Annotated in this window: 40 protein-coding genes and 10 pseudogenes; 13 read left to right on the forward strand and 37 right to left on the reverse strand. The window is 59.9% G+C overall.

From position 1 onward, the window contains the following. The 10 genes and pseudogenes from AB4Y32_RS35545 to acnA all read right to left on the reverse strand — a co-directional run. The coding region (locus tag AB4Y32_RS35545) for a Tar ligand binding domain-containing protein (protein WP_368725774.1) at positions 1 to 913 on the reverse strand (913 nt) is incomplete at its 3' end. 20 nt (positions 914 to 933) lie between these two features. Continuing rightward, on the reverse strand, positions 934 to 2,259 hold the full coding sequence (locus AB4Y32_RS35550; protein WP_368725775.1) for a cytochrome c: 1,326 nt from the start codon (positions 2,257 to 2,259) through the stop codon (positions 934 to 936). 17 nt (positions 2,260 to 2,276) lie between these two features. Further along, positions 2,277 to 4,055 carry a GMC family oxidoreductase gene (locus AB4Y32_RS35555; RefSeq protein ID WP_368725776.1) on the reverse strand — a complete coding sequence of 593 codons (1,779 nt, stop codon included), beginning with the start codon at positions 4,053 to 4,055 and terminating at the stop codon, positions 2,277 to 2,279. 5 nt (positions 4,056 to 4,060) lie between these two features. Then, positions 4,061 to 4,804: a gluconate 2-dehydrogenase subunit 3 family protein gene (locus AB4Y32_RS35560; RefSeq protein WP_368725777.1), complete on the reverse strand. Its 744-nt coding sequence runs from the start codon at positions 4,802 to 4,804 to the stop codon at positions 4,061 to 4,063. 216 nt (positions 4,805 to 5,020) lie between these two features. After that, positions 5,021 to 5,323 (reverse strand): hypothetical protein, encoded by a 303-nt coding sequence (locus tag AB4Y32_RS35565; RefSeq protein ID WP_368725813.1) that lies wholly within the window; start codon positions 5,321 to 5,323, stop codon positions 5,021 to 5,023. 216 nt (positions 5,324 to 5,539) lie between these two features. Then, positions 5,540 to 6,301, reverse strand: a complete 762-nt coding sequence (locus AB4Y32_RS35575; protein WP_368725808.1) for an ABC transporter substrate-binding protein — start codon at positions 6,299 to 6,301, stop codon at positions 5,540 to 5,542. Positions 6,302 to 6,375: 74 nt separating this feature from the next. Next, positions 6,376 to 7,380, reverse strand: coding sequence for an ABC transporter substrate-binding protein (locus AB4Y32_RS35580; RefSeq protein WP_439899882.1), 1,005 nt, complete (start codon positions 7,378 to 7,380; stop codon positions 6,376 to 6,378). A 67-nt stretch (positions 7,381 to 7,447) separates the two neighbouring features. After that, positions 7,448 to 8,627 (reverse strand): annotated as a pseudogene (gene prpF / locus AB4Y32_RS35585) (2-methylaconitate cis-trans isomerase PrpF). A gap of 3 nt (positions 8,628 to 8,630) precedes the next feature. Next, a complete protein-coding gene (locus tag AB4Y32_RS35590) occupies positions 8,631 to 9,707 on the reverse strand; it encodes a lactonase family protein (RefSeq protein WP_368725778.1) in 1,077 nt (358 codons plus the stop codon). Positions 9,708 to 9,709: 2 nt separating this feature from the next. Continuing rightward, on the reverse strand, positions 9,710 to 12,310 hold the full coding sequence (acnA, locus tag AB4Y32_RS35595) for an aconitate hydratase AcnA (RefSeq protein WP_368725779.1): 2,601 nt from the start codon (positions 12,308 to 12,310) through the stop codon (positions 9,710 to 9,712). A 225-nt stretch (positions 12,311 to 12,535) separates the two neighbouring features. Here acnA and AB4Y32_RS35600 point away from each other — a divergent pair, with 225 nt between their 5' ends. Both AB4Y32_RS35600 and AB4Y32_RS35605 read left to right on the forward strand, forming a co-directional pair. After that, positions 12,536 to 13,459 (forward strand): GntR family transcriptional regulator, encoded by a 924-nt coding sequence (locus AB4Y32_RS35600; protein WP_368725810.1) that lies wholly within the window; start codon positions 12,536 to 12,538, stop codon positions 13,457 to 13,459. 121 nt (positions 13,460 to 13,580) lie between these two features. After that, complete coding sequence (locus AB4Y32_RS35605; RefSeq protein ID WP_368725780.1) at positions 13,581 to 14,873, forward strand: MFS transporter; 1,293 nt, start codon at positions 13,581 to 13,583, stop codon at positions 14,871 to 14,873. Positions 14,874 to 15,039: 166 nt separating this feature from the next. Here the strand turns inward: AB4Y32_RS35605 and AB4Y32_RS35610 are convergent. The 5 genes and pseudogenes from AB4Y32_RS35610 to AB4Y32_RS35635 all read right to left on the reverse strand — a co-directional run. Next, a pseudogene (locus AB4Y32_RS35610) lies at positions 15,040 to 15,212 on the reverse strand (thiamine pyrophosphate-binding protein); the annotation flags it as partial. 89 nt (positions 15,213 to 15,301) lie between these two features. Beyond that, a pseudogene (locus AB4Y32_RS35615) lies at positions 15,302 to 16,117 on the reverse strand (transketolase-like TK C-terminal-containing protein); the annotation flags it as partial. A gap of 1,002 nt (positions 16,118 to 17,119) precedes the next feature. Beyond that, positions 17,120 to 18,349, reverse strand: coding sequence for a diaminopropionate ammonia-lyase (locus AB4Y32_RS35625; protein ID WP_368725811.1), 1,230 nt, complete (start codon positions 18,347 to 18,349; stop codon positions 17,120 to 17,122). 103 nt (positions 18,350 to 18,452) lie between these two features. Next, positions 18,453 to 18,727, reverse strand: a pseudogene (locus AB4Y32_RS35630) (Zn-dependent hydrolase); the annotation flags it as partial. Positions 18,728 to 18,744: 17 nt separating this feature from the next. Further along, positions 18,745 to 19,908, reverse strand: coding sequence for a M20 aminoacylase family protein (locus AB4Y32_RS35635; protein WP_368725781.1), 1,164 nt, complete (start codon positions 19,906 to 19,908; stop codon positions 18,745 to 18,747). A 142-nt stretch (positions 19,909 to 20,050) separates the two neighbouring features. On the opposite strand from AB4Y32_RS35635, the gene AB4Y32_RS35640 reads away from it, so the two are divergent. Continuing rightward, entirely contained in the window at positions 20,051 to 20,530 is a 480-nt protein-coding gene (locus AB4Y32_RS35640) for an Lrp/AsnC family transcriptional regulator (RefSeq protein WP_368725782.1), read from the forward strand. Positions 20,531 to 20,535: 5 nt separating this feature from the next. On the opposite strand, the gene AB4Y32_RS35645 is transcribed toward AB4Y32_RS35640, so the two are convergent. From AB4Y32_RS35645 to AB4Y32_RS35675, 7 genes and pseudogenes are all read right to left on the reverse strand, one after another. Next, positions 20,536 to 21,672 carry a branched-chain amino acid ABC transporter substrate-binding protein gene (locus AB4Y32_RS35645; protein WP_368725783.1) on the reverse strand — a complete coding sequence of 379 codons (1,137 nt, stop codon included), beginning with the start codon at positions 21,670 to 21,672 and terminating at the stop codon, positions 20,536 to 20,538. A gap of 315 nt (positions 21,673 to 21,987) precedes the next feature. After that, positions 21,988 to 22,299 (reverse strand): annotated as a pseudogene (locus AB4Y32_RS35650) (alcohol dehydrogenase catalytic domain-containing protein); the annotation flags it as partial. A 20-nt stretch (positions 22,300 to 22,319) separates the two neighbouring features. Beyond that, a pseudogene (locus AB4Y32_RS35655) lies at positions 22,320 to 23,472 on the reverse strand (flavin monoamine oxidase family protein). Between the two features lie 260 nt (positions 23,473 to 23,732). Then, on the reverse strand, positions 23,733 to 24,212 hold the full coding sequence (locus AB4Y32_RS35660; protein WP_368725784.1) for a cupin domain-containing protein: 480 nt from the start codon (positions 24,210 to 24,212) through the stop codon (positions 23,733 to 23,735). A gap of 98 nt (positions 24,213 to 24,310) precedes the next feature. Further along, positions 24,311 to 25,222 carry a LysR family transcriptional regulator gene (locus tag AB4Y32_RS35665; protein ID WP_368725785.1) on the reverse strand — a complete coding sequence of 304 codons (912 nt, stop codon included), beginning with the start codon at positions 25,220 to 25,222 and terminating at the stop codon, positions 24,311 to 24,313. 12 nt (positions 25,223 to 25,234) lie between these two features. Next, a pseudogene (locus AB4Y32_RS35670) lies at positions 25,235 to 26,531 on the reverse strand (MFS transporter). Next, complete coding sequence (locus AB4Y32_RS35675) at positions 26,528 to 27,871, reverse strand: tetratricopeptide repeat protein (RefSeq protein ID WP_368725786.1); 1,344 nt, start codon at positions 27,869 to 27,871, stop codon at positions 26,528 to 26,530. The pseudogene AB4Y32_RS35670 and the gene AB4Y32_RS35675 overlap by 4 nt, the downstream one beginning before the upstream one ends. 165 nt (positions 27,872 to 28,036) lie before the next feature. Between AB4Y32_RS35675 and AB4Y32_RS35680 the strand changes: the two genes are divergently transcribed. Continuing rightward, complete coding sequence (locus tag AB4Y32_RS35680) at positions 28,037 to 28,870, forward strand: helix-turn-helix transcriptional regulator (protein ID WP_368725787.1); 834 nt, start codon at positions 28,037 to 28,039, stop codon at positions 28,868 to 28,870. A 131-nt stretch (positions 28,871 to 29,001) separates the two neighbouring features. Here AB4Y32_RS35680 and AB4Y32_RS35685 read toward each other — a convergent pair whose 3' ends face one another. Both AB4Y32_RS35685 and AB4Y32_RS35690 read right to left on the reverse strand, forming a co-directional pair. After that, positions 29,002 to 30,435: an amino acid permease gene (locus AB4Y32_RS35685; RefSeq protein ID WP_368725788.1), complete on the reverse strand. Its 1,434-nt coding sequence runs from the start codon at positions 30,433 to 30,435 to the stop codon at positions 29,002 to 29,004. Between the two features lie 413 nt (positions 30,436 to 30,848). Then, entirely contained in the window at positions 30,849 to 32,102 is a 1,254-nt protein-coding gene (locus AB4Y32_RS35690) for a MalY/PatB family protein (protein WP_368725789.1), read from the reverse strand. Positions 32,103 to 32,322: 220 nt separating this feature from the next. Between AB4Y32_RS35690 and AB4Y32_RS35695 the strand changes: the two genes are divergently transcribed. The 3 genes and pseudogenes from AB4Y32_RS35695 to tnpC all read left to right on the forward strand — a co-directional run bounded on the left by AB4Y32_RS35695 (position 32,323) and on the right by tnpC (position 36,026). Next, positions 32,323 to 32,481 (forward strand): ankyrin repeat domain-containing protein, encoded by a 159-nt coding sequence (locus tag AB4Y32_RS35695; protein ID WP_368725790.1) that lies wholly within the window; start codon positions 32,323 to 32,325, stop codon positions 32,479 to 32,481. Between the two features lie 411 nt (positions 32,482 to 32,892). Continuing rightward, positions 32,893 to 35,651 (forward strand): annotated as a pseudogene (locus tag AB4Y32_RS35700) (Tn3 family transposase). Between the two features lie 11 nt (positions 35,652 to 35,662). Next, positions 35,663 to 36,026 (forward strand): annotated as a pseudogene (tnpC, locus tag AB4Y32_RS35705) (Tn3 family transposase post-transcriptional regulator TnpC). 119 nt (positions 36,027 to 36,145) lie between these two features. Here tnpC and AB4Y32_RS35710 read toward each other — a convergent pair. Continuing rightward, a complete protein-coding gene (locus AB4Y32_RS35710; RefSeq protein ID WP_368725791.1) occupies positions 36,146 to 36,898 on the reverse strand; it encodes an SDR family NAD(P)-dependent oxidoreductase in 753 nt (250 codons plus the stop codon). 119 nt (positions 36,899 to 37,017) lie between these two features. On the opposite strand from AB4Y32_RS35710, the gene AB4Y32_RS35715 reads away from it, so the two are divergent. After that, positions 37,018 to 37,641 carry a TetR/AcrR family transcriptional regulator gene (locus AB4Y32_RS35715; protein ID WP_368725792.1) on the forward strand — a complete coding sequence of 208 codons (624 nt, stop codon included), beginning with the start codon at positions 37,018 to 37,020 and terminating at the stop codon, positions 37,639 to 37,641. A 184-nt stretch (positions 37,642 to 37,825) separates the two neighbouring features. Here AB4Y32_RS35715 and AB4Y32_RS35720 read toward each other — a convergent pair whose 3' ends face one another. The 8 genes from AB4Y32_RS35720 to AB4Y32_RS35755 form a co-directional block, all read right to left on the reverse strand. After that, on the reverse strand, positions 37,826 to 39,043 hold the full coding sequence (locus AB4Y32_RS35720) for an MFS transporter (RefSeq protein ID WP_368725793.1): 1,218 nt from the start codon (positions 39,041 to 39,043) through the stop codon (positions 37,826 to 37,828). 121 nt (positions 39,044 to 39,164) lie between these two features. Further along, entirely contained in the window at positions 39,165 to 40,370 is a 1,206-nt protein-coding gene (gene acdA / locus AB4Y32_RS35725; RefSeq protein ID WP_368725794.1) for a 3-sulfinopropanoyl-CoA desulfinase, read from the reverse strand. Continuing rightward, positions 40,358 to 41,578, reverse strand: a complete 1,221-nt coding sequence (locus AB4Y32_RS35730; protein WP_368725795.1) for a CaiB/BaiF CoA transferase family protein — start codon at positions 41,576 to 41,578, stop codon at positions 40,358 to 40,360. Before AB4Y32_RS35730 ends, acdA begins: the two co-directional genes overlap by 13 nt. Before the next feature lie 101 nt (positions 41,579 to 41,679). Next, positions 41,680 to 42,780 (reverse strand): IS630 family transposase, encoded by a 1,101-nt coding sequence (locus AB4Y32_RS35735; RefSeq protein ID WP_368725796.1) that lies wholly within the window; start codon positions 42,778 to 42,780, stop codon positions 41,680 to 41,682. 116 nt (positions 42,781 to 42,896) lie between these two features. After that, on the reverse strand, positions 42,897 to 43,238 hold the full coding sequence (locus tag AB4Y32_RS35740; protein WP_368725797.1) for a carboxymuconolactone decarboxylase family protein: 342 nt from the start codon (positions 43,236 to 43,238) through the stop codon (positions 42,897 to 42,899). 49 nt (positions 43,239 to 43,287) lie between these two features. Next, the gene (locus AB4Y32_RS35745) at positions 43,288 to 44,514 is read right to left on the reverse strand and encodes a MalY/PatB family protein (RefSeq protein WP_368725798.1); all 1,227 of its coding nucleotides are present in this window, start codon (positions 44,512 to 44,514) and stop codon (positions 43,288 to 43,290) included. 56 nt (positions 44,515 to 44,570) lie between these two features. Then, entirely contained in the window at positions 44,571 to 45,860 is a 1,290-nt protein-coding gene (locus AB4Y32_RS35750) for a transporter (protein WP_368725799.1), read from the reverse strand. A gap of 100 nt (positions 45,861 to 45,960) precedes the next feature. Further along, on the reverse strand, positions 45,961 to 46,434 hold the full coding sequence (locus AB4Y32_RS35755; protein WP_368725800.1) for a PaaI family thioesterase: 474 nt from the start codon (positions 46,432 to 46,434) through the stop codon (positions 45,961 to 45,963). 299 nt (positions 46,435 to 46,733) lie between these two features. On the opposite strand from AB4Y32_RS35755, the gene AB4Y32_RS35760 reads away from it, so the two are divergent. The 3 genes from AB4Y32_RS35760 (at position 46,734) to AB4Y32_RS35770 (ending at position 49,662) form a co-directional block, all read left to right on the forward strand. Then, entirely contained in the window at positions 46,734 to 47,648 is a 915-nt protein-coding gene (locus AB4Y32_RS35760) for a LysR family transcriptional regulator (protein WP_368725801.1), read from the forward strand. A 172-nt stretch (positions 47,649 to 47,820) separates the two neighbouring features. After that, positions 47,821 to 48,399: a cysteine dioxygenase gene (locus AB4Y32_RS35765; protein ID WP_368725802.1), complete on the forward strand. Its 579-nt coding sequence runs from the start codon at positions 47,821 to 47,823 to the stop codon at positions 48,397 to 48,399. Between the two features lie 63 nt (positions 48,400 to 48,462). Then, positions 48,463 to 49,662, forward strand: a complete 1,200-nt coding sequence (locus AB4Y32_RS35770; RefSeq protein ID WP_368725803.1) for an MFS transporter — start codon at positions 48,463 to 48,465, stop codon at positions 49,660 to 49,662. 191 nt (positions 49,663 to 49,853) lie between these two features. Here AB4Y32_RS35770 and AB4Y32_RS35775 read toward each other — a convergent pair whose 3' ends face one another. The 4 genes and pseudogenes from AB4Y32_RS35775 to AB4Y32_RS35790 form a co-directional block, all read right to left on the reverse strand. Then, positions 49,854 to 50,522 carry an aminotransferase class V-fold PLP-dependent enzyme gene (locus AB4Y32_RS35775; protein ID WP_368725804.1) on the reverse strand — a complete coding sequence of 223 codons (669 nt, stop codon included), beginning with the start codon at positions 50,520 to 50,522 and terminating at the stop codon, positions 49,854 to 49,856. Between the two features lie 56 nt (positions 50,523 to 50,578). Continuing rightward, a complete protein-coding gene (locus AB4Y32_RS35780) occupies positions 50,579 to 51,034 on the reverse strand; it encodes a hypothetical protein (protein ID WP_368725805.1) in 456 nt (151 codons plus the stop codon). Between the two features lie 198 nt (positions 51,035 to 51,232). Beyond that, positions 51,233 to 52,003: an IS21-like element helper ATPase IstB gene (gene istB / locus AB4Y32_RS35785; protein ID WP_152767654.1), complete on the reverse strand. Its 771-nt coding sequence runs from the start codon at positions 52,001 to 52,003 to the stop codon at positions 51,233 to 51,235. Next, positions 52,000 to 52,973 (reverse strand): annotated as a pseudogene (locus tag AB4Y32_RS35790) (Mu transposase domain-containing protein); the annotation flags it as partial. The pseudogene AB4Y32_RS35790 and the gene istB, both read right to left, overlap by 4 nt. A 138-nt stretch (positions 52,974 to 53,111) precedes the next feature. Between AB4Y32_RS35790 and AB4Y32_RS35795 the strand changes: the two are divergent. Together AB4Y32_RS35795 and AB4Y32_RS35800 are read left to right on the forward strand one after the other, a co-directional pair. Beyond that, a complete protein-coding gene (locus AB4Y32_RS35795) occupies positions 53,112 to 54,368 on the forward strand; it encodes a site-specific integrase (protein WP_368725806.1) in 1,257 nt (418 codons plus the stop codon). Next, entirely contained in the window at positions 54,365 to 55,411 is a 1,047-nt protein-coding gene (locus AB4Y32_RS35800) for a tyrosine-type recombinase/integrase (protein WP_368725807.1), read from the forward strand. Before AB4Y32_RS35795 ends, AB4Y32_RS35800 begins: the two co-directional genes overlap by 4 nt. The last annotated feature ends 7 nt before the right edge of the window (positions 55,412 to 55,418 follow it).

Below are 55,418 nucleotides of genomic sequence, written 5' to 3' on the forward strand. Positions count from 1 at the left end.
TTGCAGCATTCTGCCGCAACCAGCCCTCTGCCAGCTTGCTTGCGCCACGCGCGTCAAGCGTTCGCTTCGCCGGGCTGACGCCCGCACTTGACCCGGCAACCACCCACTCGAGATTCGAAAGAAGCAACATTCGCCCCATCTCGTCGTCGGAACGGATGTCGATGTCTCGGCTCAGATCCCCGCCAGCAATGTACTCGAAATGTTTAATCGCATCGTTCACGGGGCCGAGGATCGCACGCCGCAAGTAATACCGGCTTCCAAGTGCCGCAAGAAGTCCCGTCACGATTGCGAGCACGCTCCCCACTCGAAAGAGGCCATCGCGACGTTCAGTCACGTCATAATCATGCTTCGACTGCTGGTATTGATACTGCTTAAGCCCCGTTGCGGCGTTTTGCATCTCCGTGTAGACCGTACCGACGATGACCATCTGCTTCAGAATCTCGCCGCGATCGGCCCGCACCGTTGCCTGTCGGAAAGTGTCCAGCGCGCGCTCGGTCGCCTCGTATTTGTCTGTCACCACTGCCGCGAGTCTGTCTTCTTCCGCATCGCGGGGCAAGGCAAGGTACTGCTTCCACGCCTCGCTGGCGGCGGCACGTACTTCGATGTCTTTGCCATACATCTTGGTTGCATCTTCGGAGCCGGGGTTGATAGCCGCGCGGTCGAGCGATGTCCGCTGACGTCCCACGTTGATCACCATTTCGCCGACGGCGATCGACTTCGGCAACTGAACGGAATAGGTTTGCCGGTTCGCGGCATTGCTCGCTGCCATCCCTGTCAATCCGACTGCCCCGACCCCGACGAGCAGAACCCCGAGAAATGCCATCGTAACGGCGAGACGACCACTAATGCTAAGATGCGAGCGAAACACCTTGCCTCCTTGACAGGCATACGCTGGGATAATGCTTACTTCCATTTCCCCGGAAGTTCCGGCGGCTACTTCACGGCCGTGCGCACCTTCGCTACCTGAGACTCAGTCACCGCGGGAGCATGGTTGCCCCAACTCGATCGCACGAACGTCAGCAAGTCTGCGATATCGCGGTCGTTTAAGCGCCAGTCAAAGCCAGGCATCGCGTAATGTGTCGGAGCCGCCTTCGTCCACGGTACTTCGCCGCCTTTGAGCACGATGTGTATCAGCGACGTAGGATCCTCCGTATTAACGACCGTCGACAGCGCGAGCGTCGGGAACGTCCTGTCGTAGCCGCTTCCACCGGTTCGATGACAAGCTGCGCAGTTGTCGAGGAACGTGAGGGCGCCGTTGCTACGATCACTGCCCGTGCGCAGGGCTCGATATGCGGCGGCGTCAGCTGTCAGCGCCTTAGTCGATCCATCGGCCGGCGTCAACGTTTTCAGATACGCTGCGATCGCTTGCAGGTCAGCATCGGTCATATGTTGCGTACTGTCCAGGACGACTTCGGCCATGCCGCCAAATGCGGCCGAATGCGCAGTACGGCCACTTTTCAGAAAGGCGACGATGTCTGCTTCGGTCCAGCTGGCGAGCCCATCTTTCCGGTCACCGCGAAGATTCTTGGCGAGATAGCCGTCAATCACACCACCCGACAGAAACGCCTTACCGTCATTGGTGAGCGCCTGCTCCTGCAGACCGAAACCGCGTGGCGTGTGACATGCGCTGCAGTGTCCGAGACCTTCGACAAGATAGCGACCGCGCGCGACGGGATCGGCGGCGATCGGTGAATCGTTCGTCGCCACGTCCGGCGCAAACGCCATGCGCCAGAATCGCAATGGCCACCGCATCGACAGCGGCCACCGAATGTCCGCCGCCTTGTTCGCCTGTGATACAGGCCTCACGCCGTTCATGAAGTATGCGTAGAGCGCCCTTATGTCGGACGGCTTCACCTTTGCATACGAGGCGTACGGCATCGCGGGATAGAGACTCACCCCGCTCTTTGCAATGCCGTGACGTACAGCATTGTCGAAATCCTCGAACGTGTAATCGCCGATACCCGTCTCTTTGTCGGGCGTGATGTTGGTCGAATAAATCTTGCCGATTGGCGAATCGATCGTAAGACCGCCGGCAAACGGCTTGCCGCCCTTCGAGGTATGACAAGCGATACAATCACCGGCGACAGCGAGATAGCGGCCTTTTTCGATCTGCACCTCATCCGCGGCAGTCGAGGCCGGCTTCACGATCGACGTATCAACGGCGGCCGCCGATGCCGGCTCTTGCGCGAACGCAAATGTGGCCCATGCAGCGCCCGCAAACAATGCCGACGACAGCACGGTCGTCGCAATTCTTTTCATCGTCATCGCGGTGCCCTTCAAGCTTGGACCAGCGCAGCGCCGGGATTCTTCAGATACTGTTCACGAATCGCTTTCGCCGAGTGGTAGGCCAACGCCACGACGATCCCCGTCGGGTTGTAGCCCATGTTCTGCGGAAATGCGGACGCGCCCATGACAAATACGTTCGGAACGTCCCAGCTTTGCAGGTACTTGTTGACGACACTCGTCGCCGGAGATGAGCCCATCACCGCGCCGCCCGTCGTATGCGTCGATTGGTACACGCGCGTATCGTAGCGCTGCCCCTTTTTGCGGATCGCGCGAAAGTGCTTCTCCGGCTTCATTGCCTTGGCAACCTCTTCGATTCGCGTCCCGATGTAGTCCAGCATCGAGTATTCGTTGTCGTGCCAGTCGAACGTCATGCGCAAAAGAGGTTGGCCGTATTTGTCGCGATAGGTCGGATCCAAATCCAAATAGGCATCTCGGTAGGGCATCACCGAACCCGCAATCGCAATCGTCATATAGCGCTGGTACGCATCGTTGACACCGGCCTTCCACGCGCTGCCCCAAGTCGGCGTTCCGGGAACAGTCGGTGCCTGCTTGATTGGGCGGCCTCCGGTGCGGACATGACGGACGCTCGCGCCACCGATGAAACCAAGCGGTCCGTGATCGAACTGGTCGCCGTTCAGATCGTCCATGCTGACGCCGCCCGCACCCGCGCCGACGAACGGGTTCAGTTGCGTGCCCTTGGGCAGGAGCACATTGATGCCACCATTCATCTGGTATGCGTAGTTGCGCCCGACAACGCCTTCCCTGGTCTTCGGATCGTATGGCTTACCGATACCGGAAAGCAGCAGCAGGCGGACGTTGTGCATCTGGAACGCGGCGACGATCACCATATCCGCCGGCTGCTCTACTTCGCGACCTTGCGCGTCGATATAGGTCACGCCCGTCGCACGCTTCTTGTCCGCGGTCAGCAGGACTTTTGTCACGTAAGCTTTCGTCCGGAGCTCGAAGTTGGGCTTCTTCAGCAGTACCGGAAGGATCGTGGTCTGCGGCGACGCCTTCGAGTACATGTAGCAGCCGAAGTCTTCGCAAAAGCCGCAGAAATTGCATGGCCCGAGGCGGACACCGTATGGGTTCGTGTACGGCTGCGATGCATTAGCGGCCGGCGCGGAATAAGGATGGAAGCCGACTTCTCGCGCAGCACGCTCGAACAGCGATGCACCAAGGCCATTCTTGAGCGGCGGTGTCGGAAATTCGCTGCTGCGCATGCCCTCGAGCGGATTGCCGCCCGCCTTCAGTTTGCCGTTGAGATTGCCTGCTTTGCCCGAAGTTCCGAATACCTTTTCGGCGAAGTCGAAGAACGGCTCCATCTCGTCATACGTCACACCGAAGTCCTGCACCTGCATGCCGTCGGGAATGAACTTCTTACCGTAGCGCTCTTCATAGCGCGTGCGCAATTGAAGCTCTTCGGGCAACATCCGGTAGTGCATGCCGTTCCAGTGGAAACCCGAACCGCCCACTCCGGTACCGAGCAGGAATGAGCCGTTTTGACGGTAGGGCACCGCTAGATCGTCCATACCATGACGGACCGTGACAGTCTCCGCCGAGAGATCCTGGAAGAGTTCACCACGCACCGCATACTTGAGTTCGTCGATGACCTTGGGATAGTTGGCGTCTGTAGGAGTATCGCGCATTGCGCCGCGCTCCAGTGCGACGACGTTGAGCCCTGCGTCCGTCAACTCCTGCCCGAGAATCGCACCCGTCCAGCCAAATCCCACAATGACGCAATCAACCTTATCTTTCTTCATTGCCACCGCCCTTACCCCCGCCTACCATCGATCGACACCGGACCATACGGGTACTTCACCCCAGGCTGCTCAATCCAATCCGCAAAATCGGCGCGCGCACCTGGGAAGCCGATCAGCTTCCAACCGACCATGCCCTTGTTCCCTCCGTAAATCGGATCGGCAAAAAAGCCTTCTTTCGTATTGCCGAGCAACTGCGAGAAGAAAGTGCGAGCGGCCACGGTATCGAAATGCACCCTGTTGTGCTCGATTTCGCGGAGCACCTCTTCCTGCTTCATGGTCTCGAGCTGAGAGAAAATTTTCCCGCCATACTGCTTGGAGCAGTAGTCGTCGCATTCCTTGATGCCGTGACGATAAATGTCGCGCGGCGTCATATTCGTCTGGTAGCCCAGTTCGGGGGGCTGATCCGGATGAAACGGCCCTTGCATGTACCAGAGTTTGCCGTGCCCGTAGGGAGTCTCCATCTGGCGATCAATGTATTCCGGCACCCCGGCCTTCAATGCACCGGGACCAAGGTCATCTTGGGGAATCAACCGGTCGACTGCAGCTTGGACGAACGTCCATTCGGCATCGGTGAAAAATGTGGGATGGTAGGCTGCGCGGCTATTGTCAGCGTCGGCAACCGACGCGGAAGAAGCGTTATCGTCGTGTCCGCTACACGCAGTTTGAAGAGTTGCGCCGGCCGCGACGGTCGCCGCTGGAACGATGGTCAACACCTGTCGCAAGAAGCGACGGCGCGGCTCCTCCTGGTGAGACATGGTCTATACACCTATAATATTGGAATTGAATGCAAAGCGCCCCGCCGCTCCTTATCAGTCTAACCAGCGCCAATCTGCACGCCGAGTTGCACTTCTTGGCCTTGGCGATCCCCAAAAAAACCGACGGCGCGCGGCTATCCGACTGTTGCGCATTGTCTGAGATCACTCACTATCAAACAAACTAGAAAAACTTTAAATCGCTGATAGAAAACCTTCCTAAGCGTCTATTGCGCCCCGAAAATCAAGGGCAGTTGTGAAGACGGCTGCTTCTAAGGACATCTTCAGCGGACCGGTTGCATCTTCCCAATACAGCGCGGGCGTTACGTCGACAACGAGTGCGGCCATCAGTTGTGCGTTCTCGTCCAGTTTCCGCTTCGTCAGCATCGATGGTCGTAAGCGGCGCAATCCCAGTGCATTCGTCCGGGCAAGCAGCACAAGGCGGCTGAAGCGTTCGCCCAGCACGCCAACGGCAGACGCATCGATTGCGCCCTTGATGAAGTCTTCTTCCCGCAGCTGCATGAGCCCGGTGCGCGCGGCCAGTCCGACTTCACCGACATTGCCGAACTGCGAGTGATGATCGCTGGCGTGCCATTCGAATACCGGCTGTAGCACTTCGCGCCCGCATTCTCGCGCCGGGAATACGCCAATGTCGTTGAAGGTGGCGAGAGCTTCGAAGCACTACTGCCCATGGGTGCTTACGCCGACCGAATATTGAGCCACTGGCGCGCTCAAAATTCAGTCGGCGCGGACACTTAGCCCAACAGGGGCTACGCTTGCACCTCGGATTTCGTGCGTGTCCAGTGACGATTTCACAAAACCGCAGTTGATCATTTCCTCGACAAACCGGTCCAGAAGCTCAGCGGCGGCTGGTCTCCCTTTTGGCGTTCCTACCGCCTGCTCGATCACCATGAAGCGACCCGGAAGCATCCGCAGCCCGCAGAGGCGACTGGCATCATATTCAAGCTGCTGCCGTACGCCTGCTGCCACCTCGTAGCGCTCCGCGAGCATTGCCTCGACAACTGCCGGAGAAGTTGGCGATCTGACAATCTCCGCGTGCCGCAGGCTGCGACTCAGGTAAAGATCGTATGCACTTCCCTTGCCGACGACGACCCGCGTGCCAGTCCTGTCGACGTCCTCGTTGCGCTGGATGGGTGAATCTTCAGGGACGAGATAGGCTCCTTCAATCAGCACATATGGACAGGTCTGCGCGATGCCTTTGCCACGCACCGGATCACGTGCAACGAAGGCGACGTCCCATTCGCCCTGTTCGCACCCCGCAACTACTTCGCCCGCGGCGTCATACAGGACGAGTTGCAGGGGCGCATCGACAAGTTTGGCTAACTTTTTTGCAAGGTCCACGGAGACCCCGACCGGTTCGCCTGTCTTAGGACTGCGGGCCGCCAGTATCGGATTGCCGAAGTTAATCGCAGCCCGTAGCTTTCCAGTCGGTATTAGCTGGCGCAGCTGTTCCGACGTCCCATAAGCATTAAATGGCATTTCACTCTCTTCAAAGCGTTCGGTGCGCGCCACACGGCAAGCACGCGGTCATGCGATGATTGTGTTCTCAACCTTCACTTGGCCTGGTCGACGAACTCATTCGTATAGGTTTTCGACAGATCGATGTGTTTGCCCTTGATATTGGCGTTAAAGCCGCTCATTACCTTCAGAACGGTCTCAGGTCCTCCATCGGGCATCTTTCCATCAGCGGAGTACATGGGCAGCGATGCTTTCAATGCCTGCACGTATAACGCCTTGTTGCCTCCGTAATAGTCCGCCGGCATCTTCGCGGCGATCTCTTCCGGTGAATGCGTATGGATGAATTGCAAGGTCTTCACAAACGCTCTCGCAAGCTTCTGCGCTTCCGTTTTGTGCGTGTCTGCCCAACTGCGCTGGACATAAAGGCTGGACGCCGGGTACAGCCCGCCCAGAGCCGCCTTGGTCCCCTCGACACTGCTCAGATCCACCAGCACTTTTGCGTCGCCGCCCGTGCGCAACAGGGACGTCGTCGGCTCGGTCGTCCATGCGACCTCGACGCGCTGCTGTTTCAACGACGCGATCAGGCTGTTCCCAGCACCGACAGGCAGCATCGAGTAATCGGAAGTCTTGAGGCCATATCGGGAGGCAAGATACTGGCCGAGAAACGCCGATGAAGATCCGAGGCCAGTGACACCGAGCGTTTTACCTTTGATATCCCCCATATTCCTGATACTGGCGGCGGCATCTGTGCGGACCATTTCCATGCTGCCAGGCACCAGCCCGAATACAACAATGCTCTCAATGTCTTTTCCTTTCGCCTGAAGATCGATCGAATGGTCGTAGAAGCCAACAACGGCTTGAGCCGCGCCCGCAAGCAGTTCGTTTTCCGCGTCGACGCCAGCCTGCTGCGACTGCAGTTCGACATCGAGCCCTTCGTCCTTGAAATACCCGATATTTTCCGCAAGTTTCGGCGGCAGATAAATCAGCTTGTTGATACCGCCGACAATAATCGTGATCTTCTCGGCGGCACGAGCATCGACTGTCTGAAAAGCACACACAGTGGCCGCCATGGCAGCGATTGCGCGAACGTTGAATTGCATTGAAAGTCTCCGCATTGTTATCGATATTTGAACTGGCGCGCCGTGACTGGAGCACCACAGAGCAGGATCAAACAGCGTGCACGACCGACGCCGGAACAAGTACTTCTCCCTGCATCAACCGACGCGCACTCCGGCTCATGATGGCCTTCGTGACAACCCATGTGCCATCACGTTCAACCGCCTCCGCGCCAACGGCCATCGTCCCCGAAGGATGACCAAAACGGAGCTGGTCGAGCTTCCTGCCACTCACGAGACGATTGACGACGGTACCGGGGATCGCTCCGGCAACAGCCAGCGCGACGGCGCCCGTTCCCGTCATCGCATGATGGAGCTTGCCCATCGACAGAATGCGCGCGTTGATATGGACGTCTTGTGGATCGATACGCTTACCGCTCGACGCGACATATCCACTCGGTAATGAGACGAATGCGAGCTTGGGCGTATGCGGGCGCTGTGCCGTCACTTCTTCAGGCGTTGCTGCCAGTCCCATCCGCACGGCGGCATGGGCGCGGATCGCTTCGCATTTGTCGAGCAGCGCCACGTTGCCATTAACATCCGACTGCAGTTCATTGCCCCGCAATCCGAGGTCTTCCGCGTTGATGAAGATGGCCGGATTGCCGGCGTTGATCAACGTGACCTGAAATGTGCCGTAACCGGGTACATCCAGCGATGTCGACCGCATTGCCCGTCGGGAACATGCCACCCGCTGCGTGCTCGACTTCTTCGGAACCGCCCGGGTCGAGAAATTCGATCCGAATTTCAGCGGCGGGGAACGTCACACCGTCGAGTTCGAAATCGCCCTCTTCAACGACCTCGCCACCTTTCACCGGCACATGCGCGATGATCCTGGCGTTGATGTTGGCCTGCCAGATTCGCACCGTTGCAATACCATCGTGCGGCGCATCGACGAGACCTTGCGCGATCGCAAACGGCCCGACGGCGGACGTCAGATTTCCACAGTTACCCGACCAGTCGATGACCGCGTTCTCAATCGATGCAGCGCCGAACAGATAGTCGATGTCGCAGTCGGGTCGCGACGAAGGGCCCACGAGCACGAGCTTGCTGGTGCTCGATGTCGCGCCGCCCATCCCATCGATCTGCTTGCCGTACGGGTCGGGGCTCCCGATGACCCTCAGCAGGATTCTGTCGCGCGACATCTTGTCGTCGGGCAGACTGTCGGCCCGAAAGAACACGCCCTTGCTCGTGCCGCCACGCATATAGACGGCGGGAATGCTGTACTGACCCATCTGTTATTCCTCAATAGTTGCAAAGACGATGCATACGGGGCTGCCCGTTTTGATCACACGACCGGTCGGAACGGGTAAGCCGGTGTCGATATCGATTTCATACTGGACAATCGAGTGCGAGTTCTCGTTCGCCACGTACATCTCACGCCCGTTGGGACTCAGGCAAAGAAAACGCGGACACTGTCCATTTGCCGAAGTCCAGTCAATGGCATGAGGAAGTCCCGTCTGCTCATCTAGCTGAACGGTTGCCACACTGTCGTGGCCACGATTCGTGACATAAAGACGGCGGCCATCCGGAGCGACGGCAATGCCAGCCGTGCGTGTCAGAGCGTGAAAGTCGGACGGGATGACGGAAACCGTCTTTAGCGGCATCAGTTCCCCTGTCGATGTATCGAATGACAAGGTCGTGATCGTCGAGTCGAGTTCGTTCGCGACATAAATCAACGGCAACTCAGGATGAAATGCAGCGTGACGCGGCCCGGCGCCTTCACGGCAACGCGCCGCCCGAACCACGGCTGAACCGTCACCCGTCCAGCGAACGGTGAACACGGTGTCCAATCCCTTGTCCGGAACGATGTGCCAGTCGGTATCGAAGCGCCGCGTCACATAGCGCGCGACGTGATGCGGATGTGACGATGCCTGCTCGACGCCATGAGGTCCGGGCTCGCCGGGAAATTCAAGCGGTGGCAAGAATGGCGCGCCAAGCGATCCGTCCTCCTGCAATGCGACACGCGTCGCCGTGCCCGTTGCGTAGCCTGCAACCACCAGCGAACTGCCATCGCGCGAGACGGCCAGGTGCACGGGATTGCGGCCTTCGCACGACTGGCTGTTCAACGCTGACAACAGCCCCGACGACGGATCGATCCGATACGCACTGACCGTGCTGCCGTCGCCATGGACGGCGTAAAGCACGTCTTGCGAGCGGTTGAGTGCCAGGAAACTCGGATTGACGAGCGGCTCAAGCGTTTGCACATGTTGCCATGCACCCGATGCGAAGACTGCATAGACGCCGATGCCGGTGCCTTCGGCATTGCGCTCCCGCGTCGTTCGGCATCCGACGTAAGCGAATGTTCGTGGCATGATCAAGCCGCCTTGCCCATCTCGTGGGCAATGCGCGGAAGCAGACCGCCCGCGCTGAAGATTTCCGCTTCCTCTTCAGTGTCGATGCGACATTTGACGGGCACGATCAAAACGTCACCGTTCTTGCGGGTGATGCGCAAAGACAACGACATCAACGGCACGATCTGTCCGTTCAGCCCTTCAATGCCGAATACTTCCGACCCATCGATGCCCAGCGTCTTACGGTCGACGCCTTCGGGGAATTCCAGCGGCAGCACGCCCATTCCGACGAGATTCGAGCGATGAATGCGCTCGAAGTTTTCACAGACGACGGCACGCACGCCGATCAGTCGGACGCCCTTCGCCGCCCAGTCGCGTGACGAGCCCGAACCATAGTTCTTGCCCGCGATGACGATCAGTTCCTGGCCGCGTTCTATGTATTTTTCGGCCGCATCGAAGAAGCGCATCGTCCCTCCGTCGGGTTCCATCCTCGTGATCGAGCCTTCCTTGCCGTCGGCCATTTCGTTGTGCAGGCGGTTGTTCGCAAACGTTGCGCGAATCGCCACCTGGTGATCGCCCCGGCGCGTGCCATACGAATTGAATTCCGCAGCGGTCACACCATGTGCGATCAGGTATTCGCCGGCCGCGCTCTCAGGAAGAATCGCACCCGAAGGCGAGAGGTCATCTGTCGTCACGTTGTCGCCGAAGACGCCGATTGCCCGCATCTGGTCGAAACGAGCCGCCCGGGTAAGAGCCGGCTGCCAGTACGGGGGGCGACGGATGTAGTTGCTGTCTTCACGCCACGGAAAACGCGCCGGCACTGCGTCAGCACCGTCCAGGCGTTCGGCATTGCGGAACATCTCCGTATAGATGCGCAGGTACTGATCACCATGGACACTCGCCTTGAGCAGACTGTCGATTTCCTCATCGGTCGGCCAGAGATCCTTCAGATACACGGGATTGCCCGCCGTATCTGTGCCGATGATGCCGTTCTCGATGTCGACATTGATCGTGCCCGCGATTGCGTAAGCGACGACCAAAGGCGGCGAAGCAAGAAACGCTTCCTTTACGCGCGGATGAATACGGCCATTGAAATTCCGGTTGCCTGACAATACTGCGACGGTGTGCACGTTGCGGCTGACGATGTCCTGTTCGATGTCCTCTGGCAAGGGGCCGGACATGCCGTTGCACGAGGTACAGCCAAATCCGATGATGCCGAAGCCGAGCGCTTCGAGCGACTCCATCAGACCCGCTTCACGCAGGTAACTTTCGACAGGCTTCGCCCCCGGCGCAAACGAAGTCTTGACCCACGGTTTGCGACCGAGACCTCGTTCCTTTGCCTTTCGGGCCACGAGGCCTGCCGCGATCATGTTGCGTGGGTTTGAGGTGTTTGTGCAGCTCGTAACGGCGGCGATGACGATCGAGCCATCTTGTAGCTCCATTGCCGAAGGCGCTCGCGGCTGCGTCGCGGCAAGCGCTGGCGGCCGCGCGATTCCTTTCGAAATCAGGCTTGAGAGCGGCACGCGATCGTGCGGATTCGAAGGCCCTGCCAGCGCACGGCCGACATCCGAAAGATCGAACGACAATACGCGGTCATATTCCGCGTCGTTGAAATCGTCCGCCCACAGCCCCTGCGCCTTTGCGTAGTCTTCCGTCAGCGCGATCTGCGCGTCCGATCGCCCCGTGAGACGCATGAAGTCCAGTGTCTTTTCGTCGATGGCAAAAAGCGCGGCCGTCGCCCCGAACTCGGGCGCCATATTCGAAATCGTCGCGCGATCGCTCAGCGTCATTGCGCGTGCGCCTTCGCCGTAGAACTCGATGATCGTGCCCACCACTTTCTGCTTGCGCAGGAACTCGGTGATCGCAAGCACGAGGTCTGTTGCCGTGACGCCCGGCTGCCGGCCTCCCTTCAGTTCGACGCCAACGATGGCAGGCAACCGCAACCAGACCGCGCGTCCGAGCATGACCGATTCAGCTTCGATACCGCCAACGCCCCAACCCAGCACACCGATCGCGTTGATCATCGTCGTATGGCTGTCGGTTCCGACCAGCGTGTCGGGATAGGCCACACCGTCCCTGACCTGGATGAGGGGGGACAGGTGTTCGATATTGACCTGATGCAGGATGCCGTTGCCCGGCATCAGCACATCGAGATTCGAGAACGCCTGCTTGCACCAGGCGAGGAATTCGAAGCGCTCCGCGTTCTTCGTCTGTTCGATCGCCATGTTCTTCGCCATCGCCTCGCGGTCATATCCCGCGACTTCGACGTTCAGCGAGTGATCGACGACCAGATGCGTGGGAACGACGGGGTTGATCGTCGCTGGATCACCGCCCGCTTCCGCAATCGCGTCGCGCATACCCGCGAGGTCGACGAGTGCGGGCGTGCCCAGCAGGTCTTGCAGCACCACGCGCGCCGGGTAGTAAGGGAAATCGACATCGTGATGACGCGCCGCGAGCGCCTCCAGATAACGGGCGGCCTGCGCCACCGGCTGTCTGCGCGCGATGTTTTCGGCGAACACACGGACGCTATACGGCATGCGGGCAAATGCAGTCGGATCGATGGACTGCATGGCGTCGGCGATGCTGACAAATGCCAGCGATTGATTGGGAAGATTGCGGGACATCGGGGTTTTCTCCAGGGCGATGCGGGGCTACTTGCGCTTCGATGTGTTGCATTCTATGATCACAAAACGCAATACGCAAATGCAGTCGCAGTCGGTAGTTACCCTGGCGGGCAGATTCCCGCGAGTCACCGGAGGAAGCAGGCAATGGCACAATCACAATCGGGCTTTTCAGTTGCATCGCCACCCCCGGCAGTCATGAACGGCCATTTGCCGCCCGCAACAGACATGCACGCCTCCACCGAAACCGCTTCCGCGCTCACACCGCTGCAGACCCGCGTCGCGCGTGAAATCCTCGCGCTTGCACGACGCGAAGATCTCGCTCTTGGCGACCGGCTCGCCGAATCGCTCCTCGCCGAAAAAATCGGCACGTCGCGAACACCCGTCAATGTGGCGCTTCATCATCTCGTGTCGCTGGGCGTGGTCTACTACGACGCCAATCGCGGCTTTTTCATGGCGAAGCCCGCGCGCGACGTGACTGACATCGCCGCACAGTTCTTCAACGAACCCGACGACCCGCTGTACCTGAGGATCGCCGAGGACCGCCTTGCGCACCGTTTGCCGGACGACGTCACGGAAGCCGACCTGATGCGGCAGTACGAAGTCTCGCGCAGCGAGTTGCGCCGAGTGCTCTCGCGGATGCAGGAGGAGGGCTGGATCGAGCGGCAGGTCGGGCACGGCTGGCAGTTCATGCCGATGATCGACTCCGTGGAGGCATACGAGGAAAGCTATCTGTTCCGCGCGGCAATCGAGCCGACGGGTGTGATGTCACCGACTTTCAGCGTGGACCGCGTCGAACTGGAGGAATTGCGGCGTCGGCAACGCTTCATCGCTGAAGGCGGCTACCTGACCATGAACTCGGTTGAACTATTCGAAGCGAACTGCGAATTTCACGAGACCATTGCGAAATGGTCGGGTAACCGGTTCATTGCACAGTCTGTACGGCGCATGGACCGGCTCCGTCGCCTCGTGGAATACCGACAGGCGCGCGCGCGCAAACCGCGCCAAGGCCAAGCGCTCGAGCATCTGGCCATTCTCGACGCGATTGCCCAGCATGATCTCTTGAAGGCCGCAGCGCTTCTGCGTAATCACATTGAAGGCGCGCGGCGCGCCAAGGTCCATGCACAGGAGGTATTCGCGCCATCGACATAATCCGATTCTCCTGTATTGCGGCTTTGGGCCGCTTTTTTAAACGCTAGACTGCGTTTTATTATCACAAAACGCTACACAAGAAGTGTCGGTTTGGGCGCGGTGGCGCCCGTGGGAGACAAGCATGTCATATCGCCGTGGCTGGATAGCCCTTTTTCTCTTCTGCCTGTCCATGATCAATTACATGGACCGTATCGCCCTCTCGATCGCAGCCAAACCGATCGCAACAGAGTTCCATCTGACATCGGTCGGCATGGGCTATCTGTTTTCCTCGTTCATCTGGACCTACACCCTGTTCTTGCTGCCGATGGGATTCCTGGTCGACCGCTTTGGTACCAAACGCATGGCCGGTATCGGCATCTTTGTATGGTCGGCGGCAACTGCGCTCACTGGCGCAGCCACCAGTTTCGTCAGCCTGCTGGCCGCACGCCTGGTAATGGGCGCCGGTGAATCGGTGAGCAATCCGGTAGGCGGGAAGGTCATCCGCCAGTGGATTCCGGCGCACGAACGTGGCGTGGTCACCTCCATGTTCAATAGCGGCTCCTATGCCGGGCCGGCCGTCTGTTCGATCATGCTGGGGTCGCTTGTCGCGCTCTTCGGCTGGCGCGTTTCGTTCCTTGTCGCGGGTGCCATCGGCTTCGTCTGGCTCGCCGCCTGGCTCGTCTTCTTCAACACGCCCGAGAAGGCTCGCTGGCTTAGCGAGCAGGAGCGGGAGAAGATCCTGCTGGAACGCGATTCGAAGCCCGCGAAGGCGGATGAAAACGTCAAAAGCGCCTCTGGTCTGCTGGGACTCCTGCGCACCCCTACGCTGTGGGGCCTCGCGATCACACAAGGTTGCAATGTATATACCCAATACCTTTTTCTGACGTGGCTTCCGAGTTACCTTCAAACAACACGGCACCTCAGCATCTCGCACACGGGAGCGTTTGCGGCCGTGCCATACGCCGCGTCAGTGGTGCTCTGTATCCTGGCGGGACGACTGAGCGACCGGTACGTGAAAGGCAGCGGCGTAGGCGCGGGACGGCGACGCAACGCGGTTGCGCTCGCAATGCTCACCGGCGCTACAATTCTCGCGGTCCCCTTCACAACCAACCTCGCTATTCTGCTTCTGATCTTTTCGATCACGCTTGCCGGCATTGCATCGACGACATCACTGAACTTTGCTCTTCTGAACGATCTGCTGCCCAGCTCCCGCGATGTCGCGAAAGCGATGGCCTTCGTGGTGGTCGGCGGCAACGTCTTCGGCACGATTGCACCGATTGCGACCGGCTATGTGATCTCCATCACTGGCAGCTACGACTGGGCGTTTGGCGTTGCCGGCCTACTTCTGATCGCCGGAGCCACTGTGATTCTCACCATGACCCGTTCGCCAATGGTTCGTCGTCTGGACGCAGCCAGGACCACGGTTTCAGCGTAAAGAGCCCACTCGCAGCGCGCGGTCGATGCGCCGCGCGGCCTGTTCGAACACTATTCTCGAAGAGGATGTTGCAATGATTTCGGTTGTTGGCCGGAGCCGTTAAAAATGCTGGGAGACAACTGCACGAAAGGGTATCGTCTCTCCAACTACGAGACGAGGATCCGTCATCCGCTGCGTGGATGGCGGCCTGTTCATGTCGAACCAGCAAATGGGTGATATCGACGGTTTCCTGGAGCGCGTCGTAAAGCGGCAGGACGGCGCCGCCCGGATATCCCCAAATCGTGCCTCTCCACGCAAGACGGACAAGACAATCTGTGCTCCCGATGCATAGCCGTCCATGCCCGAAGCACTCGAAGCGCCGACTTTCGCAACCTGTTGGATCTCAGCATCCGCAATCTTCATGATTAGCTCCCGTTAGTGCCTGTCCGTCACCGTTGCCACGGCGCGGCGTGTTGACCGTCATGTTTGCCATAACGACCAGCGGCCTGCCTGACGACCTCGACCGGAACTGCCCCGTCGTCCGCGAGTGCTTTCAGCGCAGCAATCGCGATCGAACGCCGGTCAACTTCGAAGAAGGCTCGCAATGCCGCACGGGTGTCACTGCGTGGAAAGCCATCGGTACCAAGTGTCACGTAGCGCCATGGCACATACGCACGAATGAGTTCGGGCACGGCACGCACATAGTCTGTCGCTGCGACCACGGGCTCGTGACAGCGCGACAACGCAGCCGTCACATACGGAGCGGGACCGCGATCCTCGTCGAACAAACGATCGGTGCGTTCGGCTGCGACACTGTCCCGGTGGAGCTCGGTAAAGCTGGTGACGCTCCAAACAGACGCTTCGATTTTCCCGTCTTCCTTCAGGAGGCGCGCCGCGGTCTGCACTTCGCCCAGAATCGCCCCCGAACCGAGCAACTGGACCTGTGGGCCATCAAGTGACGTCGCATCAAGCGGATACAGACCGTTGAGAATACCTTCACGAACGGTTTCAATCGGTGCATCCGGAAGCGAAGGCTGCGCGTAGTTTTCGTTCGTCGCCGTCAGGTAATAGAACACATCGCACTGACGTTCGATCATCTCACGCATGCCTTCATCGACGATCATGGCCACCTCGTACGCGAATGCCGGATCATAGGCGCGACAGTTCGGTACCGTGGAAGCCGCCAGATGGCTCGTGCCGTCCTGATGCTGCAAACCCTCGCCACCGAGCGTCGTCTTGCCCGCCGTCGCGCCGATCAGGAACCCCGAAAACTCTGTACGTCCCACACCTCCGCCCATGAACGCGGATGGTGGTCTTTTGAGAACTTCTTCGTGTTATAGGCCATGACGTAGGAGCAGCTGATTGTGGCGACGCCGTAGGGATGAAGCGAACCGGGAAGAAGCTCGCCCATTGCGGCGTCGAACGAGAACCTCTCCGGGCGGATAACGCTCCCGAATGTTCGCTCAACTACTGCCGCATAGAAATCGCCGCATGTGATCCATGAACTATCAGAAAAGATCGCGCGGCTCTTTTAATTCGAGGGACACAGCCGGAATAAGTGCGAAAACGAAGAGTCAACGAGCTCCGACTCCTAACCGCAAAGCCGAACCAGGTGCGGAGTCTACTAGTTTTTCGCGCCTCCTTTTGTTCAGCAATGGAGACAACGTTATATGCCTCAAAGCAGACAATTTGGAGTTGGCAGCATCACTCTGTCGACCATGGAACAATGCGCTATTCTCGACCCGTTGTCGGTGGTCGAGCCGTCGGAGGTACGTTGTCCGTGTTTCAGCGATCGAGCAGTCGCTCGGTACGATCCGCTCGCGGGCAAGTTGTCGGCCTTATGGGAAGCTTCGCATAAGGCCGAATAGACGACTGATGCCCCTCCCCGCCTTTTTTCACCCTTCCCGTCGGACCTCCTTGCAGCGATGAGCCGTGGGTTATCGCGGCAATTGTCCAGTGACAGCTTCTATAAGCATTCTTAACTAGGTTCAAAAAAATGGCTGCTCGGTATGCCTGAAGATATTCCTGCAGACGAGAGAGCAGCGGAGTTTAAGAAGTGCTTTGGGGATGTCAGCACGACAACCGCACCAATGACCCATGCAACGATGGCATCCGGGGCCCGCAATCCCAAGCCTGTAAAGAGCAATGCATCCGGGGACGATACTGCAATTGACGTTATCTCTTATCAACGTGCCTCGTGAATCGCGTCCGCGGGGCGCCAATGGATTTCGTCATCGCGACAAAGATGACGGCGAGCGGGGGTTCGCTCAGGCTATCGCTTTGGCGCGCCAGGCCAGTTGACGCTCGAGGACAGACTCGGCGGACTCCCCGACCAGTTCCTGATAGGTAGCGGGCGCGGTCGCGCCTTCAGTATTGACGAGCAATACGCGGGAAGCGCTATCGAGGCCCACTTGCCTGGCCAGCTGCTGGTCCTGCAACAACACGATGAGACCCGCGAGACCCGCTACACCCGACTCGCCAGCAACGATCGGTTCGTCGCTATCGCTGCCGGCAGCCAGAATACGCATGGCGTTCACTGCATCGTCATCGCTGATCGTCATGAAATCATCGACACCAGGTTGGAGAAACTTCCATGCGAGCGGCGAGGTCTCGCCGCAAGCGAGGCCAGCCATCACGGAGTCGACCGAGCCCGTCGCACGTGCAGCGCGTCCTGCCAATGCGCTCTGATACAGGCAGTCGGCCTGCTGCGGTTCGACCACGACAAACCGCGGACGATGCTCGCCATGGAATTCCCACAGGTAACTGGCCAATCCTGCTGCAAGGCCACCGACACCGCCCTGAAGAAACACGTGCGTATAGGCCGGCTGATCTGGCCGGCTATCGCTCTGCTCGATGATCTCCGCTGCAATCGTGCCGTAGCCTTGCATCACATCACGCGGGATGTCTTCGTAACCGTCGTATGACGTGTCGGAAACGACGTGCCAGCCGTTCAGCAAAGCCAGGCGAGCCGCCTCTTCGACCGACTCATCGTAGTTTCCGGTGATCCGGACAATCTCGGCACCGTACGCGGCAATGGCCTCCTCGCGCTCGGCGCTGACATTGGCGTGGAGCGCGATCACACAATGGCAACCCAGCGTTTGTGCGGCAGCAGCCAGTCCCTTTCCGTGGTTGCCGTCCGTGGCGCTCACCACCGTGAAATGCGTCAGCAGGTCCCGATAGCGTCCTTCGAAAAGACCACGCGCATCGAGACGATGATCCGGCCATAGCCGCTGGATCAGGCGCACCAGTGCAATGGGCGCACCCAGGGCCTTGAAGCTACCCAGTACGGAGCGCGCTGACTCGTCCTTGATGCTGATGCTGTCGACCTTGAGCCTCAAGGCCAGCCCAGGCAACTCACGCAGCGGCGTCGCCTCGGGCGAAATCTTGTCCCAGGAGGAAAGCCATGCGCGGCTCTCCCGTGCTTTTGCGATGCTGAGAATTGCCTTCAATTCAGCGGAATACGCAGAGCGCGTTGCGCGCGGATTTGCTACCAGCATGACCGTGATACTCCAGTAACGAATGATGTGAATTGGCGAATGGAAGCCGGGCTCATTGCGCTGCGAGGCGCTTGAGCACAACATCGAGCAGACATTGGCGCCGTCCCGCCAGTACGCCGTAACAGCCATCCAGCGCGCCTGCGTTTTTCACCGTGTCGATGTGCGAGCCCATATTGCCGACGCGATCGACGCGGACATCGAGGTCCAGTTCGCGCATCCATTTGACGGCAAGGTACGACCGGCCCGCTCATCGTCAGTGAGTGCAATGCGCGTCCGTCCACCGACTTCATGATCGGCGCCCAGTTCGCCGAGCTGGCGCAGTTGCTGAAGCAGGAGTGCGCCGTCGAGTATCAGTGATGAAGATACAGACATGTTCATTTATTTCCCTTTAGTCGTTAGCCGACCGGCAACTCAAGCCGGGCGATCTCAGCGAAATATCGCGCCCCCGTCAAAAGGATTTCGTCATTGAAATCGTAGGTGGCGTTGTGGAGGGGAATACCCCCTTTCTCCACCGATTCGCCGTTGCCGATGAAGATGAAGTTACCAGGAACAACCTGCAGGAACGCGCCAAAGTCTTCCGAAATCATCATTGGCTGGATGTTGGCGTCGACGCCATCGCTTCCCGCCACATTGCGCGCCGCTGTTACCGCGACTTCCACGAATTGCTCCGAGTTCACTGTCGGGGCGAACTCGTGCGTGTACTCGAACGTGCAATCGGCACCGTTCGTGCGACAGATGCCTTCGCATACTTCGCGCATGCGCGTCTCGAGCAGCGTCTGCACTTCGCGCGAATAGCTTCGCGTATCGCCCTTGACGATGACGTTCGACGGAATGACGTTTCTCAGACCGTCAGTGATGAATTCCGTACAGGAAATCACTGCCTGCAGACTCGGATCGAGATTGCGCGAAACGACGGTCTGCAATGCCATGACGATCTGTGACGCGATGACGATCGGGTCCACTCCCATGTGCGGACGGGCGGCGTGCGTACCGCGTCCCTTGATGTGAATAACAAAGTTGTCTTCACTCGCCATGATGCCGCCCGGACGCGTTGCGAACGTTCCCGCACGCATGCCCGGCATGTTGTGCGCGCCAAAGATCGCCTCGATCGGGAACCGTTCGAACAGGCCGTCGGCCATCATCGCCTTCGCGCCGCGGCCATGCTCTTCTGCCGGCTGAAAGATGAAGCGGACCGTGCCGTTGAAGTCGCGCCGCTCGGCAAGGAGCCGAGCCGCTCCCAGAATCATCGACATATGCCCGTCATGCCCGCACGCGTGCATCTTTCCGGCAGCGCGCGAAGCATGTGCCCGATCGGGTGCCTGCTCCGCGATGTGCAGCGCGTCCATATCGGCGCGCAGGCCGATAGCTCGCCTCCCGTCTCCGACCGTCAGGTTGGCAACGAGTCCGGTTCCGCCGATGCCGCGGTGAACCTCCAGTCCCAGCGTCCTGAGAATGTTCGCCACGTAGTCGGACGTATTGACTTCCTCGAAGCCAGTCTCGGGATGTTGATGCAAATACTGGCGCCAGCTCTTTAACTGGCCCTGCAGCGTGCTTTCCATAGTCGGACGTCCTCGCTTATGAAGTTCGCGGAATGCGCATGTCGGTCATAGAGATAATATTGTTCGTGGTGCTAGAAAAAACCCCGAAATGCAGGGCTTCCGTGCAAAAATATCTTTGTTTCGACCTTCTGGCTGCAAAACCATGACACTCAGCCTCGACGACTTTGATCTGAAGCTGTTGATGGAAGTCCAACGCGACGCGCAAATCCCTCAGAACGAACTCGGCGCACGCGTCAACCTGTCTACGGCTGCCGTCAATCGCAGATTGCGACGCCTGTCGGACGAAGGCGTCATTCGCAACTACGCCGCCATCGTCGCGCCCGAGAAGGTCGGCTATCCGCTGACGATCATCGCGACGGTCGAGGTCGAGAGCGAGCAGATCGATCTGCTCGACTCGATGAAACGCACCTTCGCGCAGTGCCCCGAAATCCAGCAGTGCTATTACGTCGCGGGCGAATGGGACTTCGTGCTGATACTGACGGTTCGCAACATGGAGGAGTACACGGCCCTCACGCGGCAACTGTTCTTCTCGAACAACAACGTCAAACGCTTCAAGACGCTGGTGAGCATGAGCAGCGTGAAGGTGGGGCTTGGCGTACCCGTGGCTCCCGAGCGCGGGTGACGCAGTCAACGCACTACTGACCTGTCGGTCCAGTTGCCCTGGTCGAACTGGCGAACAGTAATTGCGCCGTTACGGATATCGCCCTTCTCGTCGAACTGGATGGCGCCCGTCACGCCGTCCAGCTTCGAAGCGCGCAGCTTCGGGAGATACACCTTCGGGTCTGTCGACCCGGCAGCCTGCATCGCGTCGGCCATTGCGAGCACTGCGTCATAGGCGTAAGGGGCATACAGCTGCACGGGAACACCGAAGCGCTGCTGATAGCGCTTGAAGAATTCGGGTCCTTGCGGCATCTTTGCGGGCGGCACACCCGCCAGCGTGCAATAGGTATTGTTGTTCATCGACGAGCCGGCCAGCTTGATGAATTGCGGGGTACAGGCTTCATCGCCGGCAATGAACTTGACTTTCAACCCAAGCTTTTGCGCCTGCTGCACGAATGCCGCGGCTTGCGTGTCGCCACCCGTGAAAGCGATACCTTCTGGTTGACGGCTCTTGATGGTCGTGAGAATCGCCATCCAGTTCGTGGTCTTGTCGGTGCCAAATTCACGGGCGACCACGTCGCCTCCGGCAGCCTTGACTGACTTTTCGATCTCATCGGCAAGACCTTGACCGTACGCCGTACGGTCGTCGACGATCGCGACCTTGCGCGCACCGAGATCGTGGACCAGATACGCGCCGATCACCGAGCCCTGCCTCACATCATTCGCAACCATACGGAACACGTTCGTGAATCCTTGCTGCGTGAGCTTCGGATTGGTTGCCGATTCGGTGATCATCGGGACGCCTGCATCCGAGTAGATTTTAGAAGCGGGTATCGATGTCCCGGAGTTCGCATGGCCAACGACACCCGCCACACCGTCGTCCACCAGCTTCTGCGCGACGGTCACTGCCGTCTTGGGATCGGCAGCATCGTCCTGCGAGTCGAGCACAAACGTCACGTTTTGCCCGCCAATGCGAATCTTTTTGGTGTTCAGATCTTCGATCGCGAGCCGCACACCGTTCTCGTCGTCCTTTCCGATGTGGGAGAGTTCGCCAGTCAGAGGGGAAACCTGCCCGATCTTGACCGTCAGATCTGCGTGAGCCATGAGAGGTTGCAGGGCAAGCGTCAGGGACGCGAGGCACATCGTTGGTCGAAATAATTGCATGGTCGTACTCACGATAGGTTGGCTTGAAGTCGGATCGACAGAACCCGCGACCCGTTGGGCTCGACAACACTGCGCTCGCCCTGTAACCATCGTAATGACGCGGCACAGTAGCCAAAATCAGCCGCGAGGACCTTTCTGCAAATTTCGATCGGGATGCCGACACTTTTCGATAATTTTTCTCGATGCCCCCTCTCCGGGTAGCCTCAGTATCCGCGCAGCCTGATCCTTTGTCCCGCTATCGAGGCAATGCAGAAACCCGGGCTACCGCTCGTGCCGAAGTCAGAAACCCGAAACGTGGCGCATTCGCCCCGATGTCCCACGGCTGCGCGCCGCAGACGAGTTGCAATGTCCGCCGAGACGGCCCACGCCTACGCGTTGACCGATCTTCCAGATCGATGGCGTACCCGCTCCAATGGCAGCAATGCGGCCAACAACTTCATGGCCGGGCACGCGGGGCGACTGCAGTGTCGGGGCCGCCCCTTCGATATCACTGACGTCGGCTCCGCAGATGCCGCATGCCTCGACCTCGATCAACACCTGACCGGCGTCCGGTACGGGTATCGGGCGTTCCACCAGTTCAAGCATTCCGGGCTTCGTCGCCTGCATTGCGCGGTAAGTCTTTTTCATCGTCAACTCCTTGTCGTGCTTCATTCGCTGCGAGACGCGTCCTGACGTGTTGCGGCATCCTTCAATGCACGCCCCCCCAGGCTCGCAGCCGCGATGGCGCCCGCAACGTAGCCCGGAAAGTGCGGCGACCATTCGCTGCCGACGCCAACGAGCCGGCCATGCCAGACGCCCGACGAGGCTTCGGCCGAAGGTACCGCACTGTGTTGGACCACTGCGTCTTGATCGGCCGCCGTGGCCGTGTATCGGTCGGCAGCCCAGTCCTTGATGAATTCGGCTCTTGGCGTTGCGGCCCTTGCGCCGAACAGCCACGTTAGCTGCGCGCGGCAATGCAAGCGCAACACGTCCTCGGAGACGTTTCTTCGGACCCTTGCCGAAACGCCAAAGAAGCCGAACAGTGAAGCACTGCCGCCGGGTACCGACGCGTGGATTTCTCCCAGCGGTCCCCGCGCGCTGCGCGCTTCGCCGGACAGCCCTCGCTTACGCCAGAACGGCGTGTCGTAGACGGCGACATACTTTGCATGTGGCGCCATCCAGGTCGCGGTACGGCGCCACGCCCGCTCCAGGGTTTCGGGCAGGGCCGGTGTGAATTCGATTGTCGCCGCGGCGAGACGTGGCGGAATGGCGAGCAGCACATGCCCGGCGCGCAAGGACGTGACCTGTCCACGTGCACCCTCGATGTCCAGTTCGATGTGGTGCCCAGTACAGCGCACGCGTCGCACCGGGTGGACCCGTCATCAAGCGCGCGGGCGCGAGGCGGCTGCGCACCGCGTCGATGAGCGCAGCCATCCCTCCGACCAGGCGCGCGGAAGATGGCGAGGACGCATAGCCACGGATTCGCGCTGGCGGCTCGTGCGGCGAACGTTCAACCATCATGTCGCCCGCTTCGTGCTGCTCGAAGCGCTCCAGTCCCAGGTCGCGGACAAGTCGGTCCAGCTGAGGCTGTAACGCAGGCCAGAACCACGCCGGTCCGAGGTCGAAACGGTGAGGATCTTCCGTTACGCTCCCGGTGCCTGCAACCATCGGCCCGTTGGCAGGAACGGACTCAATCCGGCCACCGAATGTGTCACTTGCCTCAAGGAGTACGTAGTCCCTGAGGCCATGCTGTTCGAGCAAGAAGGCCGCATACAACCCACTGAGCCCGCCGCCGATAATCGAGATATGTGTAGTCGACATGGGTTATCCGCCTGCGCAAGGCCGGCGAGATGGCCTGTCTCCAGAACAGCGTGGCGCCATGCGGTCCGACCACATAATCGAGATATTCGCCCGCCGGCAGACGCAACCAGCTACCTCGAACGTCTTGCCGCCCGTCGGTCCAGTTCGCCGGTTAGCACCAGCAGTTCGGTGCTATTGACTGCGTTCGCGAAAAGCGGCTCGTCCGATCGAGACGCACCAGGACGGTCTGTGCGGAGGCATCCGCAAACAGCGGGCAAACTTCACGGCCTGCGCGTCGTTCCCAGCAAGACGGGTTGTGTGTCGATACGCACGGAGCAGTCGTCCCCAGGCGACATCTGCCCAAGCTTGACGAAAATGATTGCGTCCCCATCGCTGGAGGGCTGATGCGACGACCCAAGTGGATTGCGCAGACACCATCCGGCCGGATAGTGCTGATTCCCTTCCGAGAACGTGCCGGACAGCGCCAGTATCTCCTCGCCACTTGGGTGTTGATGCTGCGGGAAATACGATGCCGAAGCGTAGCGCACGATGCTCGTGGCACGCCCCGTCTCGCCGCCCAACCGGTCGAGCATCACGCGCTTAACGCCGCCCTGTGGCGAGGTAATCCATTGGTATTGATCGGCCGCGACGACAGCGCGGCCCGAAAAGTCCGCGTTGGAGCCAATCCCGAAACGCGACAAGTCTCGGCAACGCAGCACACTCCTTCCGGTATACGGTGCGCCGGTGAGCGCTTGCGGCAATCGTCAGTCTCGCGATGTTGCTACCGGCATCGGCTATCTCGTGAGGCGAACAACTTCGTTGGGAGGTTTCTGTATTCATCGGGTCGCGCCCGATCCGTCTAGCCGGCCACCATCCGTTGCGCAGGGGTCCAGAGATCGTGCGCCATCGTCACAAACCCGGCGATATAGGCGACATCTTCTTCGCCCTTGCGAACCCCGACATTGATGCTCTTGCTCAAACCATGCTCGCCGAGCCGGACAGTCCGTACAGGCAAGCCGCCCCCCTCCTCCGCCACGAGCCAGTCCGGCAAGACGGCGATGCCGCGACCGGCCGCAACCAGTTGCAGCATCAGTTCAGTCTGCTCAGCCGTCCGATGAAATTTCGGCTTGCAGTTCGCGGGCACCAGAAAGCGCGTGAAGATGTCGAGGCGCTCCTTGCTCACGGGAACCGTGATCAGTTCCTCGCTCATCAAGTCCTGAGGCATTGCGAACTCGCGTGTGGCAAGCGGATGGCGCTCCGGCACCACCAGCATCAACTCATAGTCGATGGCGGAAGAAAACGTGATGTCCGGCACGTCGATCGGATCGGGCGTGATGAGCAGATCGATTTCGTACCCAAGCAACGCGGCAACGCCGTCAAAACGGAATGCAGTGCGCACATCGAAATCGACATCGGGCCACGCAGCAAGATAGTGCGGCGTGAGCCGGGTAAGCCATTTCTGGCACGGATGACACTCCATGCCCACGCGCAACGCTCCACGGCGGCCCTCCGCGAAATTCGTCAGCGTCCGTTCCGCGTGCTCCATCTGCGGAATCACGCGCCCAGCGAGCCCCAGCAGATATTCGCCGGCGTGCGTGAACCGCAGTCCGCGGCCATTCTTGGTCCAGAGCTTGACGCCATGCCGCTCTTCGAATTTTCGAACCATGTGAGAGAGCGCCGACTGCGTCACATTCAACCGGTCGGCCGCCGCGGTCACGCTGCCGAGGCGATCCACTTCCATCACGATTGAGAGGTATTGGAGGTCTAGCATCCCTGTTCTCCATCAGCGCAACGCTTCGCTGCTCGGCGGGCGATCGACGCTACCGGTGCACTGCATCGGTTCTCGCGATGATTCCGCCTTCCGCAAGATGAATGCAAACGCGGTCAGACCCAGCGCCGGTCCTGGCACCAGGAGCCACATCGCATCGAGCCCGATATGGTCGAAAAGCGCAGTGGTCGCTGCAATCGATACCACCGTGATCGCAAAGCCAATCGAGTTCTGGATCGCGAGCGCGCTTCCCACGAGCACGCGTGGACATGCGTCGGCAGCGAGCGCAGAAAACTGCGGCGAGTCAGCGGGGGCCGACGCGCCCCATAGCAAGAGGAGCACCGCCATCGTTTCGGGAGCCAGGTGGCGCCAGCACAGCGCGAAGACGAGCCCACAAAGACCCGACATTGCGAGTGCGCCTGTCGCTACCTTCGCGCTGCCGATGTATCGCGATACAACACCGCCGAGCACGGAGCCCAGCGCGCCGATCCCGATCACAATGAACGACATCGCCGAAACACTGAGCCCTGGAAAAGCGCTCGTCAGAGACGTATGGGCAATCAGCAGCGGTACAGCGGTCCAGAAGGCGTAAAGCTCCCACATGTGGCCGAAATATCCGAGCGTCGCGGCACGGAACCGGCGAATGCGAAACGCGCTGAGTACGGATGGCGGCGATGTCGCTAGTGTCTCCTTATCGCGCGCAGAACGGGGCGATACGACAGAGTGCGGCCCATCGCCGAGCGCGCCGATAAGGCCGGCCCCACCGAAAGCAAGCAACGACGACGCGGAAAATGACCAGCTGCCATGAGAGACCCATTCCCAGTACGCGCATCGCGTGGGGTAGCGCGGTACCGAGGATGAGCATCCCGACGAGCTGCGCGAGCGCCTGCCCCATGCGATTGGGTACCCAGCCGATAATCAGCTTCATTCCCATCGGATAGATGCCGGCGAGGCAGATACCGACGCCCAACCGGAACAGCGCGCCACTCACGAGACCGGTCGACAGCCATGCAAAGCCAAGGTTGAACAGCGCACCGACGACGGCACTGCAGACGAAAATCCCGCTCGCGCGAAAACGATCGGCGGCGCCGCTGAGCGAGACGATGAGTGTGCCGAGGATGAAACCGATCTGCACCGCGCTCGTCAGCCAGCCGATGTCAGCCGCGCTGATGTGCCAGATTTTCACCAGATCGCCGGCAGTACTGTTTGCACTGAACCACAGTGCAGTACCAAAGAGTTGTGCGATCGAGATTGCGGCGACCGGGCCTATCCCTTCAACGAGCAGTTTCCGCACGCTGGTCGCCCAGATCATCGATTCGCGAGGGGCGCCTGCGCGCTGCGCAACTGGTCGAGCCATCGCTCGTCGCGAGGAGACGGACGACGATGCAGCCGCTCGTTGAGGATCGCACGCGCTTTCCCGGCCTCGCCGCTTCGCATGAGCGCAACCAGCAAGGTGTCCTCGACGACCTCGCGCTGCGCGCCGCTTCCGCCGATTCGCACGACGTCTCGCGCGACCGGCTCGAGGATCTCCGCGGCGAGTGCGTACTTTTCTTCGGCGAAGGCCAACGACGCGCGGCAGATCGCCGGGACGACGGGGCCGGCCGGAAGCTTGCCTTCGTCGATGAGCCTGTTGAGCACGGCAACGCGTTGTTCGACGGCTTTGCTGTCGCCCGTCGCCGCGGCGATCAGCGCCATGTGGAAGTCAGCGAAAGGGAAGCCCGCTTCCTTGAAGTAATCTGACGCGTACTTTGCGCCGGCGTCCCACATGCCCGCCGGAACGGCGTGGCCGTACGCCTGCATGCGCCAGAGAAACGACGACGTGTCGCTGACGATGTTGATCGGCGTGCCGAGCGACGCAGCCGGCGCGACATGCTCGTTGTAGATGGCGAGCGCTCGCCCGGTGTCAGCGCGCTCAAGGGCGATGAGCGCACCATGCCATGCGATGTGACCGTGAAGCACGCCCGACTTGTCATACTCCGGCAGCCAGCCGGTGATCATGTCTTGCGCCTCGTCGTTCGCACCGGATTCGTACAGCACGTGGGCGACGGCGTGCGCCGCATTCACGTTGTGTCGCCGCAATTGCAGCGCGCGTTGCGTGAGCGCGCGTCCGAGCTGGAGGTCGCCGTTTTCGCCGTGCGCCCAGCCTCGATAGGTCAGGAACCACCAGTCGTCGGCATCGAAGTGTTTCGCGTGACGTTCGCACAGGTCGACGCGTGCCTGGTCGTGGTCGGCCATGCCGGAAAACGCGAAGAGGCCGAATGCCCCAAGCGGCATCGACAGGATGACGATGTCCCGCGGCCAGCGGTCAGTGTGCGTGAGCGCGGCGGTGAGTGCCTTGGCCGCCTGTCCATTGATGGCCAGTGACAGCACGTCGACGTGGCTGCGCTCCCGCTCGGTCCCGTTGCGAGCGACAAGATCGAGCGCCTTCGCGATCTTTGCGCGAGCCTGGGCCGGCTGCATACTGATCGCATGCAGCCGCGCACGGGCGGCGTACGCCAGCGCGAAATCGGGGTCAGCAGCAATCGCCTCATCCAGTGTTTCCCCGGCGCCCGGCCACAGCGACAGCAGCAGGTCGACACCCGTACGGTATCGCTCCGCAGCGAGGTCGGATGTTGTCGAAAGCGGCAGGTCGTAACGGTCGAGACGGCCCATAAATCGGTTACTCCGGAAATTCGTTAGCAATCGGGCACGGTTGTCAGCTGCGGCCGGCCCTGTCGTGCTTCAAAGCGCGGGACTTTCATTAAACCAGGTTTTCTCGTGACAGTATTTCGACTGGCAGTCAAAATGTATTGAATATCTGCCAATCAGACGAACGACATGAACTGGGAAACAATCGAAGCCCCGGCGGACGCCATGCCCCCTGCACCGCTGACAGTCCGTGCGCAGTTCATCCCGGCGCATCACTTCTTTCCGGAGCACTCGCATCGCTGGCATCAGATGGTCTACGCGATTTCCGGGGCGTTGACCGTGATATCGGAAGGCGGGTCGCTCGTGATCTCCCCGGAGCAGGCCGTGTGGTTGCCGACTGGGCTCCGTCATAAAGTGGGCTCACTTCTCGGCGCTGAGTTTCGCAGTCTGTGGATAGCCGAGGAGGCCGGCCGCGCGCTCACAGGCACGGCTCCGATGGTGTTCGCGGTTTCGCCGCTGCTGAAGGCACTCATCATCGAAGCAGCGGCCATCGAAGGACGGCAAGACGATGACGGCTACACTGGTCGAATCACCCATCTCATTCTCGACCAGCTCCGGCGAACGCGGCCACTGCCGACCGCGTTGCCATGGCCGAGAGACGGCGCGCTCGCGACGCTTTGCGAAGCGCTTTATTCAGATCCGGCAGACCCGCGTGGACCGGAAGACTGGGGGCGCGTGCTGGGAATGTCGGCCCGTACACTCGCGCGACGTTTCGTCAGCGAGACAGGCATGAGCTTGCGGTCGTGGCGCCGCCGAATGAGGCTGTTCAGGGCAATCGAACTTCTTGGCGGCGGCATGGGCGTTACTCGCACTGCGATGGAGCTTGGCTACGGCTCGACATCGGCATTCGTGTATGCGTTTCGTCTCGAGATGGGCAGTAGCCCTCAGGCGTATATGCGCGGTCGTGGCGAGGAAGTGGGAAACCGGTCCGCGTCCCCGACCGCCCGGGTCGGCGGCGAATGATGGCAAACCAGTGCAGGGCATGCGCCAATGCATTGAGGGCGGCAGCCACGGTGGTCCGTGGCAGTCCGCCCTCATGGGCTTAACGAAGTCGCGAAATCGTTTCGACGCTCCGCGCGAGCACCGGATGGCCGTCAGGCCGGTTGATCCTCCGGCTTGCCGACTTCAGGTTCGTCACGCACCTGAGACGCGTCTTTGCGGACGTAGAACCGGTAGGCCGCATACACGACCAGCACCCAGACGGCCGAAACGACCAGCGACATGCGCATGTCCGGCAGGATCGCGATACCGACCAGCACCGCCACCACGAAAGCGAGCGCGATGTAGTTGCTGTAGGGGTAGAACGGCATCCGGTACGCGATCTGGTCTTCTTCCCCGTTCTGGATCTTCAGCTTCCGGAACCTGAGATGACTGATGACGATGGAGCCCCATGCACAGACCAGCGCGAACACAGTCACCGAAGAGAAGAGTTCGAACGCCTGCTCAGGCATGGTGTAGTTCAGCAGCACGCCCGCGAACATCGCGGCGAACACCATCAGGATTGCACGGTGCGGCACCTTGCGTGAATTGGTGACACCGAGGAATGCCGGCGCGTTCTTCTGCAGCGACAGGTTGTAGAACGTGCGGCTATTCGTGAACACGCTCGCGTTGACTGCCGACAGCACCGCCATGATCACGACCAGATTCATGATGCTCGCTGCGGCCGGAATGCCGATCTTCGTGAAGACCTCGACGAACGGGCTGCCCTTCGTCGTCAACGACGTCCACGGGAAAACCATCAGCAGAACCGCGATCGCGCCGACGTAGAAAATCAGCAGTCGCCAGAACGTGGCATTGACGGCCTTCGGCATCGTCGTTTTGACATCCTTCGCTTCGCCGGCCGCGAGACCGAGATTTTCGACGCCGCCGAATGAAAATGCGACCATCACGACCGCGAGGAATGTGCCGCTCGCCCCCTTGGCAAAGAATCCGCCGTGGTCGACGAGGTTGTGATAACCGACGGGCACGCCGTTGTTGCCGATGCCAAACACGATCATGCCAACGCCAAAGATGATCATGGCGACGATCGCGATCACCTTGACGAGCGAGAACCAGAACTCCGCCTCACCGTATATCTTGACGCCGATGATATTGACGACAAACATCAGCGATACCGCGGCGCCGGCCGTCACCCAGATCGGAATGTGCGGGAACCAGAAATGAACGTAATTGCCCAACGCATTCAGGTCGGCCGCACTGGTGGCGAGCAGAAAGATGAATGCGTTCCAGCCGTTCAGAAAGCCTGCGAAGCGGTGAATGTAGCGGTTCGAATATGACACGTACGAACCGGACACCGGCTCTTCCACGGCCATTTCACCGAGCGCCCGCATGACGAAATAGATGGCGATGGCGGCAAGCAGAAAGACCAGCAGAATGGCCGGACCAGCGGTTCTGATGGCCCAGGAAGATCCGTAGAACAGTCCTGTGCCGATTGCGCCGCCGATGGCAATCATCTGGATATGGCGGTTCTTAAGATCTCTTTTCAGATCTTCCCGCTCGTATGCCTGTGCTTCGATGTTGTTGCTCATGTCGCCTCCAAGGAAGTTGATCGATTGTTGTTTTTTTCAGGTTGGAAAGAAGGTCAGATCGCAAGCTGGGCGCGGAAAGCCTGGCGCGCACACCGTAATGCATCGCTCCTTTTGAACCATAGTCAGTTTCTTTGTCTGAGCAGTCTTTTTATTCTTATCGTTATCCTAATTACACAGGTTGCTTTCTCAGGTTCCAGCACACATCGCTTCTCGTAGCGTCGATGATCACCAATCGCGCAGTCCGATGTACGTCGTCTAAAGGTGACGCCCCCATGCACCGTAGTCCTGTGCCACGGCCACTTCCGGCCTTAGCATGGGCTCAGGACATCGCATGTTGGCGGATGCGACCCGCATCGATCCTCTTTGTGCACTGTCGTTGAGCGGGACGCTAGTTCGCTCTCGCCAATGGCTGTTCAGAGTTCAGCGAGCGCGGTGGTCAGACGGCGAATTGCTTCGTCCACGGTGGAACGCGGACAGCCAAGGTTTGCGCGCATGTACCCATGCCCCTCGATGCCGAACTTCGGCCCGTTGTCCAACCACAGTCGCGCGCCCGTCAGCATGAAATGCTTGAGGACGTCGGCGTCCATCGCCAGTCCCCGGCAATCCATCCAGGCAAGGTAGAGCGAATCGGCAGGTAGAACCTCGATCTTCGACGTGAGGCTGTGGACCGCATTTCGGAAGTACGTGTGATTTTCACGCAGATACCGCAGCAATTCTTCGAGCCACGGCTCACCGCAAGAATAAGCAGCTTCGGCGGCGACCATCCCCAGCGTGTTGACGGATGGGTACATGTTCCTGTCGAACTGCCGACGCAATTCGTCGCGAATGCAGCGATTGGGCACGAAGAGATTCGCGCTCTGAAGTCCCGGCAGGTTGAAGGTCTTGCTCGGCGCGGTGCAGGTGATGCTGTTCTCCGCAAACACTTTCCCGAGCGACGCAAATGGGATGTGTTTCTTGAATGGATTCATGATGAGATCCTGGTGAATCTCGTCCGAGATCACGAGCACGCCATGCCGCAGGCAGATTTCCCCCATCGCACGCAGTTCGCCTTCCGACCAGACGTTGCCCGTGGGATTGTGCGGATTGCTCAGAATGAAGAGTTTCGTGTTGTGCCTGATCGCTGCTTCGAACGTCTTTTCGTCAAAGCGATATACGGTTCCCGTGCGCTCGAGCGGCGCACAGGTCAGTTGGCGCCCGTTCAGCAGGACATCGTCGTGAAAGTGCGCATACACGGGCGGCTGAATCAGGACCGAGTCACCCGGCGAAGCGAACGCCTGGATGGCCGTTTTCAACGCGGTGATGATGCCGCTGGATTGAAGCACCCACTCGCTCGGGACCTCCCAGCCAAAGCGCTTTGCCTGCCAGCCGGTTACTGCGGAAACGTAGCTATCGGTCGCTCCGCGCGAATACCCGAATACACCGAACTCGACGGCCTCATGCAGTGCATCGATGACGACTCGCGGCGCCTTGAAATCCATATCCGCGACCCACATCGGCAGCGGATCGGCCGCAAATTCCTGCGCTATCAGTAGCTTCTCGCCGAACGCCCACTTGAGTGAATTGGAGTTTTTGCGGTCGATAACTTCATCGAAAATCGATCCGACTTTTCCTGCACCACCTGCGCCGCTTGCTGGCATTTCACAACGAAGCTTCACGATGACTTCCATCCGCAATAGACGGCACGCCGGCGGCGTGACCTCGCATTGCAGCTAGAGTAGCAGCGCGAAATGCGGGGCAACAATGGTATGTTCTCATGGAGCAGTGAGCATAGCTCATGGATGCGGTCCGCTTTGTGCACGAGGGGCGTTGAGACGGCGGGCGCGCCACGAGCAATCGGGACGCCATGTTGTATGCGGCGCACGGTTGCGACCGCTTCCACCTTTTTGAATGCGGCAGAACGACGTCAAACGACGCTCCAAGGGAGCGACGGCGCTACACAAGGCCGCACTGAATGACAACCACGAGGTCCTTAAGGAGTTGATTGCATTCGGGGCCGAGATCGATGCCCGTGACGCGTACGGGAACACGCCGCCTTGGGGCGCATGAACCAGGTACTGGTGGTGCTGGCGCTACAGGACACGACCGAATTCAACCTATCGCATCTTCGCGCCACAGTAGGATTGGGTTACTGGACAGCTGATAACGAGTGTGGCTTCCTGATGCATAGTCTGCTAGCGGTGACACCCGAAGGGTTTGCCGCTGGGTGTGCTTGGAATGATGACCTGGGCGCGGCTCAATGAGAAGCTCGGCAGCAAATAGAGGCATGAACACAGTAGCGTAAATTTCTATCATAAGCCGTACTATAACGACCGCCCGGAACATTACGATCTGACGCAGTAACGTCGGATTTTTCTTGCGCTAATCTGAGCGGCACTCTGTGATCCAGATGATCCGCAATGGCGTTCTCTCGAACGCACCGCGTACCCGCGCTCCCCCGAGGTTCTCGCACCTCGGGAACTGCGAGCCTGCTACACGCCGATGCCCGACGAGCTCGAATGGGCGCGCCGTTCAACGCGCGGTGAGCAACCGCGACTGGGCCCGCTGGTGCTGCTGAAGGTCTTCCAGCAACTTGCACTATTTCCCGCCGCTCGATACCGTTCCAGCCGCCATCATCGATCACGTCCGGGCAGCCGCCGATATTGGCGACACTGTCCAATTGGGCTACGACACCGCGTCGTCCCCGACTCTGTTCCGGCATTACACCGCTGTACGCACGTGGCTCGACGTGAAGCCCTATTACGGCACCGACGCGAACGCAATCGCGACACGGGCAGCGCATACGGCGTCGCTAACGATGGACCAACCGGTCGACATCATCAACGCGACGATCGACGAGCTGATCGCGCGCGATCTGTCGAACCGGCAAACTGCCTACAACCGAATCAAGCATCATGCGAAACGCCCGTCGCGCCAGCATCTGGAGCTACTGATCGACCAGATTTCCTGGCTCGACGGGCTCAGCGATTTTTCGCTGGCCATCGCCGGGATTCCAGCCTCCAAGCTGCACTCGCTCGCGAACCAGGCGATGGCGCTCGATGCGTCAGCGCTCAGGAACGACACGCTGCCGGAGAAGCGCTACACATTGATAGTCGCACTGCTCAACCGCATGCGCGTGCGCCCGCGACGATCTCGCCGACATGTTTGTGAGACGCATGGGTGCCATCCAAAGCGCGCAAGCGACGAGCTGGATGCGATTCAGCGCAAACAGCGCGATCAGATCGAGGATCTCGTTTCGGCTTGCTTGACGGTGCAGTCGACATCCTTGCCGACGAATCCGACGAGACCGCCATCGCCCAGGCGGTCAGGAAGCTGCTGGCGCCGAAAGGCGATCTGGAGCCGTAGCACGAGAGTTGTGCGGCGATCCGCGCGTTCAGCGGCCGCAACTATCTGCCGTTGCTCTGGAAGCACTTCAAGGCGCACCGTTCGGTCATGATGTGTGTCGTCCGTACGCTCGAATGGGATTCGACCAGCCCGGTTCGCTCGCTGCTGAACGCGCTCGATGTCGTGCTGGAGAACGAATCGCTGCATCGTGAGTGGATCGATGCGGACGTCGACGTAAGCTTCGCCGCGCCGCGGTGGCGCAAGCTTGTGCGGCACTCGCACGGCGACGGATCGCCGACCAATCGCCGGTATCTCGAAGTCTGCGTATTCTCGTACATGGCCGAGGAACTACGGGTCGGCGATCTATGCGTATCGGGCTCCGACGCGTACGCCGACTATTGCGATCACCTGTTGCCATGGCGGCAATGCGAGCATAAGCGCGGCATGCCCACAACTGGCAGTGACTTCGTGCGCCATCTGTGTCAATGGCTGACAGACGCCTCTCACAACTCGACGCCGAATTGCCGCGCAAGCGCGAGCATGTTGTGACGACCGCCACGGCGAGCCGATCCTGCGCAAAACCGTCGCGAAGGAGATCCCGGCGAGCGCGATCGCCTTGCAGGAGCGGCTCAACGCGCGCCTGCCGACGCGGAATATGCTGGACATCCTCGCGAACATCGAGCACTGGACTCGTTTCACGCTGCACTTCGGGCCGTTGTCCGGGAGCGATCCGCAGATTCGCAAGGCCGCCGAGCGCTACCTGCTGACCATTCTCGCGATGGGCTGCAATCTCGGCCCGACCCAGGCGGCCCGTCATCTCGACTCCGATGTCACTGCGCACATGCTGGCGTTCGTCAACCGTCGGCATATGAGCCTGGACAGGCTCGAGACCGCACAGCGCGAGCTGATTGAACTGTACCTGCGGCTGGATCTGCCGAAACACTGGGGCGATGGAAAGACGGTGGCGGCCTACGGTACGCAGTACGACTTTTACGACAACAACCTGCTGGCCGGCTATCACTTCCGTTACCGGAAAATGGGCGCGGTAGCGTACCGGCACGTCGCCGACAACTATATCGCGGTGTTCCAGCACTTCATTCCACCCGGCGTGTGGGAAGCGATCTATGTGATCGAGGGACTGCTGAAGGCCGGGCTGTCGGTCAAGGCGGACACCGTTCATGCCGACTCGCAGGGCCAGTCGGCCGCGGTTTTCGCGTTTACGTACCTGCTGGGCATCAACCTGATGCCGAGGATTCGCAACTGGAAGGATCTCGTGCTGTACCGGCCGGACAGCAAGGTCAAATACAGGCACATCGACAAGCTGTTCACGGCGACCATCGACTGGGTGCTGATCGAGCAGCACTGGCAGGAGCTGATGCAGGTCGCGCTGTCGATCCAGGCAGGCACGATCTCGTCGCCGCTGCTGCTGCGCCGGCTTGGCTCCGAAAGCCGCAAGAACCGGCTGTACCTGGCCGCGCGCGAGTTCGCGCAACGTCGTTCGCACGGTGTTCCTGCTCGAGTGGATAGGTAGCACCGAATTGCGGCGGGAGGTCACCGCGAACACGAACAAGATCGAGTCGTACAACGGCTTCTCGAAGTGGCTGTCATTCGGAGGGGACGTGATCGCCGAGAACGAGCCAGAGGAGCAGCAGAAGCGGCTTCGCTACAACGACCTGATCGCGTCGGCCGTGATTTTGCAAAACACGGCTGACATGATGCAGGCGCTGCGCGAGATGGCGGCAAACGGCGAGAAAGTGCGCGCGGAGGATATCGAGTTTCTGAGCCCGTATCCGACCCACAACATCCGGCGCTTCGGTCACTACAAACTGCACCTGGATCGTCGGCCGGAAGCCCGGATCAGGGATCCGCTGTTCGGCCAGGCTGCCCGTACCTAGGCATCCCGTTCATGACTGCTCGCCCGGCCACCACGACGACCTGTTTCGGCGATGTCGACACCGCCGCGCTCGAGCGGCTCGAATCGAGCTACGACACAACCCGCCTGCTGGCCACCGTCGATATCGTCGATCGCATCCGCCACCAACTTGATGATCCCGAGGGGATACGCGACGATCTCCTGGAGATCCCCAGCATGGCGCAGTCGGTGCTGAATGGCGCACCCCATCGGTGCCGTCGCGACGCGAAGGCTTGCCCGACCGGGTGCTGGACGCGCTCGACCGGATTGACGAATTTGTCACGGAGCTCACTCGGTGAGGACGATCATCGAGCCGCTCGAAGCGCTGCACCCAGACGACGGGTTTGGCGAGGGTTGAACGATGCCGGTCCGTCTGCCGATCGGGACGGCGCGTTCATCATTGATGAGGCGCGCCAGACCCGGCCGTGCGGTCAGACGATCACGGTTCAGCTAGCCCTGGCGTTTTCGGAGACCACCTCACCAGGGAAGCGGACCCGCGGCGTTCGAGAATGTGCCAGTCGGCCCATTCGCGTCAAGGAGTGCGAGGCGAACGGGCTCCCGTGCCGCATCCTCAACGGATCCAGCCCCGGGGGCATAGTTGCTCAGATCCGTTGCGGTGAATCCCGGACAGACTGCATTGACCTTGATGCCGGTTCCCTCCAGTTCGATGGCGAACGCCTGCGTCACTGCATTGAGTGCGGTTTTCGACGTTTGGTACACCCCGACGTACTGTCGCGAGTAATCCGACGGGTTGTCCTTCAGCGTGAGAGAGCCACCTGCGCTCGAAACGTTGACGATGCGGCCCGCCGGTGCTTTTCGAAGAAGCGGCAGCATTGCCTGCGTGACTGCGACAACCCCAAACACGTTGGTCTCGAATACCAAGCGCATATCGTCGACTGACACACGGCTCACCTTATCTCCGTCCCTCATTTCTTCGACGGACATCCCCGGCTTGATTGGACGCGAGATTCCCGCATTGTTGACCAGCACATCAAGACGATCCAGCGTCTCTTCGATCTGCGCAGCCGCTGCCGCAATCGACGCCTGATCCGTCACATCGAGCTGGAGAGCCTGAGCCTCTGCTCCCACGCTTTTCGCTGCCGCCACGCCGAGGTCCAGCTTGCGCGCTCCGACGAGTACCTTGAAGCCTTTCGACGCCAGATCTTTCGCAATCTGAAGGCCGATTCCCTTGTTTCCACCGGTAACGAGTGCCACGGGTCTGCTGTGCATGTCTGCTCCGTTCAAAAATGATGGGCGAGCGCGATTCGCTTACGTTAGAATGTAAGCGGAACATCGCTCCGGTTGCAGACTATACGGAACATTGTTCCGTTTAACAAGAGGGAAATGACTTGAGCAGCAAGACAAATAGGACGGACAGCGAACGTGCTCCGCGTTCGGTGCGCGCGGACGCGCGACGCAACATCGACACGTTGCTGCGAACCGCGCTGGCTGTCTTCGAATCCTCGGGAATCGATGCGCCAGTGCGGGAGATCGCGCAAAAGGCGGGAGTGGGTATCGGCACGATCTACCGCCACTTTCCGCAACGTTCCGATCTCGTCGTCGCTGCTTTGTGCAGCGAAGTGGATGCCTGCGCGGATGCGGGCGTTGAACTTGCCGCCACGCTTGGCGCCGGGGAGGCATTGGTGGGATGGATAGATACCTATGTTGAATTCGTGACGACGAGGCGTGGACTTGCCGCCGCCCTGAATTCCGGCGACCCTGCCTTTAAGGCTTTGCCTTCATATTTCCTGGAGCGACTCCGCCCGGTCGTTCAGAGGCTCCTCGATGCGGCGATCGCTTCGGGCGACATTCGCAAAGGGATACAGCCCGACGAGCTCCTGTGCGCGGTGGCTGCCCTCTGCGCTCCACTCGAATGCCCCGATCCTCCCGACGCTCGCAGGCTGGTGGCCCTGTTCGTCGACGGACTGCGGTATGGTGCAGTCCCGCCAGCACTCAGCTCACGACTGAAATGAGGCTGCATGCAAAAGGGCTGACGAATTTTGACGGAATCGGCTTGCTTGCGCCGCAAGCACCGTCGACCGTTGCGGCTCGTCCACTTACGAGGCCATACACATGTCGCCTAGCGGCGCGACGACAAAGCGTCAGACGCCGACGCAGTCAGATGTCCCATCAGCGCAGGCGCTGCTGATATTCAGGTTAGGAAACGGATCTCGTTGCGATCGACATGCATGCCGTTGGCTGGTTGATTTTTCGCAACGTCAGGGCAGCGATGAACGCCAGGAGCCCACCAGCAGCGAGTGACGTATACGCCCACCCCCACTTATGCGTCCAATCGAGCGTTGCTCCGAACGTCATGGGCGCAAGCGCTCCAGCGCCGAACCCGAGAATTGATCTGACACCCATCACGCGGCCCAGATACGCTGCCGGCACCTCGTCCGTCATGGCCGCTGAAAGTACGCCCGAATCGGCAAGAATGAAAAAGCTTCCGATGGCCGCCAGCGCGATCACCCAGCCAGCGCCCCACTGCGCAGACCAACCGATCAGCATCGAGCACAAGGCGCCCATTGCACCAACGTACACCAGCACGCGTGACCGGCCCCATCGGTCCGACAACGCGCCGACGACTCCCGTGGCGATCATCCCCGACAGGTGCACCGTTCCGCCCACAATCAGGCTCGTGGTCATTGCGCCAAGCCCGGACGGTTGAAGTGCAGTCGCCAACAGCGTCGGAGTCCACGCCCAGCTACCCAGCAACTCCCAACAACGGGCAATGTAGCCGACCAGAAGACATAAAGACGTGGGACCGAAAATGCTGCTCCAGCGCATTGGTTCCGAAGACGTAGCCGCCTTATGCTCATGTCGTTGATTTTCGACGTCCCTAAGGCTGAACTGGCCAACGATCGCGCCGGCTAGGGCGCCGATGGCGCACAGGGTGAAGGCTGCCGGCGGGCCCCATGACTTCGCCACCCACATCGAGAGCGCGACAGAAAGAAGATAGCCGAATGAGCCGGCCGCCAGAACCTGTCCCATCGCACGCCCGCGTCCTGCCGGCGAACTCAGGTCCGCGACGAGGAGCAGTGCTGGAGTGTAAGCGCCGCCTTGCGTGAGGCCGACGAAGACGATCAGGATTCCCGCGGCATGTGGGGATCTCGCGAAGATAGCGAACACGACCAGGGCAGCAGCACCTGCCCATGTACAGACGAGATACATGCGCTTGGCTCCCAGGGTATCGGAAAGCCAGGAAGCCACCAGAAGCGCAATGGCGTTGGAGAGGTTGAACGCGGTCTGGATCGCGCCGGCAGTCGTTGCGTCCATGTGCCAGACTGAACGCAGTACCGGCAACGCTCCCGCGAATGCCATCGTACCCATGCAGGTGCCCGCACGGCCGATGCATAAAAGCAATTGACGATTCATATTTGCCTCGCCGGAGTCGAGCGCCCCGGTCGTAAAAACGCGACGTGCAGCAGTTGGAGAAAAGAATGACAGGGCGGAGAAGGCGAAGCACGTAGCCTACGTGCTTCGTGGCTGGAATTACTCAGGCGTCTTTGCTCTGCGCCGCCTTCAGATAGCCGTCGCGTGTCTGCGGCAGCTTCATGCCGAGAAGTGTGGCCGCGACCTGCGTGCGCAGAATTTGTGCTGTACCGCCTGCAATGGTGAACATGCGGGCATCACGTACGTGCCGCTCCATCGCATTGTGGCGCCCGTAGCCAGATGAGCCGTAGAACTGCAAAGCGTCATTGGTGACTTTGTTGGCTGTCTCAGCCGCAAAAATCTTCGCCCGTGCCGCCTTGTCGATATCCGGAAACTCCGCGCCGCTGCATGCCGCAGAACGCAACAGCAATCGAGCGGCCTCCAATTGAGTCGACATGTCGGCCAACATCCACTGCAGTCCCTGAAACTCGGCAATGGGTCGACCGAACTGCTGTCGCGATCTAAGATACGCCATACCTTCCTCAAAGGCACCCTGTGCGATGCCCAAGGCGACCGTTCCGGCACCGACGCGCTGCGCGTTGTAGGCGGTCATCAGCGCCGCGAAACCTCGCTTCAGCCCGCCGGGTGGCATCACGAGCATCGACTTGTGCACTCTGAGGTCGCGGAACTCGAGATGGGTTTCAGGGATGCCGCGCACACCCATCGCGTAAAGCCTTCGGCCGACCACAAGCCCGCCCGGTGCGTTCCCGTCCCGCACGCAGATGAATGCACCGACGCCTTGCTCCACGCCGTCGTCGAACACACGCGCGAAGATGAGATGCAGTTTTGAAACGCCGCCGCCCGTGATCCAGTACTTCTCGCCGTTGAGGATGTAGTCATCACCCTTCCTGTCGGCACGCGTGGTCATTTCGCTGGCAGCGCTGCCGGCGTTGGGCTCCGAGATGCAGATCGCGGGTTTGTCCCCCGACAGAACCAGCTCTGCGGCCAACTTCAGTTGTTCGGGAGTCCCATACCTGGCAATAGCCCCGATTGCACCCATGTTGGCCTCGACGGTGACGCGGCCCATGGTGGCGCACGCCTTGGCCATTTCCTCAATAACGATCACGGTGTCTAGGTAAGACAAACCACGCCCACCCAGGCGCTTTGGCAATGTCATGCCCATGAATCCCGCGTCGCGCAGTGCTGTGACGTTGTCCCATGGATACTCCTCCGTGAGGTCCGTATTGGCGGCGGTCGGGGCAAATACCGTTTGCGCGAGCTCCCGCGCTTGGGCCTGCAGAGTCAACTGCCCGGCGGTCAGGTCGTACATGGCGTCTCCTGTAGCGATTGATTTGTTCCAAGCCAATCCGTTAGTACTTCGGCAGCATGCTCGTTCAGCCGTGGCGGCGGTCGCCTATAGCTCGGGGGCGTAGCCGACATCCTCAGCGGATTTGCCAAAAGACGAAGCTCCCCATCCATCGCCCACTCACAGGGCATGTGCAACTCGGCACCGCGAGCTTTGACGTGTGGATCGGCAAATACGTCTTCCAGATTATTCACAGGCCCGCAAGGAACCCCGACTGCCTCAAGCTGCTGAAGCCATTTCGCGCGATGCCGTGTTCGTAAGGTGTTATCGACCAGTTCACACAGTGCTGCTCGATTACGAATTCGCATCGAGTTAGTCTCGAAGCGTTCGTCGGACGCCAGTTCGTTGGTCCCCGCGACCTCGCAGAACCGGCCAAACTGTGCATCGTTGCCAATGGCAAGGATCATCGGCGCATCCGCCGTTGAGAACACCTGGTATGGAACGATGTTGGGGTGGCCGTTGCCCAAGCGGTTCGGTAGCTGACGGTCAGCCAGATAATTCGTTCCTGCATTGACAAGCCAGGAAATCTGCGTATCGAGCAGGGAGATGTCGATGTGCTGCCCTTTGCCTGTTCGCTCCCGATGCTGGAGGGCCGCGAGGATACCGACGGCGGCATACATGCCAGTCATAACGTCGGCGATCCCAACACCAGCCTTCATCGGTTCGCCGTCCGGCGCCCCGGTGAGGCTCATGATGCCGCCCATGCCCTGGATCAAAAAGTCATAGCCTGGTCGGCTGGCGTAGGGGCCCGTCTGCCCGAACCCTGTGACCGAGCAGTAGATCAGGCGCGGATATTGATCCCTGATCTGCTGGTACGCCAGGCCGTATCTGGCAAGGCCGCCCACCTTGTAGTTCTCGACCAGCACATCGGCGTGTGCAATCAATTGATGCACAAGTTGGCGACCTGCGGCCGATCCGATGTCGATAGCAATCGATCGCTTGTTCCTGTTGGCCGCGAGATAATAGGCGCTCTCTTCCGTTTCCTCGCCCGACTTCCCGCGTACGTACGGTGGGCCCCATTTGCGCGTATCGTCACCTTCGTCAGGTTTCTCAACCTTGACGACATCGGCGCCGAGGTCACCAAGAAGCTGGGTCGCACTTGGGCCCGCCAGGATGCGGGAGAGATCGAGGACCCTGATGCCTGCCAGTGCTGTCGTCTGTCCAGATTTCATGCCTTATTTCCGTCGGAATAGTTCACCGCGCCGCTGCGCGCAAGATGCGACAGCAACATCGGCCTCAGTGGAGGGTTGGTTACATCCAAAACCTTTCGGCTCTAGTGTCGCGAGTTAGAAATTCGTAGACAAAATCGCTTGATGCTAGCGAGGATGTCGTCGGCCGATTTGGTCCAGTTGAAAGGTCTCGGATCAGTGTTGTTGATCTGGATGTATTGGCGAATCGCCTGTTCGAGTTGCCGGGTGGAGCGATGGGTGCCACGGCGGATGTATGACTCACTGAGCGTGGCAAACCATCGCTCGACCTGGTTAATCCACGAAGCGGAGGTCGGGGTGAAATGCGCATGAAAACGCGGATGGCGAGTCAACCAGGCATTGATCGCGGAGGTCTTGTGCGTACCGTAGTTGTCCATCACCAGATGCACGTCCAATTGAGGGGGCACGTTGGCCTCTATGGTTCGCAGGAACTGCAGGAATTCACTGCTGCGATGACGTCGATGCAGTTCGCCAATGACTTCGCCCGTGGAGATGTCCAGCGCCGCGAACAGTGTGGTCGTGCCGTGGCGCATATAGTCGTGCGTGCGACGCTCAGGGATGCCCGGGGCCAGCGGCAGCATGGGCTGCGTGCGATCGAGTGCCTGAATCTGGCTTTTCTCGTCAACGCACAACACCATGGCCTTGAGTGGCGGATCCAGGTACAGCCCGACGATATCGCGCACCTTGTCCACAAAAAATGGATCAGTGGAAAGCTTAAAGGTCTCCTGCCGATGCGGCTGCAATCCGAAGGCACGCCAGATCCGCGACACGGCTGTCTGCGACATCCCCATCTCGCGGGCCATGGTGCGCGTGCTCCAGTGAGTCGCGCCTGTGGGTGCGGATTCGAGCGTGCGTGCGACGACCGCCTCCACCTGCGCGTCCTCGATCGTCCTCGGCGCTCCCGGGCGCGGTGCATCGAGCAACCCGTCCACGCGGTGATTGATGAATCGCGAACGCCACTTCGAAACCGTATGCGAGGTGACACGTTGTCTTGTCGCGATCGTCTTGTTGTCGATGCCCTCGGCGCAGGCCAGCACGATGCGTGCGCGCAAGGCCAGCGCCTGCGCCGTCTTGCGCCGCATTGTCAGTGCCGTGAGTTGTTCTCGTTCCGACGCACTCAAGACCAGTGGCGCTTTCGGCCTTCCTCTCATCATTGCCTCGCTCATTTGCGAACCCTGCAAGCCAGGTTAGTACACAACGCAAATAACGCAATCAATTTTTAACTCGGGACACTAGCGCCGCGCGTGGCTCCCGCGCATTGACTTCCGCGCGGTACCTGCCCTCAGGTATCAAACTGATCGAAAGCCTCGATCGCTCTCGCGGAATAGACAAACGCGGCGCCCGCATTAAGGGCAATGGCGGTTCCAAGCGCCTCCGCAACCTCCTGTTTCGTTGCGCCCGCTTTTTGCGCTGCTGCAGCATGCGAAGCGATACAGCCCTCACATCGTGTGGTGACTGCCACGGCCAGGGCGATGAGTTCACGTATCTTTAGGTCAAGCGCTTTGCTCTCATTCAACGACTCGTTAAGACCAAAGAATGCCTTGCCCACCGGCGTGTTCGCTTTCAGCAGATTTGCCCCGGCGGCACGTTGATCCGAAAGCAGTTCAGCCCAGTCATGAATCATCTTCGTCTCCAATTTCCTTCAGCTTCGCAACCACCCAGCAAAATGGCACTCAACGCTGCGCGAGCGCCTCCGATATTCGCGCGATCGCCAGGTCGACCGTCTGGCGGGGGCAGCCGAGATTCGCGCGCATGAAGCCGTGACCTTCAACGCCAAACTTCGGGCCCTTATCAAGCCACACGCGGCCCTTGATCAGCATGAAGTCTTCGAGCTCCTCCGGCGTCATTCCAAGCGCGCGGCAGTCGATCCACGCCAGGTAGAGCGATTCCATGTCGATCACCTTCAGGCCAGCATCGAGCGCGTTGATGCGCTCGGCAAAGTGCTGCTGGTTCCGGGCGATGTAGGTCACCAGCGCGTCTACCCAGCTTGCGCCATGCGTGAAGGCGGCTTCGGTAGCCACCATCCCGAACAGGTTGATGCGGGTGTTGTGGTTCCTCTCGATCGTGCGGATCACCTCGTCCCGCTTGACCTTATCGGCAATGAACATGTTGCCGCATTGCAGTCCGGCCAGGTTGAAGGTCTTGCTCGCCGACGTGCAGGTGATGCTGTTGTGAGCGAATCGTCGATCCAGTGAGGCAAACGGTGTGTGCTTCCTTCCGGCACCGTACACAAAGTCGCAATGAATTTCGTCGGCGATCACGAGCACCCCGTGGTTCATGCAGATCTCGCCCATGGTGCGCAGTTCCTCTTCTGTCCACACATTGCCCGTCGGGTTGTGCGGGTTGGACAGAATGAAGATCTTGGTGTTGTCTTGAATCGCGTTTTCGAACACTTGGGCGTCAAAGCGATAGCGCCGCCCATCGAAATGCAGTGGTGCCGCGGTGACGTGGCGACCATTGATGAACACATCGTGATGAAAGTGCACATAGACCGGCGGCTGGATCAGAACCGAATCGCCAGGCTGTGAGAACGCCTGCATGACAGTTTTAAGCGCCGCAATGACGCTGGCGACCGGCACTACCCATCCAGGAGGCACATCCCAGCCGAAGCGCTTTTGCTGCCACCCGATCACGGCGTCGACGTAACCTTTCGTCATGCCAGCCGGGTACCCGTAAATGCCGTGCGAAACGGCTTCGTGCAGCGCTTCGATCACCGCCGGCGGAGACATGAAATCCATGTCCGCCACCCACATGGGCAATGGCTTGGCCTGTGCCTGAACATCCGTCATGGCGCCGGCCGGGTTCCCCCACTTGAGTGAATTGCTACGGTTGCGGTCCACCACGGTGTCGAAATCAAACCATGTTGCGCTAGCCGCCAGCGCACTTCGATTCTGAGTCATTGCTCTTTACCTCTTTCTGTCTTGCGTAGTTCGCGAAAGCCGCGTCGGGGGCAACTTCAGTAGCCCAGTGCCTTGAGCACGGGCGACAGGCACACGATCACGCCAAACACAAACACGTACCAAACTCTGGAGGATACGTATCTCCGAAGCGCGGGCACCTTGTACACCAGAACGCACGGAATGATGAACGACGCAATACCGTAGATGGGCGATGCCAACTGTTGCAGCAACAGGATGGAGAAGCGCGTCTGTACCCAGAACCAGAGCCCGAGCAGAATAGACACGCAAACGCCGGCAGATACGAGGCGGGCATTGACGCGTTCCTGCGGAACGATACGCGTCAGGACGTTCATGACCATGCCTTTGATAGATTCCTCGAAGCCCAGGTAGATGCCAAGGAAGGCGGTTAATATTGCGAACACATTCAGAGCTGCGGTCATGTACAGCACACCATCTCCATGGATCACGCTACCAGCCAGTGCGAGCGCCGAGATGTTTTGCGCCCTGGCCGAGAGCGCCTGCTCGTGCGAGAGTGCCAACGCAAACGACGTGGCAAAGAACAGGACCGCGACGGCCAGGATGGCGAACGCAATGCGGTTGGCGCGAATGGCGCGATACGTAGCGACGCGCGAGTCCTTCTCCACCTTTCGGAAAGCGATGTTCATGGGGCTGAGGATCTGCACGAAGAGGATGGAGAACAAGGTGAACGGCACAGTGAGAATGGTGTCGATCACGAACCGTTTGAACTCCGGCAGCGACGGCAGATTCGCGCGGACATCCCAATGGGGAATCATCACCACGCCCAACAACACGACCACGCCGAGCTTGAAAAGCACCAGCGGGCCGGACACCCTGAAGATCAGCTTCTCGCCCTGCGCGGCGACCAGGACCAGCAGGCACAGAATGGCCAGCGAGAAGAACGGACTGTCCGAGAGCAGCCCTGTGGTCACGCCGAAGCTCTGGAGGTACTTCGCCGCATCAAAGGTCACCGCCATGGAATAGGTCAGCATGCCTTTGAGCAACATGAAGAAGTACACAACTGCCAAAAAGATGCCCCAGTTCTTTCCGAGGTACTGGGTGATGACTCCCGCGTAATGCTCGCAATCCGTGCTGCCTGACAGCGTCTGCAGATACAGCTCCTGCATCATGTATAGCGCGGGATACGACAGCGCCACCGACGCAGCAAACACCCAGACACCGGTGATGCCAACCTGAAGCGGCAGAAAAACGATGCCGGCGCCGATTGCCATTCCGATGCAGAGGATGACCCATCCAAGGTCGTATCGGGTGAACGGCACCTTGCCGACAAATCCGGCGGACATGTCCAGCTCAGCGGAAGTACTCAATCTCGTCTCCTGTAGTTAATTGTGCGTGGCGTCGGCGGGCCTTAAGTAGCTCTTATGTTTTCGACGCTGGATCATCCTTTGCTTTGCCGTCGGATCATCCTTAGGTGTCTGTTCGGTCTGGCAGACGGATCGCGAGCATCTCCCCGACAGCGCAGGTGAGCTCGCCTGCATTTAGAATCAGGTCGATCCAGGCCTTTCGTCCCTCAAGTGAACGAAGTCGCCCCCTTATCACCAGTTCAACCCCAAGTGGTGTGGGCCGCTTGAAGTCAACCTTCAATGACGCCGTCACGAAGCGGATCGGCTCAGAGCCATCACCCGACCTCGGCCCTTCTTTCTGACAGGCGAAGGCGGCTGCGGATGCCGCGCCATGGCAGTCGAGAAGCGAGGCGATCATCCCGCCATAGACATGATCTGGAACACCGCCGCTATACCGGACGTCGGGCGTGAACCTGGCAACCGTTTCATCGCCCACGAGATAGCTCTTGAGCTGATGGCCGTGTGGATTTTGCGCACCGCAGCCATAGCAGTGAGCGAACTCTGGCGGGTAGTTGTCTTGTATCGCACGTGTCGACATCTCGATGCCTCCTTAGGGGAACCCGTGGTGTCAAGAACTCAGCGGGTAACCCGTTGACTTGCAATCATCCCGGTATCAACTTGAACTTGGGGTTATCATATTTGTTCATCTCTTTCATGGACAATTGAGGTTTTTTTCAATCCGAGCGGAAGAGGCGTCATTTCGACGGGCATCCTCCTCAATGACGTTCCCGGACTGGAAGTCCATGCTGTACCCGACGGACCAGGACTTGCCATATCACTGGGCTCTGCCCCCGCGTTTCATCAAAACGCACAGAATCAAGCTTGAGGAATAATTCAATGGGCCATCGATCCGGCACAACGACACCGACACTTCGGCAGCTTCAGCTCTTGCTGGCGCTCACGTCGTCAGACGGCATAGCGAGTGCCGGCGCGCAGCTCGGTATGTCACCTTCGGCCACGAGCCATGCGCTGCGCGCTCTGGAAAAGGCGCTGGGAACCGAGTTGATTGACCGCAATACGGCAGGGGTCACGCTGACCTATACCGGCGAACATGTGCTTCCCCACGTCCGCGACGTCTTTGCATCCCTTCAACTCGTCCAAGCCACAGCGCTGGCCGGTGCAGAGCTAAAGACCGGTCTGCTGCGTTTGGGCTCATTCGGCGCCAGTGCGACGATCAGGGTTCTGCCCCCGCTGATCGAGCGATTCAAGGCCCGCTACCCTGGCGTTGATGTGTTGGTCACAGAAAAGCCGGACGAGCAGACGTCGCGTGACCTGATCGAGCGCCGCCTGGAACTTGCGGCGGTCACGCTGCCCAAGACGGACGTCGATTCGCAAACTCTCGCCGTCGATGAACTCGTCGCGGTCTTGCCTTCCGGACACCCTCTGGCAAAACTTGATACCGTTCCGCTCAAAGAAATGACGGCTGCCCCGTTCATCCTGACCCGTGCGGGGTCGCAGGCTTTGGTGACCCGGCTGTTCTCAAGAAATGGGCTGCGCCCCAGGGTGACGTATGAGCTCCTGCAACTGATGTCGATACTGGAGCTGGTCGCCAGTGGGAAGGGCATCTCGATTCTGGCCAAGCTGGCGCTGCCGGATCGGTATTCTGGCACGGTATTCCGTCCTCTTTCGCCTGGCACGTCCCGACGTATCGGATTGGTGTGCCTGAATCAGAACCGACTGTCCCCTGCGGCTCACGCGTTCTGGCAGGAAGCTCGCCGATATCACTCTGAGCTCAAAGGTGCTGTTCGATAACGCGTATGGATGGTTTCGATGACTCCAGAATCTGTCCGCAACTTGAAATCAGATTCAATTGCTCAGGAAAGGACATGAGTCGACAATCGATATCGCTATAGGGTTCGCCACCATCGACCGATCAAGAGTGCGAACCGCCGACTACAATGACACCCCGCCAAGGAGACATGTGATGCGCGTTCCGGCTACGCTCTTCAAACAGTTCGTGCACGAATTTACGCTACTCGTTGACACGTTCCCGGATGATGAAGCGCAAATCCTGGGCACAGGACACGATCTCCTTGCCGAGATCGTTCGTCGCGATGACTGGCTCCCCGAGGGGTATGGGCAGCCACATCCCCAGTACTACCAGCAGTACCTGCTACACGCCGATCCGGCCGATCGTTTTTCGGTTGTCAGCTTTGTCTGGGGCCCGGGCCAGATGACTCCGATCCATAACCACACGGTCTGGGCGCTGATCGGTTTGCTCAGGGGTGGCGAGCGTGCCGAATGTTTTCAAGTCGGGGAGCCCGGCCAGCCGATGCGATCGCTCGGGGTTGATTACCTCAAACCGGGAACTGTCGAGAGTATTTCGCCCCATACCGGCGACATCCACAGGGTATCCAACACATATGATGATCGCGTCTCGATCAGCGTTCATGTCTACGGCGGGAACATCGGACGAATTTCGCGGCACGTCTTCGACCCGCAGACGAGCATGCGCAAACCGTTCATCTCTGGTTACTCGAATGAGGCCGAGATCTCCGCGTAGGCAGTCAACACTTGCGTCGACCCGTTTTATCCGAAGCGCTCCGATGCGCGTGACCCCGTCCTGATGTCCACTTCAAGAATCAACGCCGACGTTGTTCGTTTGGCCACTGCGCAAGCCTTGGCCGGCGCCAACTCCACTGTCGTCTACGCCACCGGCGCGATTATCGGCCACATGCTTGCCCCGACGCCGGCGCTGGCGACATTGCCTGTATCCATCTTCGTTGTCGGCATGGCAGCTGCAACGCTTCCGGTTGGCGTAGTGACGAGGCGCTACGGCAGGAAAGCTGCTGCGCTGTTTGGCAATGCCTGTGGCGTCATCGTCGGACTGTTGGCAGCGTTCGCGCTGGTCATTCCATCGTTCAGCCTGTTCTGCGTCGCCATGCTGTTTGGTGGCGCATACGCAGCCGTGGTGCTGACGTTCCGGTTCGCAGCTGCCGAATGCGTGCCAGCAGAGAGTCGCGCCGGGGCCATGTCGACGGTGCTGGCCGGGGGCGTTGCCGCCGGCATACTGGGACCGCAGCTGGTTACAGCCACCATGAATCTGTGGTCGCCGCATGCGTACGCGGTCACCTACCTGGCCTCCGCCGGCGCCGCGGTGCTCTCGGGGATCGTGCTAATGGGCGTGCGGTTCGAACACCAGCCTCCGATCTCCGCCCATGCACAGGGCCGGGACAGCTCTGTCATCGTACGGCAGCCGCGCTTTGTAGTCGCCATGCTCTGCGGCGTCGTGAGCTACATGATGATGAACTTCATGATGACGTCCGCGCCACTGGCCATGGAGTTGTGCGGTATTCCGCGTGTGCACTCCAACTACGGCATCGAGATCCACGTGATCGCCATGTATCTGCCGAGCTTCTTCACGGGACGGCTGATCGCTCGCGTTGGTGCGCCGACTGTCAGCCTGGCGGGGTTGGTGTTGATTGCGCTGGCCTCCGTCACAGGCATGACCGGTTTGTCGGTGAATCACTTCTGGGTAGCGCTCATGCTGCTCGGCCTGGGCTGGAACTTCGGCTTCCTGGGCGCTTCCGCCCTGGTGTTAGCATGTCACGCGCCGACGGAAGGCCCTCGCGTGCAGTCCATTTACGACTTCGTAGTGTTCGGCGCCATGGTCGTCGGCTCGTTCGCGTCGGGCGGTCTGTTGGCGACTTACGGATGGGGCCTGGTATGTGGTGTCATTTTGCCCCCGGTGCTAACAGCCGTCGTCAGCGTTTTCTGGCTGCGGTGGGGGCAACCGCGAACAGACGCACTGGCTCACCGCAGTTGACCCCTTCACCGTTTGATTCCGCTTGGCATCCGGAATGACCCGAACGGAAGGTGTGTGCAGTTCTCGCGGCGACGCTCAATATACAGCTGAACGTGCGTGTTGCTGAGGCAGGTGCGGCTGATAAAATGCGTCGCTTCAGATTGCTGACGTTCGTTCCGGTCACTCACATCGGTGCGGCGACCACGACCGGCTCAGTTGGCCTCTTTAACGGCCGCGTGCAGTGCATTCACGAATACATCCAGGTCCGCTTCGTTCATATAGATATGCGGCGACACACGCAGACCTTCCAGCTGGCCGACGCGCCGGTATTTGACGTGAACCGAGAACGGTTGCCGCAAAGTGCGTTCGAGGCGCACGGCATCGATGCCGGCGATAGAAAACAGGCTCACCGCGCCGAGCGTATCGGCCTCGAGCGGCGTGTGAATGCGCAAGCCCTCGATGTCAGCGGCGCGCGCGGTCCAGTAGCGGGTCAGCGCACTTAATCGCGCATGAATATTCGCGACACCGATTGCCCGATGAAGGCGGATCGCCGGTTCGATGCCGGCCTGCAGCGCCGAATTGTAGGTGCCCAGGTTCCAGTGATCGAACTTGTCCGCCGTGTCGGGCGTGGCATCGAATGGAGCGAGCAATGGCCAGGTTTCGCGTAAACGTCGTCGATTGATGATCAGCATGCCGTTGCCAACGGGCGCGCCGAGCCATTTATGCAGGCTCGTCACGAAGAAGTCGCAGCCGAGTTCGCGAAAGCGGATGGGCATCTGCGCAAAAGATTGCGCTGCGTCGACGATGGTAATGATGCCGCGCTCCCGCGCGAGCGCACACAAGCGCGCGACCGGCAGTACCCTGCCTGTCCAGTGAATCATATGCGTCAGGTGCAGCACGCGCGTGGCGGGGCGGATGGCAGATGAATACGCAGCGACTACTCCTCATCGCTCGCAAGCAGATCGAACGTCACTGCGTCGACGACAACGCCCTCGCGCGTCTGGCGCTGTTGCCAGCCACCCAGTGCGCTCGGATAGTCCCACGGCGACACGAGCACGCGTTCGCCAGCTGATAAGGCGATGCCGAAAATCGCAACGCTAAGGCCTTCACTCGCATTGCGGTTGAGCGCGATCTCCTCTGCGTCGCAATCGGCGAGCGTCGCCAACTGCCGCATGATGTCCGGAAGCTTCGCGTCGAGGCCGGTCCACATGTTGACGTCAGGATTCTTGCTGACGAAACGGTAGGCGTCGATGACCGTCTGCTCAACGACGAGCGGCGGGGGGCTGACAGCTGCATTGTTCAGATTAAGCAGCGGATGCTGCGCGGGATATGATTCGCGCACGCGTGCCCAGTCCACGTCGGCGTTCATTTCGCATTGAGTATCTGCAAGCATGTTCTGTCCTGTTCTGGTTTCGGCGCGCGCCTGCAAAGCCGAAGTCAATTTATCTGGTAACAGGCGGCCTGTGTCATTGTTCGGACAGACCAAACCGCACGAATGCTAGTCTTTTGCGATCCCGGACGGGCAGTTCAAACTCCTCCACTTATGGGCACTTAAATTCCCCCACCCCGTGAAGCAGGACGTGGACGTTATTTAGCTCTCTTTTGTTTTTCGCGCAAGGGTTTCAGCGGCCTCTTTAAGTCGATAGCTGCGACCGTCGAACTCGAGCAGGTGGCAGTGATGCATGAGGCGGTCGAGGATTGTGGTGCTCATCGTGTTGTCGCCAAGGTAAGCGCCCCAGTCCTGGACGACGCGGTTGGACGTCACGACGACGCTGCGACGCAGCTTGTAGCGTTGGTGGATCAACATTTGCAGCAGCGCGCCGGCGTCGTCGGGAATCGTTCGTGACAGGAACAGGTCATCAAGCACGAGCAGATCGCCATCGAGGATGGCGCGCAGGCGCGTTTCCCGCTGCGCGGGTGGACTGAGAACGTAGCGGTTGAAGAAGTCGTCGGTCTCAAGGTACTGGACCTTGTAGCCCTGCAGGACGGCCTGGTAGGCAATGGCCTTTGCAACGTGCGACTTGCCAGTACCCGGTTTGCCGATGATGAGCGCGTTGCTGCCTTCGGCGATGAACTTCAGCGTGTGCAGCTGGAAGCATGCCTGACGCGGCAGTCTGGGATTGAACGACCAGTCGAACTCGGTAAGCGTCAGCTTCTCTTCAAGTCCCGACTGCTGGTAGCGGCGCTCAATGAGCCGCGAGTGCCGGCGATCGAGTTCATCCTGCAGGATCAGCGCGAATGTTTCGAGAAACGGTTGCTGGGTGCCCTGCGCCTGCAGCACACGTGTCTCAAGCGTGTCGCGCACGCCGGACAGGTGCAGCAGTCTGAGGGCGCGTTCGATGTCCGGGAGTGCTGTGGTCATGTGGTTTCTCCGTTGGTGGAAGTGATGGATCCGGCGTTGTGCGCAGCGCCGGCGCTGAACAGCTCGCTGTATTCGGCGGCCGGTCGGATCAGCGGGTGCTCCTGCGTCAGCGGCAAGGCGAGTTGCGGCGCGCTGTCGAGGCGCTCAAGGGCCTGCTCGAACAGCCGCTCAACAATCGCGCGCACCTGCCGGTACCGGTAGACGTGATGGCGCAGCGCGTGATCGCACGCCTGCTCGACGAGTCGGGCGGGATACCTCTTCGCCAGTCCGACGATGCCCCACATGCCGCGATGGCCGACACGACCTTCGGCGTCGAACATGTGCTGGCAGAGCGCCTTCGCTTGCGGTCCGATGTCGCCGGCACTGGCGAGTGCAATCCGTGTCTGGCGTGACGGGTTGAACGGGCGCTCGCTCTCGGGAAGCTCGAGCGAGCCTGGTAGTGAGGCGCGCGCGTGGGTTCGCAGCAGTTCCTGCGTCCGGCGATCACGGATCTCGATGGTGGTCTCGTAAATGCGCACGCACACAAGACTGCCGATCGGCGCGGGCCGGGCTGCGTAATTGCTGCGATCGACGCTCACTGTCGTGTCGTCCCAGACGGTGCGCACGACCTCACTGAAGTAGCGGAATCCGGTTGCCGGCAACGGCCTCAGGTGCGGCTTCTCCTCCTGGAACATGGCCTCGACCTGCCGCCGCGCGCTGCCGTGGATGCGTTTGGCTGCCCAGTTCTCCTCCCAGTGCATCAGGAATTCGTTCTGGGCCTCGAGCGACTCGAAGCGCCGGCCAGTCAGCGCCGTGTTCTGCGTATGCTGGATCGCGTTCTCTACGGCACCCTTCGATTCGGATCGCGTACCCGGGCAGGATCGGCGATTACGCCGTAATGCTCGAGCATCGCGGCGTAAAGCCGGTTGATCTCCGGCTCGTACAGGTCGGGCGTAATAACGCCCTCGCGGAGGTTGTCGAGCACGACATAGCTGACTAATCAGCAGGTTCAGGTAATCCGCAGGAGCGCGGCGGAACCGGCACCGTTGCTGGCATCAGGTCGCCGGTTCCTTCACATTATCTCGATAGTGCCACTAAAGGCGCGACCAACCGCTTAAGGAGGCGCGCCATGTCCGATCAGCAAACAAAGCACGAAACGCTGCTCAGCAAGCTCGAGCAGCATCTTGTAGTCGAGCGATATAGTGTCCAAATCCGCAATCGCTATCTGGCAGTCGCGGCGAACTTCCTTCGATTTCTCGACAGGCGACGAATATCTGTTAAGACGGCAACGCTAACAGACGTATCGGCGTATCTTGAATGCGAACTTCGACGCTTCCGGCATAACCGCGGTCATTCGCCACTCTCCTTACGGGGCTGGAGAGCGTCCCATACGACCGGCATCCATCAGTTGCTGCGATTGGCTATTGGCAAGTGGCCACCCGATCCGATCCCTTCCAGTGTCAACGCAAGGTTTAATCGCAAACTGTGCGCGGAGTACGGTCAATGGCTTCGGGAGTGGCGAGGGCTGGCAGCCGAAACGGTTGACGGCCTTCTGGCCGAAGCACAACGATTCCTGTGCTCGGGTGGACGGTGCAAAGGCGCCGAAACGTTGATGCAATTGACGGTATCGGATATTGATTGCTATCTGCAAAGCCGAGTTTCGTCGCTGCGTCGGGTATCGCGTAAAAGTATCGCGTTGTTGCTTCGCAGCTTCGTTCGTTACCTCTATGAGACGGGGCGTACCGATCGCGACCTTTCTCGTTTCATCATTGTTCCAACAACGTATGCATACGAGTCTATTCCCTCGGCGTTACGCCCCGCCGACATTAGCGCGGTCCTGGGTTCCACGCGCCAGGACCGTTCCCCGATAGGGCTACGCGACTACGCCATTCTGATGATGCTGTCGACGTACGGCTTGCGTGCGGGAGAGGTGACGCGACTGCGGCTGGAGGATATCGATTGGAGAGCTGATCGATTTTATGTCCGCCATACCAAGACTGGATCGCAGTCAGTCCTGCCGTTGCTTCCGAGTGTCGGTGATGCTCTGCTTGACTACTTGCGACGAGGACGACCAGCCTCAGATGTGCGCGAGATATTTGTTCGCGCCCGGGCACCTTATCGCGGATTTCAAAGTGGTTCCAGCTTGTACACACCAGTGCGTCGGCGACTCGAAGCAGCGGGGATATATCCAGTTGGCAAACGCGGTCCGCATGCATTTCGACATGCACGCGCTGTCAGTCTGCTTCTTGCTGAGGTTTCTGTAAAAGGGATCGGGGACCTATTGGGACACCGCTCTGCCGCGTCTACGGCCGCATACCTGAAGTTGGCTACGGAGCATCTTCGAGGCGTAGCCCTTGACGTTCCGAACTCGGAGAGGCAGCCATGAAGCGAATCTGGCCTGATGCCGACGGAGGTTGCATCGAACGCTTTATCGTGGAATTGGGAGCCCGAAACGCAAAGACGCCCGTTGTTTACCGATGCATTCTGACCGGCTTCCAACGGTTTGTCATGCAGTACGATCGCAGGCGATCACTCGATCAGGAAACGATCAAAGCGTGGTTGCACGAACGAATTGCACAATGGCCTTTGCACATTGTCTTTCATCGCGCACGTCTCGTCGACCGGCTCCTCGATTTTCTCGAGTCAGAAGGCTCGATTGCGAGCAATCCGCTACATGAACTGCGGATGCAATATGGTCAGCGAACGACAACGCCCATAGTGCGTGCACTGCTATCGTTTTCCTCAGAGACAGCGCTTGAAGCCTTACGCCCGCTTCCCCGCTTTGGAAGCTTTCTCGGGCCACTCATGCTCTACCATGTCACGTTAATGCGGGCGATGGGCTACCGCTACGAGACGCCAGCAAACCGATTTTTATGCTTCGATCGCTACCTGCAGAAGAATCCGCATCTGGAGGGCCAACCTCTGGCCGTTCTTCTGCAAGAATGGCGAGCCATACCTCCGACGCCCGAGCACGCGTGGCAGTGCCAGGAGTTGGGTCGTGATCTCGCCAGGGCGTGGCGACGCTTCGAGCCGATGATTCCCGTGCCCAAGCCCGACCGCCGACTCTGTCAGCAGTTGAAGCAACAGCGACGGCGTCCCCACATCTACACAGAGCAAGAGGTACAGCACCTGCTCGAAACCGCACGGCAATTTCCCTCGCCGCATGCTCCGCTTCGCCCCCTGAGTCTGTACACAATGCTCGTTCTTGCATATTGCACCGGGCTACGCCTGGGCGAGATCGTAGGTCTCAACCTGGGTGACGTGCATCTCGATGTGGGCGAGATCGATATTCGGGAGACGAAGTTCTTTAACTATGCCGCATTTGAGGCAATGCCGATCAGGCTGGAACTGGACCACGAATATGCCAGCAGTGAGCCCAGAGGGACGATGTTAACGAGTCGTCCGGCTCGGCATAGTTTAGATGCCTAAAGACCTT

The organism is Paraburkholderia phymatum, assembly GCF_040965635.1.
GTDB classification, from domain to species: domain Bacteria; phylum Pseudomonadota; class Gammaproteobacteria; order Burkholderiales; family Burkholderiaceae; genus Paraburkholderia; species Paraburkholderia phymatum_B.

Coding starts and splice junctions, on each gene's coding strand:
- AB4Y32_RS35550 (WP_368725775.1), bottom strand. CDS start 2,259: ATGAAAAGAATTGCGACGACCGTGCTGTCGTCGGCATTGTTTGCGGGC.
- AB4Y32_RS35560 (WP_368725777.1), bottom strand. CDS start 4,804: ATGTCTCACCAGGAGGAGCCGCGCCGTCGCTTCTTGCGACAGGTGTTG.
- AB4Y32_RS35565 (WP_368725813.1), bottom strand. CDS start 5,323: ATGCAGCTGCGGGAAGAAGACTTCATCAAGGGCGCAATCGATGCGTCT.
- AB4Y32_RS35575 (WP_368725808.1), bottom strand. CDS start 6,301: ATGCCATTTAATGCTTATGGGACGTCGGAACAGCTGCGCCAGCTAATA.
- AB4Y32_RS35580 (WP_439899882.1), bottom strand. CDS start 7,380: ATGCAATTCAACGTTCGCGCAATCGCTGCCATGGCGGCCACTGTGTGT.
- AB4Y32_RS35590 (WP_368725778.1), bottom strand. CDS start 9,707: ATGCCACGAACATTCGCTTACGTCGGATGCCGAACGACGCGGGAGCGC.
- acnA (WP_368725779.1), bottom strand. CDS start 12,310: ATGTCCCGCAATCTTCCCAATCAATCGCTGGCATTTGTCAGCATCGCC.
- AB4Y32_RS35600 (WP_368725810.1), top strand. CDS start 12,536: ATGCACGCCTCCACCGAAACCGCTTCCGCGCTCACACCGCTGCAGACC.
- AB4Y32_RS35605 (WP_368725780.1), top strand. CDS start 13,581: ATGTCATATCGCCGTGGCTGGATAGCCCTTTTTCTCTTCTGCCTGTCC.
- AB4Y32_RS35625 (WP_368725811.1), bottom strand. CDS start 18,349: ATGCTGGTAGCAAATCCGCGCGCAACGCGCTCTGCGTATTCCGCTGAA.
- AB4Y32_RS35635 (WP_368725781.1), bottom strand. CDS start 19,908: ATGGAAAGCACGCTGCAGGGCCAGTTAAAGAGCTGGCGCCAGTATTTG.
- AB4Y32_RS35640 (WP_368725782.1), top strand. CDS start 20,051: ATGACACTCAGCCTCGACGACTTTGATCTGAAGCTGTTGATGGAAGTC.
- AB4Y32_RS35645 (WP_368725783.1), bottom strand. CDS start 21,672: ATGCAATTATTTCGACCAACGATGTGCCTCGCGTCCCTGACGCTTGCC.
- AB4Y32_RS35665 (WP_368725785.1), bottom strand. CDS start 25,222: ATGCTAGACCTCCAATACCTCTCAATCGTGATGGAAGTGGATCGCCTC.
- AB4Y32_RS35675 (WP_368725786.1), bottom strand. CDS start 27,871: ATGGGCCGTCTCGACCGTTACGACCTGCCGCTTTCGACAACATCCGAC.
- AB4Y32_RS35680 (WP_368725787.1), top strand. CDS start 28,037: ATGAACTGGGAAACAATCGAAGCCCCGGCGGACGCCATGCCCCCTGCA.
- AB4Y32_RS35685 (WP_368725788.1), bottom strand. CDS start 30,435: ATGAGCAACAACATCGAAGCACAGGCATACGAGCGGGAAGATCTGAAA.
- AB4Y32_RS35690 (WP_368725789.1), bottom strand. CDS start 32,102: ATGGAAGTCATCGTGAAGCTTCGTTGTGAAATGCCAGCAAGCGGCGCA.
- AB4Y32_RS35695 (WP_368725790.1), top strand. CDS start 32,323: ATGCGGCAGAACGACGTCAAACGACGCTCCAAGGGAGCGACGGCGCTA.
- AB4Y32_RS35710 (WP_368725791.1), bottom strand. CDS start 36,898: ATGCACAGCAGACCCGTGGCACTCGTTACCGGTGGAAACAAGGGAATC.
- AB4Y32_RS35720 (WP_368725793.1), bottom strand. CDS start 39,043: ATGAATCGTCAATTGCTTTTATGCATCGGCCGTGCGGGCACCTGCATG.
- acdA (WP_368725794.1), bottom strand. CDS start 40,370: ATGTACGACCTGACCGCCGGGCAGTTGACTCTGCAGGCCCAAGCGCGG.
- AB4Y32_RS35730 (WP_368725795.1), bottom strand. CDS start 41,578: ATGAAATCTGGACAGACGACAGCACTGGCAGGCATCAGGGTCCTCGAT.
- AB4Y32_RS35735 (WP_368725796.1), bottom strand. CDS start 42,780: ATGAGCGAGGCAATGATGAGAGGAAGGCCGAAAGCGCCACTGGTCTTG.
- AB4Y32_RS35740 (WP_368725797.1), bottom strand. CDS start 43,238: ATGATTCATGACTGGGCTGAACTGCTTTCGGATCAACGTGCCGCCGGG.
- AB4Y32_RS35745 (WP_368725798.1), bottom strand. CDS start 44,514: ATGACTCAGAATCGAAGTGCGCTGGCGGCTAGCGCAACATGGTTTGAT.
- AB4Y32_RS35755 (WP_368725800.1), bottom strand. CDS start 46,434: ATGTCGACACGTGCGATACAAGACAACTACCCGCCAGAGTTCGCTCAC.
- AB4Y32_RS35760 (WP_368725801.1), top strand. CDS start 46,734: ATGGGCCATCGATCCGGCACAACGACACCGACACTTCGGCAGCTTCAG.
- AB4Y32_RS35765 (WP_368725802.1), top strand. CDS start 47,821: ATGCGCGTTCCGGCTACGCTCTTCAAACAGTTCGTGCACGAATTTACG.
- AB4Y32_RS35770 (WP_368725803.1), top strand. CDS start 48,463: ATGTCCACTTCAAGAATCAACGCCGACGTTGTTCGTTTGGCCACTGCG.
- AB4Y32_RS35775 (WP_368725804.1), bottom strand. CDS start 50,522: ATGATTCACTGGACAGGCAGGGTACTGCCGGTCGCGCGCTTGTGTGCG.
- AB4Y32_RS35780 (WP_368725805.1), bottom strand. CDS start 51,034: ATGCTTGCAGATACTCAATGCGAAATGAACGCCGACGTGGACTGGGCA.
- istB (WP_152767654.1), bottom strand. CDS start 52,003: ATGACCACAGCACTCCCGGACATCGAACGCGCCCTCAGACTGCTGCAC.
- AB4Y32_RS35795 (WP_368725806.1), top strand. CDS start 53,112: ATGTCCGATCAGCAAACAAAGCACGAAACGCTGCTCAGCAAGCTCGAG.
- AB4Y32_RS35800 (WP_368725807.1), top strand. CDS start 54,365: ATGAAGCGAATCTGGCCTGATGCCGACGGAGGTTGCATCGAACGCTTT.